Annotated in this window: 51 protein-coding genes and 2 tRNA genes; 18 read left to right on the forward strand and 35 right to left on the reverse strand. The window is 68.5% G+C overall.

Annotated features, from left to right (window positions below; genetic code table 11):
- The first annotated feature begins 210 nt into the window (after positions 1-210).
- Positions 211-1,035: an alpha/beta hydrolase gene (locus VM681_08865; protein ID HVL88095.1), complete on the forward strand. Its 825-nt coding sequence runs from the start codon at positions 211-213 to the stop codon at positions 1,033-1,035.
- Positions 1,036-1,069: 34 nt separating this feature from the next.
- Here the strand turns inward: VM681_08865 and VM681_08870 are convergent, their stop codons facing one another.
- From VM681_08870 to VM681_08925, 12 genes are all read right to left on the reverse strand, one after another.
- Positions 1,070-1,420 carry a hypothetical protein gene (locus VM681_08870; protein HVL88096.1) on the reverse strand — a complete coding sequence of 117 codons (351 nt, stop codon included), beginning with the start codon at positions 1,418-1,420 and terminating at the stop codon, positions 1,070-1,072.
- Between the two features lie 49 nt (positions 1,421-1,469).
- On the reverse strand, positions 1,470-2,579 hold the full coding sequence (locus VM681_08875; GenBank protein ID HVL88097.1) for a [LysW]-lysine hydrolase: 1,110 nt from the start codon (positions 2,577-2,579) through the stop codon (positions 1,470-1,472).
- Positions 2,569-3,741: an aspartate aminotransferase family protein gene (locus tag VM681_08880; GenBank protein HVL88098.1), complete on the reverse strand. Its 1,173-nt coding sequence runs from the start codon at positions 3,739-3,741 to the stop codon at positions 2,569-2,571. The genes VM681_08875 and VM681_08880 overlap by 11 nt, the downstream gene beginning before the upstream one ends.
- A complete protein-coding gene (locus VM681_08885; protein HVL88099.1) occupies positions 3,738-4,532 on the reverse strand; it encodes a [LysW]-aminoadipate kinase in 795 nt (264 codons plus the stop codon). The genes VM681_08880 and VM681_08885 overlap by 4 nt, the downstream gene beginning before the upstream one ends.
- 13 nt (positions 4,533-4,545) lie before the next feature.
- Entirely contained in the window at positions 4,546-5,589 is a 1,044-nt protein-coding gene (gene argC / locus VM681_08890) for an N-acetyl-gamma-glutamyl-phosphate reductase (protein ID HVL88100.1), read from the reverse strand.
- A gap of 4 nt (positions 5,590-5,593) precedes the next feature.
- Complete coding sequence (gene lysX, locus VM681_08895; GenBank protein ID HVL88101.1) at positions 5,594-6,445, reverse strand: lysine biosynthesis protein LysX; 852 nt, start codon at positions 6,443-6,445, stop codon at positions 5,594-5,596.
- Positions 6,446-7,606 (reverse strand): homocitrate synthase, encoded by a 1,161-nt coding sequence (locus VM681_08900; GenBank protein HVL88102.1) that lies wholly within the window; start codon positions 7,604-7,606, stop codon positions 6,446-6,448.
- Positions 7,607-7,626: 20 nt separating this feature from the next.
- Positions 7,627-7,788 carry a lysine biosynthesis protein LysW gene (gene lysW, locus VM681_08905; protein HVL88103.1) on the reverse strand — a complete coding sequence of 54 codons (162 nt, stop codon included), beginning with the start codon at positions 7,786-7,788 and terminating at the stop codon, positions 7,627-7,629.
- 13 nt (positions 7,789-7,801) lie between these two features.
- Complete coding sequence (locus VM681_08910; GenBank protein HVL88104.1) at positions 7,802-8,209, reverse strand: Lrp/AsnC family transcriptional regulator; 408 nt, start codon at positions 8,207-8,209, stop codon at positions 7,802-7,804.
- Between the two features lie 228 nt (positions 8,210-8,437).
- A complete protein-coding gene (locus tag VM681_08915) occupies positions 8,438-8,674 on the reverse strand; it encodes a KEOPS complex subunit Pcc1 (GenBank protein ID HVL88105.1) in 237 nt (78 codons plus the stop codon).
- Positions 8,671-9,864 (reverse strand): hypothetical protein, encoded by a 1,194-nt coding sequence (locus VM681_08920; GenBank protein ID HVL88106.1) that lies wholly within the window; start codon positions 9,862-9,864, stop codon positions 8,671-8,673. Before VM681_08920 ends, VM681_08915 begins: the two co-directional genes overlap by 4 nt.
- A gap of 23 nt (positions 9,865-9,887) precedes the next feature.
- Entirely contained in the window at positions 9,888-10,346 is a 459-nt protein-coding gene (locus tag VM681_08925) for a 30S ribosomal protein S15 (protein HVL88107.1), read from the reverse strand.
- 154 nt (positions 10,347-10,500) lie between these two features.
- Between VM681_08925 and VM681_08930 the strand changes: the two genes are divergently transcribed.
- Genes VM681_08930 through cysS form a run of 3 tightly spaced genes read left to right on the forward strand, consistent with a single transcriptional unit; the run spans position 10,501 to position 12,718 of the window.
- Positions 10,501-10,656 (forward strand): high-potential iron-sulfur protein, encoded by a 156-nt coding sequence (locus tag VM681_08930; GenBank protein ID HVL88108.1) that lies wholly within the window; start codon positions 10,501-10,503, stop codon positions 10,654-10,656.
- Positions 10,653-11,480 (forward strand): GNAT family N-acetyltransferase, encoded by an 828-nt coding sequence (locus VM681_08935; protein HVL88109.1) that lies wholly within the window; start codon positions 10,653-10,655, stop codon positions 11,478-11,480. Before VM681_08930 ends, VM681_08935 begins: the two co-directional genes overlap by 4 nt.
- Complete coding sequence (gene cysS, locus VM681_08940; protein HVL88110.1) at positions 11,477-12,718, forward strand: cysteine--tRNA ligase; 1,242 nt, start codon at positions 11,477-11,479, stop codon at positions 12,716-12,718. The genes VM681_08935 and cysS overlap by 4 nt, the downstream gene beginning before the upstream one ends.
- Here the strand turns inward: cysS and VM681_08945 are convergent.
- The 6 genes from VM681_08945 to VM681_08970 all read right to left on the reverse strand — a co-directional run bounded on the left by VM681_08945 (position 12,699) and on the right by VM681_08970 (position 21,730).
- A complete protein-coding gene (locus VM681_08945; GenBank protein HVL88111.1) occupies positions 12,699-13,157 on the reverse strand; it encodes a hypothetical protein in 459 nt (152 codons plus the stop codon). The genes cysS and VM681_08945 overlap by 20 nt on opposite strands.
- 44 nt (positions 13,158-13,201) lie before the next feature.
- The gene (locus VM681_08950; protein HVL88112.1) at positions 13,202-13,558 is read right to left on the reverse strand and encodes a hypothetical protein; all 357 of its coding nucleotides are present in this window, start codon (positions 13,556-13,558) and stop codon (positions 13,202-13,204) included.
- A gap of 2 nt (positions 13,559-13,560) precedes the next feature.
- Entirely contained in the window at positions 13,561-18,696 is a 5,136-nt protein-coding gene (locus tag VM681_08955; protein ID HVL88113.1) for a hypothetical protein, read from the reverse strand.
- Between the two features lie 247 nt (positions 18,697-18,943).
- Complete coding sequence (locus VM681_08960) at positions 18,944-20,014, reverse strand: hypothetical protein (GenBank protein ID HVL88114.1); 1,071 nt, start codon at positions 20,012-20,014, stop codon at positions 18,944-18,946.
- Positions 20,015-21,017: 1,003 nt separating this feature from the next.
- Positions 21,018-21,452, reverse strand: a complete 435-nt coding sequence (locus VM681_08965) for a PIN domain-containing protein (protein ID HVL88115.1) — start codon at positions 21,450-21,452, stop codon at positions 21,018-21,020.
- On the reverse strand, positions 21,449-21,730 hold the full coding sequence (locus tag VM681_08970) for a hypothetical protein (protein ID HVL88116.1): 282 nt from the start codon (positions 21,728-21,730) through the stop codon (positions 21,449-21,451). Before VM681_08970 ends, VM681_08965 begins: the two co-directional genes overlap by 4 nt.
- Positions 21,731-21,837: 107 nt before the next feature.
- Between VM681_08970 and VM681_08975 the strand changes: the two genes are divergently transcribed.
- Positions 21,838-22,791 carry a transcriptional regulator gene (locus VM681_08975; protein HVL88117.1) on the forward strand — a complete coding sequence of 318 codons (954 nt, stop codon included), beginning with the start codon at positions 21,838-21,840 and terminating at the stop codon, positions 22,789-22,791.
- A gap of 29 nt (positions 22,792-22,820) precedes the next feature.
- Here VM681_08975 and VM681_08980 read toward each other — a convergent pair whose 3' ends face one another.
- The 3 genes from VM681_08980 to VM681_08990 all read right to left on the reverse strand — a co-directional run bounded on the left by VM681_08980 (position 22,821) and on the right by VM681_08990 (position 29,046).
- On the reverse strand, positions 22,821-25,616 hold the full coding sequence (locus VM681_08980; GenBank protein ID HVL88118.1) for an FAD-binding and (Fe-S)-binding domain-containing protein: 2,796 nt from the start codon (positions 25,614-25,616) through the stop codon (positions 22,821-22,823).
- Positions 25,617-25,706: 90 nt separating this feature from the next.
- Positions 25,707-26,981, reverse strand: a complete 1,275-nt coding sequence (gene hisS / locus VM681_08985) for a histidine--tRNA ligase (GenBank protein HVL88119.1) — start codon at positions 26,979-26,981, stop codon at positions 25,707-25,709.
- A gap of 4 nt (positions 26,982-26,985) precedes the next feature.
- Entirely contained in the window at positions 26,986-29,046 is a 2,061-nt protein-coding gene (locus tag VM681_08990) for a CARDB domain-containing protein (GenBank protein ID HVL88120.1), read from the reverse strand.
- A 150-nt stretch (positions 29,047-29,196) separates the two neighbouring features.
- Between VM681_08990 and proS the strand changes: the two genes are divergently transcribed.
- Both proS and VM681_09000 read left to right on the forward strand, forming a co-directional pair.
- The gene (proS, locus tag VM681_08995) at positions 29,197-30,687 is read left to right on the forward strand and encodes a proline--tRNA ligase (GenBank protein HVL88121.1); all 1,491 of its coding nucleotides are present in this window, start codon (positions 29,197-29,199) and stop codon (positions 30,685-30,687) included.
- A gap of 217 nt (positions 30,688-30,904) precedes the next feature.
- Positions 30,905-31,573, forward strand: coding sequence for a hypothetical protein (locus VM681_09000; protein HVL88122.1), 669 nt, complete (start codon positions 30,905-30,907; stop codon positions 31,571-31,573).
- Here the strand turns inward: VM681_09000 and VM681_09005 are convergent.
- Both VM681_09005 and VM681_09010 read right to left on the reverse strand, forming a co-directional pair.
- Positions 31,570-32,295 carry a hypothetical protein gene (locus VM681_09005; GenBank protein HVL88123.1) on the reverse strand — a complete coding sequence of 242 codons (726 nt, stop codon included), beginning with the start codon at positions 32,293-32,295 and terminating at the stop codon, positions 31,570-31,572. The two genes, VM681_09000 and VM681_09005, sit on opposite strands and share 4 nt — an antisense overlap.
- A gap of 279 nt (positions 32,296-32,574) precedes the next feature.
- A tRNA-Leu gene (locus VM681_09010) sits at positions 32,575-32,661 on the reverse strand.
- A gap of 277 nt (positions 32,662-32,938) precedes the next feature.
- Between VM681_09010 and VM681_09015 the strand changes: the two genes are divergently transcribed.
- Positions 32,939-33,325 (forward strand): VOC family protein, encoded by a 387-nt coding sequence (locus VM681_09015; GenBank protein ID HVL88124.1) that lies wholly within the window; start codon positions 32,939-32,941, stop codon positions 33,323-33,325.
- An 81-nt stretch (positions 33,326-33,406) separates the two neighbouring features.
- Here the strand turns inward: VM681_09015 and VM681_09020 are convergent, their stop codons facing one another.
- A complete protein-coding gene (locus VM681_09020) occupies positions 33,407-34,378 on the reverse strand; it encodes an MBL fold metallo-hydrolase (GenBank protein ID HVL88125.1) in 972 nt (323 codons plus the stop codon).
- Between the two features lie 276 nt (positions 34,379-34,654).
- Here VM681_09020 and VM681_09025 point away from each other — a divergent pair, with 276 nt between their 5' ends.
- Positions 34,655-35,536 carry a hypothetical protein gene (locus tag VM681_09025; GenBank protein ID HVL88126.1) on the forward strand — a complete coding sequence of 294 codons (882 nt, stop codon included), beginning with the start codon at positions 34,655-34,657 and terminating at the stop codon, positions 35,534-35,536.
- Between the two features lie 83 nt (positions 35,537-35,619).
- On the opposite strand, the gene VM681_09030 is transcribed toward VM681_09025, so the two are convergent.
- The 6 genes from VM681_09030 to VM681_09055 all read right to left on the reverse strand — a co-directional run bounded on the left by VM681_09030 (position 35,620) and on the right by VM681_09055 (position 40,046).
- Positions 35,620-35,754: a hypothetical protein gene (locus VM681_09030; protein HVL88127.1), complete on the reverse strand. Its 135-nt coding sequence runs from the start codon at positions 35,752-35,754 to the stop codon at positions 35,620-35,622.
- A 177-nt stretch (positions 35,755-35,931) separates the two neighbouring features.
- Positions 35,932-36,066 (reverse strand): hypothetical protein, encoded by a 135-nt coding sequence (locus tag VM681_09035; protein HVL88128.1) that lies wholly within the window; start codon positions 36,064-36,066, stop codon positions 35,932-35,934.
- A gap of 92 nt (positions 36,067-36,158) precedes the next feature.
- Positions 36,159-37,346 carry a PQQ-dependent sugar dehydrogenase gene (locus VM681_09040; GenBank protein ID HVL88129.1) on the reverse strand — a complete coding sequence of 396 codons (1,188 nt, stop codon included), beginning with the start codon at positions 37,344-37,346 and terminating at the stop codon, positions 36,159-36,161.
- Positions 37,343-38,056: an RNA methyltransferase gene (locus tag VM681_09045; protein HVL88130.1), complete on the reverse strand. Its 714-nt coding sequence runs from the start codon at positions 38,054-38,056 to the stop codon at positions 37,343-37,345. Before VM681_09045 ends, VM681_09040 begins: the two co-directional genes overlap by 4 nt.
- Before the next feature lie 42 nt (positions 38,057-38,098).
- Positions 38,099-38,494: a hypothetical protein gene (locus tag VM681_09050; GenBank protein HVL88131.1), complete on the reverse strand. Its 396-nt coding sequence runs from the start codon at positions 38,492-38,494 to the stop codon at positions 38,099-38,101.
- Between the two features lie 52 nt (positions 38,495-38,546).
- Complete coding sequence (locus VM681_09055) at positions 38,547-40,046, reverse strand: site-2 protease family protein (GenBank protein ID HVL88132.1); 1,500 nt, start codon at positions 40,044-40,046, stop codon at positions 38,547-38,549.
- 84 nt (positions 40,047-40,130) lie between these two features.
- Between VM681_09055 and cutA the strand changes: the two genes are divergently transcribed.
- Positions 40,131-40,583 carry a divalent-cation tolerance protein CutA gene (cutA, locus tag VM681_09060; protein ID HVL88133.1) on the forward strand — a complete coding sequence of 151 codons (453 nt, stop codon included), beginning with the start codon at positions 40,131-40,133 and terminating at the stop codon, positions 40,581-40,583.
- Here cutA and VM681_09065 read toward each other — a convergent pair.
- Together VM681_09065 and VM681_09070 are read right to left on the reverse strand one after the other, a co-directional pair.
- Complete coding sequence (locus VM681_09065) at positions 40,501-41,169, reverse strand: 6-hydroxymethylpterin diphosphokinase MptE-like protein (protein HVL88134.1); 669 nt, start codon at positions 41,167-41,169, stop codon at positions 40,501-40,503. The two genes, cutA and VM681_09065, sit on opposite strands and share 83 nt — an antisense overlap.
- Positions 41,170-41,175: 6 nt before the next feature.
- The gene (locus VM681_09070) at positions 41,176-42,252 is read right to left on the reverse strand and encodes a DUF373 family protein (GenBank protein ID HVL88135.1); all 1,077 of its coding nucleotides are present in this window, start codon (positions 42,250-42,252) and stop codon (positions 41,176-41,178) included.
- A 145-nt stretch (positions 42,253-42,397) separates the two neighbouring features.
- On the opposite strand from VM681_09070, the gene VM681_09075 reads away from it, so the two are divergent.
- Positions 42,398-44,224 (forward strand): CocE/NonD family hydrolase, encoded by a 1,827-nt coding sequence (locus tag VM681_09075; GenBank protein HVL88136.1) that lies wholly within the window; start codon positions 42,398-42,400, stop codon positions 44,222-44,224.
- Here the strand turns inward: VM681_09075 and VM681_09080 are convergent.
- On the reverse strand, positions 44,221-44,589 hold the full coding sequence (locus tag VM681_09080; GenBank protein HVL88137.1) for a hypothetical protein: 369 nt from the start codon (positions 44,587-44,589) through the stop codon (positions 44,221-44,223). The two genes, VM681_09075 and VM681_09080, sit on opposite strands and share 4 nt — an antisense overlap.
- Here VM681_09080 and VM681_09085 point away from each other — a divergent pair.
- The 3 genes from VM681_09085 (at position 44,588) to VM681_09095 (ending at position 46,551) form a co-directional block, all read left to right on the forward strand.
- Positions 44,588-45,223 (forward strand): MBL fold metallo-hydrolase, encoded by a 636-nt coding sequence (locus VM681_09085; GenBank protein ID HVL88138.1) that lies wholly within the window; start codon positions 44,588-44,590, stop codon positions 45,221-45,223. The genes VM681_09080 and VM681_09085 overlap by 2 nt on opposite strands.
- A gap of 84 nt (positions 45,224-45,307) precedes the next feature.
- Complete coding sequence (locus tag VM681_09090; protein HVL88139.1) at positions 45,308-46,309, forward strand: glycosyltransferase; 1,002 nt, start codon at positions 45,308-45,310, stop codon at positions 46,307-46,309.
- Positions 46,306-46,551 (forward strand): hypothetical protein, encoded by a 246-nt coding sequence (locus VM681_09095; protein HVL88140.1) that lies wholly within the window; start codon positions 46,306-46,308, stop codon positions 46,549-46,551. Before VM681_09090 ends, VM681_09095 begins: the two co-directional genes overlap by 4 nt.
- Here the strand turns inward: VM681_09095 and VM681_09100 are convergent.
- On the reverse strand, positions 46,548-47,060 hold the full coding sequence (locus tag VM681_09100; protein ID HVL88141.1) for a DUF488 domain-containing protein: 513 nt from the start codon (positions 47,058-47,060) through the stop codon (positions 46,548-46,550). The genes VM681_09095 and VM681_09100 overlap by 4 nt on opposite strands.
- A gap of 21 nt (positions 47,061-47,081) precedes the next feature.
- On the reverse strand, positions 47,082-47,417 hold the full coding sequence (locus VM681_09105; protein ID HVL88142.1) for a DUF5611 family protein: 336 nt from the start codon (positions 47,415-47,417) through the stop codon (positions 47,082-47,084).
- A 55-nt stretch (positions 47,418-47,472) separates the two neighbouring features.
- On the opposite strand from VM681_09105, the gene VM681_09110 reads away from it, so the two are divergent.
- The 4 genes from VM681_09110 to VM681_09125 all read left to right on the forward strand — a co-directional run bounded on the left by VM681_09110 (position 47,473) and on the right by VM681_09125 (position 49,484).
- On the forward strand, positions 47,473-47,610 hold the full coding sequence (locus VM681_09110; GenBank protein HVL88143.1) for a hypothetical protein: 138 nt from the start codon (positions 47,473-47,475) through the stop codon (positions 47,608-47,610).
- Positions 47,611-47,657: 47 nt separating this feature from the next.
- The gene (locus tag VM681_09115; protein ID HVL88144.1) at positions 47,658-48,215 is read left to right on the forward strand and encodes a TlpA disulfide reductase family protein; all 558 of its coding nucleotides are present in this window, start codon (positions 47,658-47,660) and stop codon (positions 48,213-48,215) included.
- 32 nt (positions 48,216-48,247) lie between these two features.
- Positions 48,248-49,096, forward strand: coding sequence for a hypothetical protein (locus tag VM681_09120; protein HVL88145.1), 849 nt, complete (start codon positions 48,248-48,250; stop codon positions 49,094-49,096).
- A 315-nt stretch (positions 49,097-49,411) separates the two neighbouring features.
- A tRNA-Gln gene (locus tag VM681_09125) sits at positions 49,412-49,484 on the forward strand.
- The last annotated feature ends 44 nt before the right edge of the window (positions 49,485-49,528 follow it).

Genomic DNA, 49,528 nt, shown 5'->3' on the forward strand with positions numbered 1-49,528 from the left:
CATGATGCGGCGCCTGGCCGTGGAGCTCAACATCCCCTACCTCACGAACATGGCCGCCGCCACGGCGGCCGTCCACTCGATCCGCGCGTTCAAGGACGGACGGCTGAAGACGATGGCAATCGACGAATACGCGGGAACCGCCACGACGCCTTCGACCTAGCGCCAACCGTCGGGCGGAAGATTGAACGGGGCGTCGGTCGATGCCGCCGCATGCCCCTCGTCGAGGCCAACGGCGTGCGCCTGTTCGTGAAGGACCGCGGAAGCGGCACGCCGATCCTGTTCGTGCACGGCTCCTGGAGCGACCACCACGGATGGGATCTCGTCGTGCCCGGACTCTCGGCGCAATTCCGCACGGTGGCCTACGATCGCCGGGGCCACAGCCAAAGCGAAGGACTGGACACCTCGGGCCCGCGCGTGCGCAACGCGCAGGACCTTCTTGCGCTCGTGGACGCGCTCGACTTCGCGCCGACGTTTGCCGCGGGAAGCTCCTACGGTTCGGTCATCCTGCTCACGGCGGCGGCGCTTCGGCCCGACGCCTTCGCCGGCCTCTTCGTGCACGAGCCTCCGGCCGTGAGCCTGCTTGCCGACGACGCGCAGCTTGCGCCGATGCTCGAGGAGAGCGGTCGACGCATGCAGGCGGTGGAGCAGCTGCTCGACGAGGGAGACGTCGTGGCCGGCGCGCGCCGGTTCGTGGAGACGGTCGCCTTCGGCCCCGGCCAATGGGAGAAGCTCCCGGCGCGGGTCCGCGACACGTTCGTCCGCAACGCGGCGACGTGGCGCAACGAGCGCCGGGATCCCCAAAGCCTGACGATCGACCTTGCCGCGCTGTCGCGCTACCCTGGACCCGTGGTGCTCTCGCAGGGCACGCAGAGCCCACCGTTTTTCGCGGCCGTCCTCGATCGTCTGGCAAAGGCGCTGCCGCAGGCCAAGCGGCACGCCTTCGAGGGCGCCGGCCACGCACCGCAGCTATCGCACCCCGACGCCTACGTCCAGGCGCTCGCGGGCTTCGTCCAAGCCAACGCCGGCGGACGCTAGCGGGTCGCGCGACGGCGGCAGGCACGGGTCCGCTTCAAAGCGTCTTCTCGAGGAGCCGTCCGAGCTCCTTCTCGACGGTCGCCATGACCTCGCGCGAGAGCTCCTTGCGAAGGTCCTCGGGAAGCATCTCGATGCTAAGCTTGGCGCCGGCCTTGGCCAGCTTCAGGCTCGCGTAGGCCTCCTGCACCTTGGCCTCGAAGAACATGCCGATGGCCGCGCGGAACTCGGCGCGAAGCTCCGGGTCGGCGTCGAGCTGCTCGCGGATGCGGCGCTTGATCTCGTCACGCACGAGGTCTTGGAAGGACTCGAGGATGAGGTCCTCGGCGCTCACCATGTCGCGCAGGCCGCCCTTGATGATGCGGGGGATCGAGCCTTCCTCGGCCATCGCGGTCCCCAGCGGGCTGCGGTTATAAAAACCCCCCTGCGATGAATGTTCATCGTAGGGCGCCGGGCCGGTTCCCCTCGCCCGTCGCCGGCTTCGCGAGCCTCCGCAGCACGCCCTCGACCACGCGGATGGACCGCAAGTAGTCCTCCGTCGAGACGGCCTCGCGCGGCGTGTGGTCGAGCCGCGAGTCGCCCGGGCCGTAGGCGAGGATGGGCAAGCCTGGGAAGGCGCGCGCAAGGAGGTTCATGTCGCTTGTGCCGGTCTTCTTGACGAACCGGGGCGCAAGGCCCTCGGCCCGAAGCGCGGCGAGGAACGCACGCACGAGCGCGTTGTTCTTGCCCGCGAGCACGGGCTCTTCGGCGTCCAGCACGACGGCTCGGCCCACGGCGGCGCATTTCTCCGCCGCCTCCCTGACGGCGTCCGGGAGGACGCCTGGCGGCGTCCGGACGTCCACGAGCGCTTCGCACGACGTCGTCAGCCCGTCGGTTCGCGTTTCCAGGCGTTTCACGGTGACGCCGGCGGCGTCGAACCGCGGCGTCGACGAGGCGTCGAGGGCTTGCCGCAGCCGGTTCACGAAGTCGATCGCCGCGTCGGGCGCGCTCGTGTGCGCGGCGCCCGCGTGGGCGACCTCGGTCTCGACCCGGTAGAGGAGCCGCACGGCGCCGCGGTAGCCGATCGTGATCCCGTCGGTTCCCGAAGGCTCGCCCACGACGATGGCCGCGGGATCGTAGGCGCCCGAGTCGACGAGGTGGCGCGCGCCGCGGCTGTCGCCTTCCTCGCCGACGGCGCCCACGACGACGACGCGAAGCTCCGGCGAGTCGACAAAGCGCGAGGCGGCGGCGACGAAAGCCGCAAGAGCGCCCTTGGCGTCGACGGCGCCGCGCCCGTGCAACACGCCCGCTTCGAGCCGGACCGGAATGTCCCCGGGCACGGTGTCCACGTGGCCCACGAGCAGAACCTCGCGGTCGCCGCGCCCCGCGATGCCGACGGGGTTGCCGGCCGCGTCGAGTCCGGCCTTCAAGCCAAGCGCGCGCATGGCTTCGACGAGGTAGGACGCCGCGGCCTCCTCCTGACCGGTTGGGCTTGGGATCGCCACGAGACGGCAGAGCATGTCGACGGGATCGGGTGGCGGAGAGAGCGCGCGAGCGTCAACGGCCATCGGCGAGCACGTCCCGGACGACCGCAACGACGCGATCCATCTCCGATTCGGTGACGACAAGCGGCGGAAGCAGCCGGATGGTCGTGCTGCCGGCGGCAAGCGGGATCACGCCGCGCTCGATCATGGCGCTGAGGAACGGTCCGGCCTTCTCGCGAAGCTCGACGGCGAGCATGAGCCCGACGCCGCGGACCTCGCGGATCTTGCCGGAGTCGATGGAGGAGAGCTGCTTTGTCGCGCGCTCGCCAAGCGTGGCGGCACGTTCCCACAGCCGCTCCCGCAGCAGGTACGCGAACGTTGCGTTGGCGGCCGCGCAGACGAGCGGGGACCCTCCGAAGGTGTTGCCGTGGGCGGCCTTGGGCAGCGTGCAGATCTCGGGCCGCAGGAGGGTCGCTCCGACCGGAAGCCCGCCGGCGAGGCTCTTGCCCAGGCACACGATGTCGGGCTCGACGCCCGAGTGCTCGCGCGCGAGGAGACGCCCCGTCCGTCCAAGCCCCGTCTGGATCTCGTCGAGCACGAGGAGCGCGCCGGCGTCGTGCGCGATCTGCGCGGCCGCGCGAAGGTACGACGGAGGCGGAACGACGACGCCCGCCTCGCCTTGCACGGGCTCGAGGAGGACGGCGGCCGTCTCGCGCGTGACGGCCTGCTTGAGCGCCTCCTCGTCCCCGTACGCGGCAAACGAGAAACCGGGAACCAGCGGCTCGAAGGGCTCGCGGTACTCGGGTTTCCACGTGGCCGAGAGGGCGCCCAAGGTGCGGCCGTGGAAGCCGCGCTTGGCGGCCACGACGCCGGCTCGGCCCGTGTGGGCGCGGGCGAACTTGATGGCGGCCTCCACGGCTTCGGCGCCGCTGTTCGAGAGGAACGAGCGCGTGAGGCCGGGCGAGAGCGTGGAGAGCCGTTCGAGGAGGTTGGCGCGCTGGGGCGTGTAGAGCGTCTGCTGCACGTACACGAGGCGCTCGGACTGTTCGCGCAAGGCCGCAAGCACCTCGGGATTCCCGTGGCCCACGTTCATGCAGCCGTAGCTTGCGCCCGCGTCGATGTATTCCTTGCCGTCAACGTCCCACAGGCGGGCGCCCTGCCCTCGAACGATGGCGACCGGACGCTTGGGAAAGACGCCCGACTCGTGCGCGTCCTCGCGCGAGACGATCTCGCGGAACGACGTCACGGCAGGATCACCGTTCCCTCGCCCGCGAGGGCCTTCTCGACGGGCCGCTCGACGTTGGCGCTTGCCAGCACGACGCGCGGCACGCCGCCCTCGATCGCCTCGCGGGCGCCAAGGAGCTTCTTCTTCATGCGGCCGGCGGCGAAGGCCTCGTACCGGTCGAACTCGGCCCGCGTGAAGCGCGGAACGAGCGACGCCGGGTCGTCGACGCGTTCGAGGAGCCCGGGCACGTTCGTGAGCACGACAAGCGTCTGCGCCTTCATGGCCGAGGCGATGCGGGCCGCGACGCGGTCTCCGTCCGCGTTGACGAGCACGCCCTCGCGCGTGACGGCCGGCAACGTCACGACGGGCGCATAGCCAGCGGAGAGCAAGGTGGAAAGGAGCGCCACGTTGACGTCCTCCACGACGCCCGTGTGGTCGCCGCGCAGGAGGACCGTCTTCCCGTTCTCCACGGCGCGGACGGTTTCCTTGCGGCGGGCGACAAGGAGCCCGCCGTCGGCGCCGGAAAGGCCAATCGCGTTGGCGCCAAGCGCGCGCAGGCTGGCCACGAGCCGCGCGTTGAGGTTCGCCAAGGCCATGGTGAAGATCTCGAGCGTCTGGGCGTCGGTGAAGCGCGACGCGTGCCCGGAGGGGCTCTGGACGAACCGCGGCGGGTGGCCGAGGCGCTCGCCCAGCCGGTTGGCGTCGTCGCTTCCGCCGTGGACGAGGATCCAGTCGCGTCGACGGGCAAGGTCGGCGAGCACCGGCTCGGGATCGGCTCCCGCCGCCCCTCCGAGTTTCACGACAAGCGTCATGGATCGGGGGCTCCTAGCTCGGGTGCAGGCCCGGGAACGTGAGGGCGGTCGTCTCGTCGAGTCCGTGCATGAGGTTCATGCATTGCACGGCCTGTCCGCCGCTTCCCTTGACGAGGTTGTCGAGGGCCGACACGACGACGAGACGCTCGCTGTGCGGGTCGCGGGCAAAGCCGACGTCGACGTAGTTCGTTCCCGCGAGGAGCTTGGGCTCGGGCAGGCGGTAGAGGCCGGAGCGTTCCTTGACGATCCGCACGAACGGCTCCTCGCCGTAGTGGGCACGGTACACCTTCCAGATCTCCTTCTCGTCCAGGCTCTTTGCCAGGAACAGGTGGCTCGTGGTGGAGATGCCGCGGACAAGCTCGATCGCGTGCGCGGTGAAGTGGACCCGAGCGGGCGCGCGCATCGAAAGCTCCTGCTCGATCTCCGCCTGGTGGCGGTGGCCGGCGGGGGCGTACGGGCGCACCACGCCGCTTCGCTCGGGGTGGTGCGAGCCGGGCTCCGAGCTTCGACCCGAGGCGCTCGATCCCACCTTCGAGTCGACGAGGACCTCGTTCCCGCGGGCCAGCCCCTCCTTGAACAGCGGGTACAGCGCGACGATGGCGCTCGTCGCGATGCAGCCGGCGGTGGCGACGAGGCGCGCGCCGCGGATCGCCTCCCGGTGGAGCTCGGGGATGCCGTAGACCGCTTCGGACAGGAGAGGCGCGGCGCGGTGCTTGGACGAGTACCATCGCTCGTAGACGGCGGGGTCGCGCAGCCGGAAGTCGGCCGAGAGGTCGATCACCTTGGCGGCGCGCTTGAGGTACGTTTCCATCTTGTCCATGGCCGCGCCGTGGGGCGAGCAGTTGAACAGCACGTCGGCCGACTCGACGGACTCGTGCTGCGTGAACTTGAGGTCGGTGAGCTTGCGCAGGTTGGGGTGGACCGACGCGACGCGGTCGCCGGCGAACTGGTTCGAGGTGACCTTCGCGACGCGGACGTCGGGATGGCCAAGCAGCAGCCGGAGGAGCTCGCCTCCCGTGTAGCCGGAGGCGCCGACGATGGCGACGTCGAGCGTCATGCGCTCACCGCTTGGCGACGTCGACGAGGTGGTCCACGATCCGGCCCGGGATGTCCACGCCCGTGGGGGCGACGCTGTTCTTGAACTCCATCGTGTAGTTGACCTCGTGGCACAGGAGGCCCCGCTCGCTCTCCATGATGTCAAGCGCAAGCACGCCTCCGCCCACGGCCTTGGCCGCCGCAAGCGCGATCTCGGCGAGCTCGGGCGTCACCGGGCAGTTCGAGGCCGTGCCGCCCTGCGCCGTGTTGGTGATGAAGTGGTGGGGGTTCGTGCGGTAGATCGCGGCGATCGCCTCGTCGCCCACGACAAAGACGCGGATGTCGCGGCCCGGCTTGCGGACGTATTCCTGCACGTAGAAGATGGAATGGAGGTACGACCCGAGCGTGGACTTGTGCTCGAGGATCGCCTGCGCGGCCTCGGGCGTGTCGACCTTGGCGATCAGGCGCCCCCAGCTTCCGACGACGGGCTTGAGCACGGCCGGATATCCGACGCGCTCGATGGCCTTCATCGCGGTCTCCGGGTCGTTGGCGACAAGCGTGCGGGGCGTGGGAACGCCGTGGCGCGCAAGCTCGATCGACGTCTCGGCCTTGTCCCCGCAAATGCGCGCCACCTCGTAGGAGTTGACGCACGGAATGCCGTAGTGCTCGAAGAACCGAAGCGCGTAGATGGCGTGGCTGTGGCTGATGCAGCGCTCGAGCACAGCGTCGTAGGCGTAGGGGACCTTCTTTGCGTCGATGTCGAGGACAAGCTCCCGGTCGTCGATCTTGGCAAGCTCGACGCCTCGCTCTCGCGCCGCTTCGAGGATCATCTTCTCGTCCATGCGGATGCGGCTGTAGAGCATGGCAAGCGAGGGCATCTACGCGCCTCCTGCAAAGGGCGTGTGCGCCTCGCGCGACAGGTGCGCGACGGCGTGGAGGCTCCGAAGCGTCTCGTCGTCCACGTCGGCGAGGTTGCGGCGCTTCACGGCCGCCAGGATGAGCTCGACCTCGCGCTCGGAGACCTCCTCCTTCGCAAGGCCAAGCGCAAGCAGGCGGTAGCGGATCGCGTCGCGGGAGGCGAGCTTGCCCGCGGCGATGCGCCTCGTGCGACCGACGAGCGCGGCCGGGATGGACTCGTAGTGCTCGGGCGAGAGAAGGACGGCCGAGACGTGGAGGCCCGCGTTGTGGGTGAACGCGTTTGCGCCGACGATGGGCGCCTGGGGGCTCACGGGGACGCCGCTGTGCTCCTCGACGAGCCGGGAGACGGCCGGAAGCGCGTCAAGCCTCCAGGGGTTCTGCGCCTCAAGCTTGAGCCGCAGCGCCACGAGCGTGGGCGCAAGCGCGGCGATGCCCGTTCGCTCGCCAAGGCCGTTCACGCACGTGTCCACGACGTCCGCGCCGGCCTCGACGGCCGCGATCGAGTTGGCCACCGCCATGCCGAGATCGTCGTGGCAGTGGATCGACAGCTGCACGCGCGGCGGAAGCTCCGCCCGGAGCCACCGCACGAACGCGGCCGTGCGGGCGGGGATCATGTGGCCGGTCGTGTCCGCGATTCCGATGCGGTCCGCGCCCGATTCGACGGCCGCGCGCGCCACGCGAAGCACCTTCTGCGGGTCGCTGCGAACGGTGTCTTCGGGCGTGTACCGGACGCGCAGGCCGTGACTCTTCGCGTAGGCGACGACGTCGCGGACGAGCGACTCGGCCGCGTCGATGTCCTTGCGGAACTGCGCCTCCAGGCGGGCGTCGGCCACGCTGAAGAAGATGCCGACCCAGTCCGCACCGGTCTCCACGGCGGCGTCCACGTCCCGTCGGAGGGCGCGGCTGTGCGCGAGGATCTCCGCCGGAAGGCCCAACGAGGCGATCTCCCGCACGGATTGGGCGATCTGCGGCGAGGCGGCGGGGTGGCCGGCTTCGATGTAGTCCACGCCCACGTCGGCAAGCGCCCTGGCGATTGCGACCTTCTGCGCGCCCGTGAAGCTCACGCCGGGCGTCTGCTCGCCCTCGCGCAGCGTGGAATCGTTGATCCGGACCTTGACCATCCGTCGTCTCCCTTTGGCGGCTACTCGCCCCAGTCTTCGGCTTCCTGCGGGGCAAGGGCAAAGGCCAGCGGGGCAAGCCCCCGGACCTCAAGCTCGACCCCGCAGTCGGGACAGTCCACGATCTCGCCTTCGGTGGGATTCTCGACCGCCACCGCGGCTCCGCATTCGACGCATTCGCTCATGCTTGTGCCTCCTTCAAAGCTCCTTGAGGATGAGACGGCTTTGGGTTCCCGCCGTCTCGTGAAGGGAACGGATGCGCTCCACCACCTCGTTGAGCCGTCCGGTCGAGGAAGCGTCGACGAGGACGACGATGTCGTTCTCGCCGGCCACCTCCCAGACCTGCTCTACGGAGTCCCAGCCGGCGATCTTCGCCGAGACATCGCCCGTGTTGACGTTCGCGGCGATCTTGACCTCCACGAGCGCCTTCACGCCGCGGCCGGCCGTGCGGACCGTGAACTGCCGGATGACGCCGTCGTCGAGGAGGCGTTTCACGCGCGCGCGGACGGTGCCCTCGCTCGTACCGACCTTCGAAGCGATGTTCACGAAGGGCTCGCGCGCGTTGCGCAAAAGGATGGCAAGGATCTTCGCGTCCAGATCGTCCATGAGCGCACCGCTTCGAATTCCATCGAAGCAGGCGCGAAGAACGCAGATGCTATATAAATAGGTTTTCGTGAAACGACGTCAATCGCGAACTTTCCGTTGGCTCTCGCGGACAAGCCTCTGGATCAGTTCCTGTCGCGCGTAGTGCGCCCGGACGGAAGCAAAGAATCCCAAGCGATCGCTTGTCGTTCTCGGCCGCCTTCCCTATAAGCCATTCGCCAAGGAACAATTTCACGCGTCGCCCGCGGTGCGCTCGTGGACACCAAGGGCGGCCGCCGCGCACACGAGCGCGTCGTCGAGCGTGGAAAGCAGCGTCGCGATGCGGGGCGCGTCGCCCTCCAGATGGACGAGCGTCCCCTCGGCGCGCGCCCGCAAGAACCCTCCGTTGTCCGGACCCAGGGCCGCCACGATCGCCCGTGCGGCGCTCTCGCTTGCCGCCGTCAGCACCACGTGGGCGGACGCCCTCACGGGGGGAACGCCCCCTCGACGGCCTTGACGAAGGCCTCCTCGGCCCCGGGCGGCACGCGCGCGCGGGATTCAAGATCGGTCCCTTCCGCCGCGCCCCCCACCGCCCGTGCCGCCTCCCGCGCCGCCACGACTGCCGAAAGCCCCGGCTTGGCGTGCGAGGCTCGCGCGAAAAGCCACGCGCGCCCTGCCCCCAGAGCGAGCACGGGCGCCGCGCACAGGTAGTCGCTTGCAAGCGCGGCTCGAAGGCGCGCCAGGCGGCCGCCGTCGCGAAGCACGAGGAGGCCCCCGGCGGACCGGGCCTGCGTCTCGACCCGGACGAGGGCGGCGAGCGTCTCGGCCACCGCCGCCTCGCCGGCGGAGACGAACCGCTCGCGCGCGGACGACTCGCCAAGAAGGCCCGCCAGGGCGATCTCGGGTCCCTCGGCGGCCGCGGCGGCCTCGACCTGGAAGGCGAGGGTCCCAAGATCCTGCTCCGCGAACCGAAGGCGCGGTCGGTGGGCGGCGAGGATGGCGCGGGCGGATGCGCCTTGGTCGACGAGCCGAAGCGCAAGCGCGGAGGCAAGCTCGGATCCCGCCTCGTCGAGGAGGGCCCGCGCGGCGCGCGCCTTCCCGCCGATGCCCGCAAGGTACGGGTCGATCGACGACGCTAGCGTTTCGGGCCGCGGCTCGGCAAGGAGCGCGGCGGGCGAGAGAACGAGGGCGGGCGCAAGCTCCTGCGCGAGCGCGGCGTGCAGGCCGGCAAGCTCGGGCAGATGCTGGCGGCAGGCAAACGCCCCCGTGAGCGCCATCGCGCCCTCGATCGGCTCCGTGCGGCCAAGGTAGCGCGCAACAAGCCATGCGAGCGCGGCGACGGAGGCCTCCGTCGAGCCGTCGTACCCTCCCAGGCGTGGGTGCATCTCCGACCCGTCGGCGTCGCCGGCAAGGCCCCGGTGGATCCAGAGCGTCCGGTCGGGCGGGGAGGCCGCGGCCGGCGCGGCGTCGAGCACGAAGCGGAAGCTCTCCGGCTCGACGGCCTGGGCGCCCGGAGCGTCGGAAAAGCGCGCCGCGAAGGGGATTCCCGCGCGATCGAGAGCGTGCGCGAGCACGGCGGCGGCAAGGATCCCGTCGGCGCTTCCCGTCGCTTCGAGGTGGACGAACCCCGTCTCGGCCGCCGCGGCGGCCGCGCGCTTGGCCAGCGGATCGAGGCTCACGGTCCCCCCGGGCGCCGACCGCCTCAGTCGACGACGATTTTGGCCTGGGCGCTGGAGTACTTCCAATCGGCGGGGACGCGTCCCTGTCGCTTGTAGTAGAACGCGAGCTTGCGGATGCGGCTCTCGATGAGCTGGAGGCCGCGCGCGTTGTGGCGGTCCTTGGGGTGCGTGGCAAGGTGCGAGCGCAGGCCCACGGCGCGCTTCATGAGGTTCACCATGTCCTCGGGAAGCTCCGTCGTGAGACCGGCGCCTTGCAAGATCTCGGTCACGGTCTTGCCCGTGGCCGCCTTGACGCTTGGCACGGCGTACTGATCGCGCAGGATCATGCCGACGACGGCCGAGGGCTTGCCCTCGCGCGCGAGCTTCACGACAAGCCCCTCGATCTCGCCCTTCTCGACGCCCGCCCATGCGGGAAGGCCGCTCTTTTGCTTGCCCGCCCGGCTTGCGGGCCGGGGCTCCGTGGACTTTGCCTTTTGGACCATGCGCTCTTCCTCCGCCATGACGGCACGGACCGGTCGAGCCGATCCTCCGACAGACGCGTGGCGCATCGCCACCGCGGCATCCCTATAAAAAGCCGCCGGTGGGGCGGCCCGGCGGAAGGAGAACCTTATGCGGGCGCGGCCGGATGGGCGGTCGATGGACCAAGCGGGCGCGCCGCTGCATTGCCGCGATTGCCGCTTGTGGTACGGCGCGGAGAACGACGAGTACGGCCCATGCCAGATCAAGCAGAGCCGCGGCGACGCCCGGTTCGTCACGTTTGGGAACCACCGGTGCGACGAGGGGATGGGTTGACGGTTCGCATCGAGGCGCTCGGGAAGGCGGACGCTCCGGCGTTCCTCCCGCTCTTGCACGCGGAGGGCTGGCTCTTCGAGCCCCGGGACCTGGAGCGCCTGCTGGAGCTTCCCGGCGGGGGGATCGCAGCGTGGCTCGAGGGGCGGCTCGTGGGCGGTCTCACGGTCCTCCTGCACGACCGGCTGGCTTGGATTGGAAACGTCGTGGTGTCGCCGGCGCAGCGGGGAAAGGGGGTCGCGCAGGCCATGCTGGAGCACGCGCTCTTGCGCTTTGGGCAAGGTCGCAGCGTTCGCCTCTGCAGCGTGCTTCCGGCCCGCTCCTTGTACCTACGATTGGGCTTCCGCGCCGAGGGGCCCTGCGCCACCTTCGCGGGCCCGGCGCAAGCCGCCTCGAAGGCAGAAGGCGTCGAGCGGGGAGCCGCGCACGTGGCCGACGTCGTCGCGTACGACCGGCGCGCCTTTGGCGCGGACCGCTCCGCCCTGCTCTCCCGGCTGGCCAAGGAGTTTCCCGACGGGCTCTTCGTGGCGCGCGACGGCGCGCGCGTTCGGGGGTACGTGCTCCTTCGGGCCGGACCCGCGGGCGGCGAGCTTGGCCCTTGGATCGCCGACGACGACGCCACGGCGGAAGCCTTGCTCGACGCGGCCCTCTCACGGGTCCCGGTGGCAAACCTGGAGGCCACCGTTCCCACGCACCGCGAAGCGTCCCGGCGCATGCTGCTGCGACGGGGCCTCGAGGAGCGGTTCCCGACCGTTCTTATGGTCCGGGGAAACCACCGGATGGACCTCGCGCGAACCTACGGCCTGTGCGCGCTGGAGAAGGGGTGATCGCGACGCTTTCGTTCTACAACACGGCCACGCGCCGGATCGAGCCCTTCGACCCGCCCTCCGATCCGATCCGCATGTACGTCTGCGGGCCGACCGTGTACGACCATGCGCACCTCGGGCACGCGCGCACGTACGTATTCTTCGACGTCGTGCGGCGGGTCCTCGAATTCCGCGGCCGCCAAACGCTGCACATCCAGAACTTCACCGACGCGGCGGAGGAGATCGGAACGCAGGCCCGCGCGCGCGGGCTTCCCCCGGCCGAGGTGGCCGACGGGTGGATCCGCGAGTTCCTCGCCGACATGGACGCGCTCGACGTCCAGCGCGCGCACCACTACCCGCGCGTCACGGAGTCCATCTCCCGCATGGTCGCTCTCCTGGAGGACCTCCGCGACCGCGGCCTTGCCTACACGGTCGGGGGCTCAACGTACCTCGACACCGCCCGGGCCGGCGGCATGGGCCGCGTCTCGGGCTGGAAACTCTCGGAGGTCGTCCAGGACGTGCAGGCGCCGCCGTCGGATCGCCAACGCCCGGAGGACTTCGTCCTCTGGCGGTGCGACGACAGCCGGGGACAGACCTGGGAGAGTCCCTTCGGACGCGGCCGGCCGGGCTGGCACGTCGAGTGCGTGGCCATGGCGATGTCGCACGCGCCCGGGGGATTGGACCTCCACGGCGGCGGAATGGACCTCAAGCTTCCCCACCACGACAGCGAAGCCGCCGTGGGCGAGGCCCTGCTGGGCCGGCCGCTTGCGCGAGCCTGGCTGCACAGCGGATTCGTGACCGTGTGGCAGCAGAAGATGAGCAAGAGCGCCGGCAACTTCGTGCGCGTCCGGGACCTCCTGCCCAGGCACGAGGCCTCCGCGATCCGGCTGTTCCTCCTGAGCGAGCACTATCCGGACAGCCTCGACTACACGCCCGAGCGCCTGTCCGAGGCGGGGGCGCTCCTCGCCGAGATCCGGGCCGCCGTGGACGCCTGCCGCTGCTGCCTTGCCAAGCCGGCCCGGCGGGAGCAGGCGCTCGCGGGCTCACGGCAAGCGTTCTTCGAGGCCGTCGCGGACGACCTGGACACCCGTCACGCGATCGTGCATCTGCGCGACGCCTCGCGCCACGTGAACCGCCTCTGCCGCCACGACCTCTTGGACGGGGCGACGGCCCGCGCGATGCTGGACTTCTACGGATCCGTCGAGCGCGTCCTTGGCCTTCGGCTGGGCGCGTCCGGACCTATCGCTCCTGCGCGATGATCTCCTCGACGCGCAAGACGTACTCCCGCGTCACCGGCACGAGCGCCTTCGCGTAGATGGCGCCCTGGTTCTTGCTCTTGGGCGGGTGGCTGTACTCGAGCACGCGCATGCCCTGGAACTCGTCGTTCGTCACGACGTACTCGTCGTCTCCGCGCCGCCGCACGACGGTCGGGACCGCCGTGGGCGCGCCGGAGATCGCCGCCTGCGCGGCCGACGCCCCGCGCCCGCGGACGAGGAGGACGAGGAAGGCGACGATGATGAGCATGAACAGGACGCTTCCCGCCAGGACGAAGTCGGCAAGCGACACGGTTCGCTGCAGCGCGGGGACGGCCAGGAGGTTGATCCCCAGGGCAAGGACGAAGAGGAAGTACACCGTGGCGACGACGAGCATCGCGACGACGGCGCGACCGGGCCCCTGCGCGTTTCGTTGAGCGACCATGGCAGCGTGGGCATTTGGCGCGGGCCGGATGAGCGTTTCGGTCCTCATGCCGGCCCTGCCCTCCGCACGGTGCCGATCGCGCCGCAGTGCGGGCACGACCCGGTGAGGGGTCTTGAGCCCGTGTCCGCGATGGCGAACACCTCCTGGCAGGAGCGGCAACGGATGACGATCTCGGGCACGGCCGCCCGCCGCGCGGCGCCGGCGTGCCGGGCCATGGGACCGGAAGCCCACCGCAGCGCGATCGCCGCCGCGAGGAGCGCCGCGAGCACGAGGATCGCAAGGCCGGCCAACGCCGCCCCGTCGCGCGGGCTTGCAAACGCGCCCACGAGCGTTCCGACCATGACGGCAATCGCCGCGGCCGCCACGCCCTGCGCGGCCCGCCTTCGCGTCGCGAGGTCCATCGTCACCGCCTCCGCCACACGGTCGCCGAGACGCCCACGACGGCCGCAGCCAGGAGCGCCGCGAGGGCCCACAGAGCGAGGTTGCCCGAGATGGGATCGCCAAACCGCGTCACTTCGAACGTCCAGGCGCCCGGCACCTGCTGCTGGGTGCCGTCGTCGTAGAGGACGAGGAGGTCGGCGCGGTAGCGTCCTTCCTGCTCGACCCGCACGGAGCCCGTGTACAGGAGGTCGCCCGCGTGCTCGTCGGGCGGGACGCCGTCGTCCGTCAGGTTCAGCACGAGGGGGCGTTCCGCGGCCCCGGCGCCCTCGCGGTAGACCTTGGCCTCCACGAGCGTGACGAGGCGGTTTACGCGCGCCGAAAGCACCGTTTCGCCGCCGGGCGCGGACCGTCCGAGGTCCCGCAACGAGAGCGTCACGTTCTCGACGGGATTCTCGACGCGAACGTGGACGAGGACGGACGTGCGGTTGTTCTCGACGTCACCGTCCTCGGCCGTGAGGTTGATCGCCCAGACGCCGTTTGCCAGCCCCGACACGTCGTAGTCGAGCTCGCGCTGCGCCTGAGCAAGTGACGGGATGCGCCGCATCGAAAACGGCACGCCGGTTCCCACCTCGCTTGCCGGAAGCGCGCCGATCGAGAGCTGGACCGGGTCGTTGTCCAGATCGCGGACCGACCAGGTCAACGTGACGGTGCCCGAGACCACGTCGCCGTTTCGCGGCGAGAGGATGGCGACGTCCGGACGGTGATTCTCGGAGGAGAAGGTCTCCGGCTGCGTGGACGTCCGGAAGGTTCCCGCGTTGCCGAGGTTGTCGAACGCCTCGATCCAGTACTGGACGACCGTGCCCTTGGGCGCCCCCGGGAGCTCGCCCGTCCAAATGCCCGATCCGTCGGCGCGGGCAGGCGGCGCAAGGTGGAGCGTCTGGAAGTTGCCAAAGAGCCCGTGTCGCCAGTGCACGCGCACCTCGCGAACGCCCCCTTGCGGATCCTCGACGTGCACGGACACGTTCCATCCGGCCGCCGTCGACGTCCGCACCGGCTGGCGAACCGTGGGGCCTCGCTCGTCGAGGAAGAACTCCAGGACCTTTGCGGGCGACTCGCGGTTGGTCGCGTTGTCGGTCGCGAAGAACTCGAGCGTGTAGTTGCCCTGGCGCTCGGACGGCAACGGATCACGGATCGCAGGAATGTCGCGAAGTCCGATGACGGTCGTGGATCGTGCGTCCTGCGAGGTGGCAAGGACCGTGGCCGCGCGCATGAGCGACCAGCGCAGCGAGGCAACGCCGGAGGCCGGCGCGGCCCCGTCGGTGGCCTCCAGCGTGATCGTCGAGTCCGGACGCAAGAGGTTCGAGCGCCCGGCGCCGGCGAGGCAAGTCGTCGGGAAGGACGCGGTGCAGCGCACGGCCGTCTCGGGGGGCCGGTCGTCCACGACAAAGCTCCATTCGAGGAAACCCGCGAGCGTCTGCGGGCTCTTGTCGGTAGCCGTCACGTTCACGGTCACGGTCTGCCCGTGGGCAAGCCCCGGGACCGTGAAGCGTGCGAGGTAGCAGTCGCGCGCCAACGAGCCGACGTTGCAATCCGCGATGCCCGTCGTGGCGACCGTCGCCGGCGTCATCGCCCCGCTTCCCACGCGGTAGCTTGCGGCCACCGACGTGCGCTCGACGCCGCCGCCCTCGCCAAAGTCGAGCACCTTGAAGGAGACCTCAAGCTGGGCCGCCACGTTGCAGCCAAGGTCGGGCGCGCACCCGACGCGCGGGCCAAAGCCCGATTGGGCTGGGAACAGCTCGACGAACTCGGGCGGCAGGTTGGGGTCCACGCGGAACGTGATCGGGTTGGCCGTCCCCGCGCCTGCGCTTCCGACGCGGCCCTGCGCGTCGCGCAGCGTGAACGACACCGTGTAGGTGCCCGCCGGCAAGCTGGAAAGCGTGTGGTTCCACGTGCCCGAACACGGCCCGAAGTTGGGGGGCGCGGGGCAGGAAACGAGCTGGCTTGCCTTGAGGTCGTACGTCTGGGCGTGCACGACCGTGCCGCCGGCGTCCCGGCCTTCGACGGTCGCCGTGACCGCGACGATGTCGAGGCCGGCCGTGCCGCGAGCCACGAGCCGGATGGGCGCTCCGACCTCGTACCGTCCGGCCTGCGACGGCCGGGTGCAGCCCCCCGGAAGGGTCGCAAGGCACGTGCCGCTGCCGCTTGCGTCGACGGCGGGCGCCGCGCCCGTGACGTCGATGCGCGCCGGATCGGTCGAGAGCGTCTCGCTCCGGTTGGCGTCCACGACACGGACAACGTAGGTGTAGCGGCCCGTCTGGTTGAAGTAGGGGTGGCCAAAGCCGCTTCCAAAGACGCGCTGCCACGTGCCGTCCGCGCAGCCGTAGCGCGGAAGCGTGCCGCGGCAGGAATCGTGGCGCACGATGCCAAAGGCCACCTCCTCGCCCACCGGCAGCACGACAACGGACCCGTTTGGCTGCGTGAGCACGATCTCGACACGCTCCACGCTCACGTTGTCGCGGGCGGAGACGTTGAACGTGATGGGATCCCCGCCGACGAGGCTTCCGTTCACGTTGCCCGACGACAAGTGCGTGGCGGAGCGCAGGAGGGCTCGCTGCGTGTCGTACAGCGTGATGTTGAGCTCGGCAAATTCGGGATTCGCCGAGCCGGGGGCGGGAAGGTCCGAACGGTTGAACACGCCGACCACGTCCCGGACGACGATCGAGAGGTTGTACCGACCCGGGTAGTCGAAGCGCGGTCGCAGCTGCTCGGTGTTGTTCTGGGTGAGCTCGCGCGCGTTCCCCGCGACCTGGAACTGCCGCCACCGGCATTCCGGCGCAAGCGGGCACCCGACGCTTCCGCCAACGAGCACCGTGTAGTTGCCCGTGCTGAGAACCGCGTCGCTGCCCGTGATGGGCCCAAGCGGATTGCCCTTGGGATCGCGGATCTCGATCCATCGGTTGGGCCAGGCGGCCGGATCGACGACGTTCCCGACGAAACCGAGCGAGGCGTTCGTGCTCTCGAACGTGATGTTGAAGCTCATGCCCAAGCCCGTGTAGTTCGTGGGCGCAAGGTACGGCATGTGCCGCGAGCACAACGGATCCTGCGGGTCGACCGTGGTCGAGATCTCGCAGTTGTCGATCGTGATGTTGAGGATGTCCTTCGGGTAGGGAACGATCGTCACGTTGAGGTTCGTTCCGTTGGCGTTGCCGCCCGGATCGGCAAACGTGACCTCCACGCGGTACCGCTGCACGCTTGCGTTGCTGAAGTTCGTGAAGTTCGCCGAGAGGTTCGTGATGTTCCAGGCGAGATTGTACACCGTGCCGACCGGAGCGTCGGGCGTGACGAGCGCGCGATGGTACACGGCGACGTTCGACGTGCCCCGGAACACCGTGAGGTTCACCCGCGCGATGCCGGAGAGGTCCGTGAGGTTGCCCGTGATGTTGATCCAATCGTTGGGCCGCACGTCCAGAAGATCGACCGATCCGTCGGGATCGCGCTCGCTCTTGATCTTGAAGTCGTCAGGCGCGGGAGCGCGGATGTCGTGGACGACAAGCTCGAAGGGGAAAACCTCCAGGTCCGTGGAGGGATCGGCCTCGAGCCCAGCCAGGCGCGTTTCGTTCTGCGTGACGATGGTCTCGTTGGCGTCGATGCGCACGAGGATCCGCTGGGTCCCGTCCCGCGCGCTCCAGAGCAGTTGCGTCGGACTTGCCCCGGGGAACACGCAGGGGACGGTCGCGCTCGCGTTCACGCGATCGAGATAACAGGACTGGATGTAGTTCTCGGTCGCCACTTCATTCATGTAGAGGCTCACGTTCAAACGCGTTTGCCGCGACGTGTCGTTCGAGCACCTGTGGTTGGTGACGCTTTCAGCGGCGGCGGTTTCCAAGCCCGGACCGGCGCAAAAGTGGCCGACGTTCGTAACGCTCACGAGCAGTGCGATGACCTCGTCCCGAACGGCCTCCGTGACGTTCTGGCCGACTGGAGTCACGCGTGAGCCTGTCCCCCGGCGATCCAAATGCGGGATGAGCCGCGGCGCCTTCACGTTGAAGTGAGGGTACGCATTCTCGTCCACTGGGGGCGTATTTCCGTCCTCGTCCTCGTCTTGAAAACGTTCGAGCTGCGGCACGACCTCATTATGCACCTGGAGCGCGTCGAACGTCACGGTAAAGCTGTGGAGACCGCCCTTGTTCGTGAGGTTCCAGGGGCCGGAAAAGATGGAAACGGCCGTGTTGTTGTTCGTCCAGTTGCGCAATCCGAGGGATGCTTTCACGGACTCGCCGGTGCGGTTGTCAGTGAGCGTGAGGTTCACGTACACGACCCGGGAAACCTCGCCGCTGTCGGGGCGGAAGATTCCCGCCAGGCTCGAATCCCATTGCAGACCAGCGGGGTGCAGGAACGGCGCGGTGCCGACGTTGCGGACACTCACATTGAAATGCGTGACGCAGGTGTTGAGCGGCGCCTGCCCTTGCTGGGTGGCTTGGCAGGGGTTCGGGTTCTGGTTCGCGGGGTCCACAGGGGGCTGCGCTTGCGTCGGATACCAGACGTGAACGTGAGCGCAATTCGAGATACAATACCCATTGACGTCTCGCCCAATCAACTTCGAGGGCGCGTGCTCCGACGCGGGGCCCAGGTACCATTCAACGTCAACGATTTCGAAGCGAGGGCGCCCCCCGATGAAGAACGTGCGCTTGACGCTGTGGCGAGCTTCGCAGGGAACCGACGCGTCCTTCGCCTCAGGGCTCAGGTATTGCGTGCAACTGACGATCTCGAACGTGACGTTCACGTAGCCTGTGTAGAAGACCTCCCGGTCCAGTCCATCGCCGTCTGTCTCGATCTTCTTGAGATCCAGGGTAAAGCCCGTGCCCGGGAGTCGGCCTCGCGGGGGAATGTGGGTAAGCACCTGCGACGTGCGGTTCGAAGGGGCGGTAAAGCCGCTGTCGGGATCCAACTGGAACGAGACGTTTACGACGGCCTCCGAGAACAGGGCCTGGTGCTCGTTGGCCACCCAGAAGGTCGTGGAGACCGTTTCCCCCGCCTGCGGAAGGAACGGGTTGAATCGGACGTCGCGGATGGCGGCAAGGGGCGTTTCCGTGGCAGCGTGGCCCGCCTCGACCTTCTGCTCACCGCCCAAACCGGCAAGGTTTGCGCCGAGCAACACGAGAACAAGCAGGAAGGACCTTCGCCTTGCGTCCAAGACCATTCAAGACACCCCGAGTGATGCGGCGCGGTCGTCCGACGGGTCGGCCAAGGATACCCTTTCTCGTAGGAGCGGCAAAGGTTCCCGCACGGCGCCCGTCGTCAAGACGCGCGAGCAAGCGTGGGCTATTTAAATAACCGTTTCGGAACGGCGCGGGGCGTGCTCCTTTGCAGACGGGGCGCAGGCGGCCAGGGGCAAGGCCTGCGCCCTAGACCGCTTCGTCCACCCCAACCGTCACCGATTTTTCCTCGTCGCCGACAGCGACCAGGACCGTTACGCTTCCTTGCGCGGACGCGCTAGGCGGAACTGGAGCCGGGCACGTGCTCGCGCAAACGGTAACGGGGAACGGCCCAAACGGCGTCGGAATCTCCACCGTGACGGGACCAACAGCGCTCGTCTCGCCAAGGTGCGGATCAACCTCGAGAACGAAGTCATCCGTTGCGACGCCCACCCGAACCGCCGGCGTCAAGGGCATCGGATCATTGCCGGGGACGTCGATCGTCTGAGGCGGCAACACCTCGGTCGCGGGCAAGCACGCATTCGGCGCCATACTGCAAACGGCCGGAAGGACAATCGCCGGCACCGTCGCATTCTGCGAGGGCAAGCCAGGCGTCGGGCCGACGGTCTGCTCGGGAATGGTGAAAGGGCCCACGCACACCAATCCGAGCGGCGTGCACACCTGCGGGATGAGGACGGACGGCGTCGTGATGGTTTGCGGCGGCACCTCCGGACTCGTAATCGTCTGTTCGTCCGACACGGTCGTTGGCTCGTCGCACGCTTGCACCGAGCACGTGGGCGGCGCCGTGACGCCTGGCGTCGTCACGCTCTGCGGCGGCACCGCAGGCGTGGACTGCTCAGGGATCGACTCGTCGGCTTGCTGACCGGGAATTGTAACGTTCGCGGGACCCGGTCTTTCGACGTGCGCGATTTCCTCGCCCTCGTCAGCTTGCCCGTTGCCGTTGCGGTCGTCGTAGACGGTGAGACTGCCGTCGGGGTTGGACTGGGTCTTGACGCGGGGGCCGAATGCGAACGCAGTCGCTTCGTTGGATATAGGACCTTCGCCGCGGAGGTTGACCGCGCTGACGACATAATGATAGACGCCGAGGGATCGCTTGGTGTCCGTGTACGTGAGGTTGCCGGCGGGAACGTCGGCGACGAGGTCGTATGGGCCATCACTTTCGTCGCCCCGATAGACACGGAATGACGAAACCGCAAATCCGCCATCGCTCGCAGGCAATTGCCACTTGAGCGTGATTTCGTCAACGCCCGGGCCGGGCAAGGCTTCAAGGTTTCGTGGCGCGCTCGGCGGGGAGTAACCCGTGGACTGGCCCCGACTGTTGGAACCCCAGCAGTGCACGTTTCCACTCGAAAGGAGTGCACACGAATGATCATTACCGGCGGCGACGCCAACTGCATTCCCCCCCGAGTAGCCTGCGGACTGGCCGGCAACGTTGGAGCCCCAGCAGTGCACATTACCACTCGAAAGGAGCGAACACGAATGGAAGCCGCCGGCGGCGACGCCAACTGCATTCCCACCCGGATACCCCGCGGACTGGCCGGTATCGTTGGAGCCCCAGCATTGCACATTTCCATTCGAAAGAACCGCACACGAATGCCAAGTGCCGGCCGCGACGCCCACCGCAATCCCACCCGAATACCCGGCGGACTGGCCATCACTGTTGAGCCCCCAGCAGTGCACGTTTCCATTCGAAAGAAGAGCACACGAATGCAGGTGACCGGCGGCGACGCCAACTGCATTCCCACCCGAATACCCTGCGGACTGCCCGCCAGTGTTGGAGCCCCAGCAAATCACATTTCCGTTCGAAAGAGCCGCACACGAATGAGCCCCACCCGCGGCGACGCCAATTGCAAGCCCACCTGAATACCCCACGGACTGCCACTGACCGTTGTAGCCCCAGCAGCTCACATTTCCATTCGAAAGAAGCGCGCACGAATGGTAGCGACCGGCGGCGACGCCAACTGCATTCCCACCCGAATATCCTGCTGACTGGCCCTTGTCGTTCAGGCCCCAGCAATGCACGTTTCCATTCGAAATGAGCGCACACGAGTAGAATTCGCCAACCGCAACACCAACTGCCGGCTCCGCGGCCGCCCCCGCCTCCGGCAATCCGAGCACAACGACTGCCGCAAACATCGCAAGCAGAAGCATTATTGCGCGCACGCCAACCGACGCCATCCCGAACACCGCCGCCCCATGCCGGTCGCGGCTATTTGAGGTTTATCTGGAAATCGCAGCAATTTGGTCTCATGCTTGCCTGTTTCTACGCCTGCCCCTTCTTCGCCGGCACCCGTGGAACGATCCCGTCGAACCCTTCGTCGAAGCTTGCGACGGTGGCTCCGAGATCCTGCGCGAGGACGACGAGGATGCAGTCGGTGAAGGAGAGGCCTCGTTCGTAATGCTGGAAGTGGAGCCGCGCGGCCTTCTCGATCTCCTGCCGCGTGGCCGTGCGCAGCGAGATCGGAGGCGGAGAGTCTGCCTCGCCGAGGAAGAAGGACGCGTAGTCCTGCGAAACCTCCTTCCGGCCGGGGCGCCTGCGCAGGAGCGTGAGGCCCTCGTCGAGGACGTAGTCGCTTGTGACGGGAACGCCAAGTTCGCCGGCGAGGATGCGGCGCAAGAGCAGTTGTGCTTCCGGGTGCCGGGGCTCGTCGACGTTGATGGAGGCGATGAGGAGCGAGGTGTCGAGGACGACGGTCAAGGCGCCTCGTTTCCGTAGACGATGTCGTCGATTTCGTCGATTGACCAGGCGCCAAGCGCGTGCGTCTTTGCCGACCACCGGCGGATCTCCGCGGCCGTCAGGGGCTTCCACGCGGCTTCGACCAGGAAGCGCTCGCGGTGGCGCAGCGCAAATTCGAGCGCCTTGCCCACCACGTCCTGCTGCGGCAGGCGCGTTCCGGTTGCGGCCGTGATCTCGCGGCGAAGCCGCTCAAGCTGCCCCTTGTCTTCGTCACGAATGCGGATCGGACTCGTTGCCACAAAGGATTGTAGTATTTTCTACAAACATATATTTTTCTACATGATCGTGCGCCAGCGGGCGACTCGAAAGCTTGAAGCCTCCCACGGGGTCCTAGGGTCCTTGCCCCATGCGCAAAGACCTCATCCGCGACGTCCGCGCCGTCCTCGCCCAGGCCGGCTACTGCCTTTCGGAGGAGACGCCCGTCCGGCCCGTGAGCTTCGACCTCGTCGCGCGGCGCGATTCCGAGCTTCTCATCGTCAAGGTCTTGGCGAACATCGACGCCTTCACGGAGAGCCTTGGCCAGGAGATGCGCACGCTTGCGAAGTTCCTCGAAGCGCGCGCGCTTCTGGTGGGCGAGCGCTCCAGCGGCGGGCCGCTGGAGGGAGGCGTGGCCTACGTTCGTCACGGCATCCCGCTTGTCTCGGTGGAGACCCTGCAGGAGCACCTTCTGGAGGGCGTCCCCCCGCTCGTGTACGCGGCGCCCGGCGGCTTCTACGTGAACGTGGACGGCGCGCGTCTTCGGGCCCTCCGCGAGCAGCGCAGCCTCTCGCTGGGCCAGGTCGCGGAGGCGGCAGGCGTGTCGCGTCGGGCCGTCCGCATGTACGAGGACGGCATGGGGGTGCTCGTCGACGTCGCTTCGCGTCTCGAGGAGTTCCTGCAGGAGCCCCTCGTCGAGCCCGTCGACCTCTTCTCGAAGGCGCGCTGGAAGGACGAGCCGGCGCGCGAGCTTGCAAGCGTCCGCGAAGCGATGACGCGGGAAGTGCTCGCGACGCTCGATCGGCTCGGGTACATGGTCGCGCCCACCGAGCGAAGCTCCTTCGAGGCGCTCTCGCGCGATGCGGACGTTCTCATCCTCACGGGCGTGGGCAAGCCCGAGCAGGACGTGCGCGGGAAGGCGCAGACGGTGGCCTCGCTTGCCCGCGTGATGGAGCGCCCGGGCGTGCTCGTGCTGCGCGCGCGAAAAACCCGCCTTTCGATCGAAGGCGTGGCGGTGATCGAGCAATCCGAGCTCGAGGGAATGGCCGATCGCGCGAAGGTCGTCGAGACGATCAAGGACCGCACGAAGACGCGCGTCGACTGAATCGGCGCACTTTTAGGACCCTAAAAATTTCAGGCGGTCTCGACGCCCTTGGTCTGTGGCACGGCGGCGGGCTTTTCCGCTGCCGGTTTTGCGCCGGGCTTTGCCGCCGGCGCGGCGGGCTTGGGCAGGAGGCCCGCGGCTTGGGCCAGGAGCTCTTGGGCGTCGAGCACGGCAAGGCCGGTCTTGAGCTTGCGGTTGACCTCGCCCAGGTGCTGCGAGCAGATGGGCGCGCAGCCGACGACAGTCGAGGCGCCCTGCGCCTTGGCGGCGGTGAGGATGCGCGCGGCGATGCGCTCGGCCGTCTGCGGGTACTGCTCGCGGACGCCGCCTCCGGCCCCGCAGCAGTTCCCGCGGACGATCTCAAGCTCCATGCCCTTCACCGCCGACAGCGCGGCGACGGTGGCGCCCTCGTCGCTTCGCATGCAGGCGGGAAGCGCGAGCACCTTGCCCCAAGGGGGCGAGGTGGCGGCGACGCGGCCGCTTTTGACCTGGGGCGCGAGCACCTCGGAGACGTGCTGGACCTGCACGTTCCAGTCGTAGCCCATCTCGTTGGCGACGGCGGCGTAGTGGGTCTTCATGGCGCGCGCGCACTCGGCGTCGGGCGTGACGACAAGCGACGCGCCGGATTGCAGGATCGCCTTCACGTTGGCTTCCATGTGCGGCCGCGCGGCGTCGTACTGGCCCGTCCACAGGAGCGTGTGGCCGCAGCAGGACTCGGCGGCGCCAAGGTGCGTCCACGCGACGCCCGCGGCTTCGAGGAGCTTGGCCGCCGCTTGCGCGGAGGCGGGGTGGCCGTAGGCGGCGCGGCAGCCGGCGAACAGAAGCGTGCCGGCGCCGGGCGTGGGCGAGAGCGCCGCGACGCCCTCGGGCAGGCTGGTCCAATTGGCGCGGTCGGCGCGCGGCTTGCCGACGATATTTCCGTTGGCCGCGGCCGAGAGCGCAAGCTTGCCGTGCGCGGGAAGCGCGCCGAGGGTCTCCACGAGGTCCTGCCGGAACTGCACGAAGCCCGCGACGAGCGGGATCTTGCTCGAGCAGGCGTCCTCGCAGAGGCCGCAGAGCGTGCACTCGAAGTGCTCGAGCTGGAGTCGCTCGCTGGCGGAGGCCTCGTTCTCGAGGACGGCCTTTGCGCCCCAGACGTGCCCCCGCGGGAGCTGCCCCTCCATCTGCTCGCCGGACCACACGGGGCACACGGCGTTGCAGATGCCGCAGGAGCTGCAGCTTGTCATCTCGTGGTGGAAGCCCACGACGCCGCCGGCCGTGACGCGCCCGATGGCCGCATGCACGCCAAGCTGCGTCGTGTCCTCGCGCTCGGGGCCGCGGTACGTGAGAAGGCCGCGCAGCTGCGCCATGAGAGGCGCGTTGAGCGCAAGGAACGTGCTCACGCGCGCAAACGGAAGGCCCTTCATGCGCGCGGGCACCATCTTGCCCGGGTTGAAGATCTCGTTCGGGTCGGTCTTCGCCTTGAAGTCGACGATGAGCTCGTGCTGGCCGCGGAGGCTCTCGCGCGCCTCGTGGGCGAGCAGGTAGCCGTGGACGTACGGGCGGCCGCCGTGCTTGCGCGCGATGCGGTGGAGCGCGAACATCTCTCCGAGGCTCGTTGCGTGCTCGGGCCGCCGCTCGTCCTCGGGGATCGCCACGGTGACGAGCATCTCCCCGGATCCGACGACCTGGCCGAAGGCGCCACGCGTTTCCGTCGAGACGTTTGCCAGCATGGCCGGCACGGCGCGCGCGACCTCGGACAACGGCAGGATCGTCTCGACGAGCACGAGGCTCGGTCCCGCGCGCTTGACGACCCACAGGTGGAAGCGGGCGTCCCACTCCGCGCGCGCGATCTTGTCGTCGAGGAGCTGCCCGCCGAAACGCTCGGCGTCGGCCTTGAGCGCGTCCTTGTGGAGCGCATGGTCGTCCTTGGAGAGGCCAAGGAGGAGGCCCGTCTTCGTGGGCGCGATCGTCTTCTTCTCGCCTGCCTCCTGGCGCATCTCGAGGTACGAGGAGGTGTACAGGTTTGCGCTGTGGACGGGGTAGCGGCCGGCGAAGACCGAGGCGGCCTTCGCCGCGCCTTCGAGATCGTCGAAGGCAAGCGCCAGGGGAACGATCTCCTGCTTGGCAACGACCGAGAGGCGCGCGCGCAGGAGAAAGCCCGTCGAGCCTTCGGCGCCGACGGCAAGGTCGAGCTCGCCGCCGCGAAGCGTGCGGAGCTTCTGGTCGGCGCTTAGCATCTCCACCTCGAGCACGGCGTCGCCGAAGCGGCCGTACTTCGCGCTGCCGTAGCCGGCCACGTTGGCACCGATGGCCCCTCCGACCGTGGCGCCAAGCGCCGTCTGGGGAACGACGCGCAGCGAGAGGCCCTCGGCCTCGAGGATGCGCTGGAGCTCCCACAGCTTCATCCCGCACTCGACGTCCACCTCGCGCTTCTCCTTGTCGATCGAGAGGACGGAGCGCAGGCCCGTGAGGTCCACGGAGATGCCGCCCTCGGCGGGCGTGGAGGCGCCGTAGGTGCTCGTGCCGCCGCCGCGCGGGACGAGCGGGAGGTTGAACCGGTTGCCAAGCTTCACGAGCTCGAGGAGGTCGCCGTGGTTGCGCGCGCGCACGACCGCGTGGGGCTTCGTGCGGAGGACCTTCTCGAGGTCGGGCAGGGGACCGCTTGTGCGCGGAAGGTCCGACGGGTCCTTCGCGTACATGTAGCGGTCGGCCTCGTCGAAGGAGACGGCGTCGCCGAAGATGAACCGGATCGCGCGCTTGAGCCCCTCGGGAAGCTCCGAAACCATGGGCGAGTACCGGTTCATGGTCCGGTCCGGGCTCGTGAGCGCTTCGAGGGGGTCCATCGGGGGCCGACCGAGTCGGGAAAAAGGAGGACCGTATTTAAAGATATAGAGGCGCGCGCGGGCGCCGTTCCTGCGCACGTGCGCAGGAATTCAGAGCGCGCCTGCGATCGCGTCGAGCGGCACCTCGCGCTGCTCGCCGCTTTGCATGTCCTTCACCGTCGCCACGCCCCGCGACAGCTCCTTCTCGCCAAGGAGCACGACGCTCTTTGCGCCCACCGCGTTTGCGTAGTCGAGCGACTTCGACGGCCCGCGGCGCATGAGATCCACGTCCACGGCAAGCCCCGCGGCGCGAAGCCGCGAGGCGAGGCGGAAGCCCTCCGCGCGGGCCTTCTCGCCGATGGGGACGACAAAGGCCGAAAGCTTGGGTGCCGGCGCGGCCGCGCGTCCGGCGCGTTCGAGGGCCACGAGCGAGCGGTCGAAGCCGAGCCCAAAGCCGATGCTGCCGACGGGCTGGCCGCCGAAGAGCTCGGCAAGCGCGTAGGCGCCGCCACCGCACACCTGGCTCTCGGCGCCAAGGTCCGGGCTGTGGAACTCGAAGACGACGCCCGTGTAGTAGTCGAGCCCGCGGACGACGCCAAGGTCGACGAGGAACGTGGGGACGCCAAAAGCCGGAAGGAGGCTCGCCACGTCGGCGAGCTCGGAGAGGGCGGTCATGGCGGCCGGGAAGCCGGCGAGGACGCCGCGGGCCCGTTCGATCGTGGCAGCCTCGCCCACGGTCGTGGCCACGGTCACGATCGCCTCGCGCTCCTTCTTGCCCACGCCCTTTGCTTCGAGGAAGGAATCCAGCGCGGCGTCCTTCTTGTCGATGCGGCGGTGCGCCTCGCCGCGGTCGGCGTCGTTGAGCGGAAGGCCCGCAAGGAGCGACTTGACGAGACCGACGTGGCCCACGCGAAGCTCGACGTTCTCGAGGCCCAGCGACGCAAAGCACGCGGACGCGAGCGCGACGACCTCCGCGACGGCCTCCGGTGTCTGCGGACCGATGAGCTCGCAGCCCATCTGCCAGAACTCGCGGTAGCGCCCGCTCTGGGGCTCCTCGTAGCGGAAGCAGTTTCCAAAGTAGAACCACTTCACGGGCTTGGGCGCGTTCTGGTGCTCGGCCACGTAGTAACGCAGCGCGGGCGCCGTGAGCTCCGGCCGAAGCGTGAGATCGCGTCCACCCTTGTCCTGGAAGTGGTAGAGCTGGCGCAGGACGCCCTCGCCGGACTTTGCCGTGAAGAGCTCGAGGTTCTCGAAGGCGGGCGTCGCGACCTCGCGATAGCCGAAGCGGCGCATGATCTCCCGAAGCTGGACTTCGGCGGCGCGTCGGCGCTCCATCTCCGCAGGCCCGAAGTCGCGCGTGCCGCGCGGCCGGGAGAACTCGGGCATGGACTCACGGTGCCGCGAGCACGACGCGCACGGCGTTGCGCGCGTCGACGGGCGTCCACTGGAACTGCGCGGTGGCGACCTCGCCGGGCGCGCAGGAGACGCGCTTCTCGTCGAGGAGGCTGTCGTTGAGGAACAAACGCACGAGCGTGGCGCCCTCGTTCCCGCCTTGGTTGCGGACGGTCACGGTCGTCGTGACGGGCGAGCCGACGACGGGACGCGAGGGTTCGTGGACGACGCTTGCCACGACGTACTTGGCCGGAGGCCCGGGCGCGGCGGCTTCGGGCGCCTCGGCAAGCCCCAGCGGCGACTCCGCGTCCTCGACCTCAGGCAGCGACGGGCGCGCGGCGGGAGCCGCGCCGGCCGCGACGACCTCGACGGACGCCTCCACGTTTGCGACCTTCGCCGGGCGCGAGCGGGCGGCGATCGCAAGCCCAACGAACTGCTGCGAGGGCGCGCTCCAGTCGGCCGGAGGCTGCACGAGGAGGCCCACCTCGCGCGTCTGGCGCGGCTCGAGCGCCACCTCGCGGGCCGCCAGCACCGCTCGCCAGGTGGGCGGAAGCGGCGCGAGCGTGAGGTCGAGCACGTCGGAGTGGTTGTGGCGGTTGGTGAGCTGGATCGTGATCGAAGCGGCGCGGCCGGGGCTCGTCCGCGGGCGCGCGGGGAACAGCCGCACGCGGAACGGCTGGCGGCGCGAGGCGAGGAACGCGAGCAGAACGACGATCGCAAGGATGCCGCCGATCAGCAGAAGGCCAAGGAGGTCGGCGCTTGCGCGAAGGCTCGGGGGAAGGTACGGCGAGAGCGCGCGGCCCAGGGGGCCAAGGGAAGAGCCCGTGCCGCGGTTGCCGCCGCCGTTTCCGCCGTCGCCGTCCTCCTCGCCGGGCACGTCGGGCGTCCCGATGGGGCGGCTTGCCGCGCTCAGCGGGTTCGTCCCCTCGCGGCATTCGAGCGCGTTCGAGTAGCGGTCGCCGTCGTCGTCCGTGTTGGGCGTGCTGTCGGCCCGGAAGGGATCCGAGCAGTTGGCCTCCTCCACGTCGTCGGCAAACCCGTCGCCGTCGGTGTCCACCGGGTTGGCGATGGGGCTTTGCACGGTCGTCACGAGCGACAGCTGCGCCGTGCCGCCGTTGATCGTCTGCACCAAGACGGTCGTGGTCGAGGACGTTCCCGCCTGCGCGCCCCTTGGCGGCGTGACGCGGATCGTGGCCGTGCCGGCCCCCACGGAGGCAAGCTCGATCGCCGGCGGGTCGGCCGCGGCCGTCCAGCCCGAGCCCGTCGTGGCAAGCGCGAGGTTTGCCCGGTCCGGCTCGACCTGGAGGTTCACGACGCGCACGGTGAAGGAGGCCGCCTCGCCCGCGCGCGTAGTCCGCGAGGATCCGCCCACGGCTTCGATCTGCACGCGGCCGGGCGGGATGAGGTCGAGCGTGACGTTGAGGACCGAGGGGAAGTTCGTGCCGCCCACGAGAACCGAGGGCGGGGGAACCTGGTTCTCGACGCCCGGCTGGAGCTCGACGCCCGTGTCCCGCAGCGCGAGCACGATCGTGTCGCCGCGTTCCATGCGCAGGCCCGTGAACTCGCCAAAGTCGAAGCGGCCGCGCGTGGGCAGCGAGACGCACGAGCCTCCCACCGGCACGCAGATGGCGTGGAACGCAAACGACACGAGCGAGCGGTTCGTGCCGAGGTCCGTCACGACGCCGTCGGCCGTGACGTGCTGCAGCATCGCCTCGATCTCCCGCTGCGCCGTCGCGGGAAAGGGTTGCTGGGCTTGCGCCTGGAACCACACGGAAGCGTTGGCGCCCCCGCGCAGGCGCTGGATGTCCTCGAACGGAGGCGCGACCCAGAGCGTCCGGTTCTCCACGGACAGGGGAACGCGCGTGGAATCGGCCGTCGTGGGCACCTGGGCCGACATGTTGCGGCCGGAGATCCCGGCGAACTGGGTCTCGCCGGACAGAAGATAGAAGGTCGTGGGCCCGTCGTAGGCCGACGCCGACGGCGCGAGGGCGACGAAGAGGAGCGCCGGAACGAGCAGCGACGCGACAAACGATCCGGTCTTGCGCGACACCGGTTCCACCAACGGGCGGTCAAGACAAGGGAAGCGGTAATAGTTTTTGTGGTCTGGAACGCCGATCGCCACCGCGCGCCCGGCGGCGCCCGAGCGCCTCGCGCTTGGCATGTCCCCAAGCTTTTTCCCTATGCACGAACTCCGGAGGCCCGAAATCCCATGCCCGAGGCGCAAAAGGCCAAGGACGCGCCCGTGTCCAAGGCGGAGAACTTCTCCGAATGGTACAACGACCTCGTCGAGCGCGCCGAGCTCATCGACAAGCGCTACCCCGTGAAGGGCATGGACGTGTGGCGGCCCTACGGCCTTGCGCTCATGAACGCGGTGGACCGCGAGATCCACGCCCAGATGACCGCCACCGGCCACCAGGAGGTCCGCTTCCCCGCGCTCGTTCCCGAGACGGAGTTCCAGAAGGAGGCCGACCAGATCAAGGGCTTCGGCTCCAACGTGTACTGGGTCACGCGCGGCGGCAACAACGACCTCGACGTGAAGCTCCTCCTGCGCCCCACGAGCGAGACGGCCATGTACCCCATCTTCTCGCTGTGGGTCCGCTCGCACGCCGACCTTCCCCTCAAGACGTACCAGATCGTCAACACGTGGCGCTACGAGACGAAGCAGACGCGCTCGTTCATCCGCGTCCGCGAGATCCACTTCTTCGAGGCCCACACCGTCCACGCGACCTACGAGGACGCCGAGGCGCAGATCGCAGAGGACCTCGCGATCTGGTCACGACTCGCCGAGAAGCTGTGCCTGCCCTACGCGCTCAACCGCCGCCCCGACTGGGACAAGTTCCCCGGCGCGCGCTACTCGATCGGAGCCGACGTCCTCATGCCCCGCGACGCGCAGATCGGCGCCTACCGGACCTTGCAGGTCGCCACGATCCACCAGTACGGCGACAACTTCGCCAAACCCTACGACATCCGCTACGAGACGCCCGGCGGCGAGCGCCTCCACGCGCACCAGACGACCTACGGCATGAGCGAGCGCCTCCTTGGCGCCATCGTCGGCGTGCACGGCGACGACCTCGGCCTCCTCCTCCCGCCGCAGCTCGCCCCCGTCCAGGCCGTGATCGTGCCCATCCTGTTCAAGGGCAAGGAAGGCCCCGTGCTCGAGAGCTGCCACACGGCCGCGCGCGAGCTTGCCGCCGCCGGCATCCGCGCGCACGTGGACGAGCGCGACCTCACGGCCGGCAACAAGTACTACCACTGGGAGCTCCGCGGCGTGCCGCTACGCGTCGAGATCGGACCCCGCGACGTCGAGAAGGGCGAAGCCGTCCTCGTCCGGCGCGACACGAAGGAGAAGACCACGGCCAAGCGCCCGCAGCTTTCCGCCGCCGTAGGCGACGTGCTCGCCAAGGTCCAAACGGAACTCTACGCCCGCGCGCAAGGCATCGCCAAGGGACACGAGACGTGGGCCAAGGACGCGGCCGACGCCAAGCGCGCCGAAGGCGTCGCGCTCGTCAACTGGTGCGGAAAGGAATCGTGCGGGCTCGACCTCGAAACGAAGACCGAGAAAGCCATCCTCGGCGTTCCCGTCCGGCCCGAGTTTACGCAAGGCAAGCTCACGTTCGTCGAGGAGATGCCCCCACGCGGCGCGTGCGTGACGTGCGGCACGGCGGGGAAGCACGTGCTAAGGGTGGCGAGGACGTACTAGGATCCTTGAAGGGCCGCACCAGATCACGCGGTGATAGTTCGGGACAATGGACACATTCCCCTATCAGGACTCAAGAGATCCAGAGCGAACGACGCGTCCAGGTGATGCACCGGAAGCGCCCCTGCAAGAAAAATATTGCTGCACCGCATTCCCGTAGTTTGCACTTAACAGCATGGGGTTCGCCCAGAACCCTTCTGTTTTGTAGGAGAGGAATAGCATGGAAAAGTATGACAGCCTAAAGGCTGAGTTGCCGAGCATCGCGAACGCCGTAAGTCTGTTTCCTGCGCCGCTCCAGTTGCGCGTAATGGAGCTGATGTTTGCGGAATTTTTGGCCGACCGCTTTGGAGCCAAACCGGCCGTGGCGATTTCCGGCCAAGAGTCTCGGCCGAAAGTTACGAGCAACGGTGGCGGCCCTCTGGTTCTGGAGGCCGACGGTCGAAAGGAGATCCCCGGCATCGCTGTTGTCGACGGCGAGGGGAAACTTGCCCTGACGATCCGAGACCCAAAGGCGTCGAGCGCCTCGGAGGCGGCGAAGCGCATTGCGTACGTCACCATTCGTGCCAGCCAGCTTCTCACCGGTTCTGAGACGGTCTCGTCAAAAGAGACTGTGGTCCCAGCCCTGAGGGAGTGGCGCCTGCTGAGCGGCGGCATCCGCCAGTCGCTGGCCAGCGACCGTGGTCTGCACCGTGAGGGTCGCGATCTTCTTTGGCTTGACAAACCCGCCCAGAGCGAGGCGGACGAGTTTATCAAACAGATTCTCGACCCGAACGTAAGTGGCTCGTGGAAACCGGGGCGTGGCCGAAGCTCTCCGCGAAAGAACGGCGAATCCACCTCTGATTCCTCCGACGAGAGTGGCGACGATGACACCGGTGAAGAAAGTCTCTAGGATCGAGACCGCTCTTCGATAAACTGAATCAGTTCATGGACCAGCGGCCGAAGGTCGGCCGCGGTCCTCTCAATGTCAACCGCCATCGTTTGATATGAAATATGATGGGCCGCTAGATCCCCCGTCTTTTTTACGGCGTCCATAGTGCGCCGGGCATTTCGATTATGCACGATAGATGCGGCCAAAACAATCAGGTCTTCCAATGGCAAGAAAACTTTTCCACGCTTGACCTCGACTTCCCTATTTGCCACGAGGAACGCCTTGATAATGAGCGACTCCAAGAGTCGACGCATCAGGACCGCCGCGGCATCATAATACCCCAGTTCATAACAACCATTGATTTGGGCGAATAGGAACCGTAACGCGCCGGTTTGTCCGTCGGCCCACTCGATGGGAAGGATTCCCGGGCCGATCGGTTTCGGTTTCTTTGCGAGCAGCGGCGCCAATCGTTCATCAAGTTCACTTCGGCGACGTAGGTCGAGTTTGATCCCGCGTGGGGTAGATCCCCTAACAGCCCATCCTTGAGCAAATAATTGGTCAAAGAGTCGCGTAGGATTCGGTCGGGAAAGCCCAAGGTCCGAAAGTTCTCTGCACAAGTCCGCAATTCGATGCTCGGACTTGCCATGGACCGTGAGATCATACCACAACAGCGCCGCAGCAAGTTGCGGCTGCGTGTACCGTTCGTCAACGAGTTTGCGCATCAAACGATCTTTTTCGATCAATTCTTCTTCTAATTGCAGACCTCACATTTGGCTGTTCCCGTCGCCTACTGGGATTCCCGATGACCGCGATGGTCCCGGAATTCGAACGGGACCAATCCTTCCGCCGGCCCCGTATCTTTCTTATTCTCTTCGGACGTCGCATCTATGCGCCGTAGGCCCCAAACTGTCTCCGCCTGATCTCTTCCATCTGCAAGAGGCTGTAGACATCCCCCGCGCGGCGCGTGCGTCACGTGCGGCGCGGCGGGGAAACACGTGCTAAGGGTGGCGAGGACGCATTAGCGCCGCCGGCCGGATTTGAACCGGCGAAGCCACGAATGGCAACTCGCTTCTCGAACGAGCGCTATTTCCGATCTAAGCGACGGCGGCAGCGGGCGCGCTCTGCCCGCAGGTTTCGAGAGCCAGTCACAAGTCTTAAGATTCCGGACGAGCCATCCGAAACTGTCGGACGAGTGCTAGCCTCCGGATCTCCGGAGGTCCCGACCAAGCGACGGGGACCCGCCGGTTTTTCGGCGGGTCCGCTCTTTGATCTGGGCGCGAGCCCGCCGTGATTCCTGCGCATATGCGCAGTAAGGCTTCTTTCGCCCATCCCCCGGCGCGGGTTCATGCCCAACAAGCGCCATGCCGCCGCCGGAGGCTTCTCCGCATGGACCCCGTCGTGCACTTCGAGATCCCAGCCGACAACGTCGAACGCGCCAAGAAGTTCTACGCCAGCCTGTTCGGGTGGCAGCTAAACGACGTTCCCGGCATGGATTACACGCTTGCGAACACGACGCCCGTCGGGGCCGACCAGCGGCCCACGACGCCGGGCGCGATCAACGGGGGCATGATGAAGCGCCAGAGCGCGCAGCAGCGCACGAACGTCGTGATCAAGGTGAAAAGCATCGACGCGACGCTGCCGCGCATCGTGCAGGAAGGCGGAAAGATCGCGATGGAGAAGACGCCCGTGGCGGACATGGGCTTCACAGCGTACTTTCAGGACCCCGAGGGGAACGTCTTGGGGCTCTGGCAGGACGCGACGGCGCGGCAGTAGGAAGGCGCGCCGAACCGGAGGGCGCCTAGGCGTCGGAGTCGAGCACCCAAGCTCCGCCGCTCATACGTTGGTGCCCACGCTTCAAAAGATGTAGCGCTTACCCACCGCGATCGGGTCGACGGCCGGGCCGAGCGCCTGCGCGAGCGCGCCCATCGCCCTCCATCCGGTGCAGTGGCCCGGGGCGACCACGCGCAGGTCGAGCTGCCGCATCGCGTTGACGGTCGGCTCGATGATCGATTCGGTGCCCCCCGCGAGGTGGAAGCCCCCGATGACGGCGTGGATCGGGACATCCGGATGCAGGGCGCGCGCGTGCTGCAGGACGTTCACGACGCCCGCGTGTGAGCAGGCGGTGAAGACGACAAGCCCCTTGCCCGCGACGCGCAGCCAGAGGGCTCGCTCGTCCAGGAGCAGCGGGTCGGGCTCCCAGCTTCCGTCGGCCGCCTGGCGCTGATGGCCCGGGAACCCACGTTCGAACGGCGTGTTGCGGGGAATTTCGCCGCTGAGTTCGAACGTGCCGTCAAGGAGCGTGTGCCGCGTCTCCGTCGCGTCCCGCCGCGCGCCGTGGCGCTCCAACGAGTCGGGGCTTGGGACCTCGCCGAAGCGGAGGAACACGCGCGGGGTTTCCAGGCCGCGCGCGACGAACATCCCGTCGTGCGCGTGGAGGGGGACGTCGGCTCCGCCGTTGCGCTTGCGGATGAGTTCAAGCGCGGCAAGCAGTCCTCCCGCGTGATCCCAATGCCCATGGGAGAGCACGACCGCGTCGACGGCGCCCATGTCGGCATCCAAGCGCGCGACGTTGCGGCGGAAGCTCTCCTCGTCCGGTCCGGCGTCGAAGAGCACCGTCCGCTTGGCGGTGCCGCGCGTGGCCGTTACAAGACAGGAGAAGCCGTGCGAGGCGTGGCAGAGGTTCTCGCCCGCAAGCGCAAGCCCGCCGCGGCGCGCCAGTCCGGCAAATTCCGTCTGCGCGTGTGGCGGGACCGTCGAGAGACCGTCGGTCGCGTTGTCCACGAGGATCCGTATCTCGACGCTGTCAACGGCATGGAGTTCGGTCATGCGGATCGGCGGTCAACGGTCCGCGGCCGGATAAACCGTCCGGGGCTTCCCGGCCAACAAGGTCGTGCCCCTCTCCGCGATCCTCGACCCCACCTCCCCGGTGGCTCCCGCCATTCTGCGGTAAGGCACCCTCGCGCGGAACCCCCGCGGGGCCGGTTCCTCTACGATCTCGCGACAAGGTTCTTGTCCCCCGACGCCCACTGGGGCGCCGGGAGTGGCATGCGAGCGATGGCTGGGTTCCGTCCGTTGGTCTTGTGCGCGGTGTTTTCGTTGCTCTTGGCGCCCGCGGCGTCCGGGTTCTTCAACGACGACGACTACCACGAGGTGGTCCTTTTCACGTGGGACGAGTCGACGCTCGACGTCGTCATCGTTCCGCCGATTCACCCGTTGGTTACGTACCGCGTCGAGGCCGTGAAGCAGAGCGTGCAGGCGTGGCAGGACGGCATCGACGAGATCGGCGGCTGGCTGTCGGGCCGCGTGGTCCTCAACACGTTCACGATCGGCGACGTGGCCACGCCCACGATCGACCACGTGGCCGATCCCGAGGTGATCGTGCTTCTGTCCACGGAGCCGGGCGTGCTTGGCATCGGCATCCCGTGGGACTTCTTCGTCTGCGAGTTTGCGTTTGGCGAGTCCCCGTATTCCCTCCCGGCGGCCTTCGAGCGGGCGCTTGCAGGCGCCCACCAGCACGAGGGCTCGCCGTGGGCCGTGTTCCGGGCGTCCTCGTGCCGCGACTCGACGGAGAACGTCTGCTTTGTCGTCAACACGAACTGGATGATGTACCAGAACGGGATGTACGATCTCAACGCGCACGAGTTCGGGCACTGCCTTGGCATCGGGCACGTCGGCGACGCCGGCGACTTCAAAGCGAAGAAGTTTCCCGCCACGGACATCATGAGCTACCAGCACGACCCCAATCGCGTGCACTGCGTAAGCACGCTCAACATCCTGGCGATCCAAGTGGCCTTCGCCGGCGTGCTCGGCGAGACGCCGCCGCCCACGGAAAGTCCCTCCTGGCGCTCGTGGCGCGTGTTCGTGCGGCAGGCGCCGGCGGACTACGGGCAGGTGTCGTGCCTGAATCCGCCTTACGCGCCGCTCGACGAGTGCCAGTGGGATTTGATTCCACGGCTCAATTGCCAGTTCGTAGCTCCGAACTAGGCCATCCAAGGGCTGTCGAAAAGGGCGGGGAGAGGGAGGCAGCCGCCGGTCCTCGAAGGCAGGACGACCGGCGGCCGTTGGCGTCAGGCGGGAAGCGGCGCCGGGCCGCCGACGAGGCCCGCGAACCGGCAGGTCCAGCAGGCCACGACCACCGTGGCCACGGGGGCGGTCGCGAGGATCCGCCCGCAGTGCAGGCATTGCACGTTCGCAGCTTCCATGGTAATCCCATGGCATGCGCGAGGATATGAAACGCCATCGTCGTCCTTGGTCCGCGCGGCAACCGGATGGTTGTACGGGGCAAGGAGGGGAGGTTCGAACGGGGAGGGAAGAAGGAGTCCCGCCGGCTCACGGGAGGGAAAGCCGGCGGGGAGGCTTCGGGGGTTTGTCGTCGCGCCCTACAGGTGGGTCTGCGTGGCGCGTACCAGTCCTGCGAACCGGCAAGACCAGCATTGGAGGATCGGAGCCGCCGAGCCCACGTTGCGCGCCACGAGGACGCCGCATTGCGTGCAGCAGAGGTCCGCTCCTTCCATGGATGCCCGTTGGCCTTCGTGCGAGATAAGCAGAGTGGTCGGACTCTTTGAGGGGGGCAACCGAAAGGTTGCGCGGCGACGACAACGGGTTGCTACCGGAGGAGCGCCGAGGGAAGCTTCGTGGAGCCGGCCTCGAAGCGGTGGAGGGAGCCGCCGTGGTCGACCACGTAGAGCTCGCCGGCCTCGTCCTCGCCAAAGGACGTGATGCGAAGCTGCGTGCGGAGGATGGGCTCGCCGCGCCATTCTCCGCCCACGCCGCGAAGGCCCCACACGGTGCCGGTGCAATAGTCGGCGAAGAGGTACACGCCGCGCAGCGCGGGAACCTGCGCGCCCCGGTAGACGTACCCTCCCGTGACGGCGCACGTGCCGGCCTGGCGCAGCGGGTAGGTGAACACGGGGAAGGTCGCCTCCGTGGCGGTCTCGCCGGAGCGGTGGCGCGTGGTTCCCTCCCAGACGTTCCAGCCGTAGTTTCGCCCGGCGGCCGAGGCGGCGGGGACGTGGTTCACCTCCTCCGTCCGGTCCTGGCCGACGTCGGCGATCCAGGCGTCGCCGGTTTGCCGGTCGAACGAGAAGCGCCACGGGTTGCGAAGCCCCAAGGCCCAGACCTCGCCCGCGAATCCCGAGCGGCCCACGAAGGGGTTGTCGCGGGGAACCTCGTACGAAGCGCCCGAGACGTCAAGCCGCAGGATCGAGCCAAGGAGCGTGGCGGGATTCTGTCCATGCCCTTGCGGGTCGCCGCCGCTTCCGCCGTCGCCCAGGCCCGCGTACAGCATGCCGTCGGGGCCAAAGAGGACAAGCCCGCCGTTGTGGTTGGCAAAGGGCTGATCGACCGAGAGGATCACGCGGCCGCTTGCGGCGTCGGCGCGGTCCGGATCGTCCGCGCGGACGAGGAAACGCTCGATCGCCGTGTCGCCGCGCGCGTCCGTGTAGCTTGCAAAGAAGCGGCGGTTGCGCGCAAAGTCCGGATCGAACGCGATCGAAAGAAGCCCCTGTTCGCCGCCGCTTCGGACCTTGTCGCGAAGGTCGAGGAACGGCCGCGCCCCCACGCGCCCTTCGGCGAGGATCTTGACGAGGCCGCCCTGCTCCACGACGAAGAGGCGGCCGGTGCCGTCGTGGGGCGAGACGATCTGGATGGGTGACGAGAGGCCCGTGGCGACGCGGACGAGCTCGAAGCCCGCCTCCGGGTCCGGCCCGGGACCGCCCGGCGGCGGAGAGCCGGGGGGCGGGCCCAGGCAGCCGGAAAGCGCAAGGACGACGGCAAGCGCCGTCGCTCGCGTCACCTTCGCGCCTCCTGCGATTCGATCTTCTTGGCCGCGCCCTTCACGACGCCCATGAGGCGATGGAACTCCCACTTGCCGAGCATGGCGCGGCCCAGCAGCCGGCGGAAGGTGACGTTGGCGATCTTGACGCGGTGCTCGGGAAGCGCAAGCGCCCGCACGAGGCGGTCCCACTGCGCAAGCAGGACGTCCGTTTCCTGGCGGCTTGCGAGGCGGTATCCCCGCGGCTCGTACCGCTGCGAGAAGAGCTCGTAGAAGACGATCGCGGCCGCGTGGCTCAGGTTCATGCTGGGATAGTCGGGGCTCGTCGGGATCTTCACGACGACGTCGCAACGCTCGATCTCGGCGTTCACGAGGCCAAAGTCCTCCCGGCCGAACAGGAGCCCGACGGTGCCCTTCACGTTCCAGACGGGCGCGGCGAAGTCGCGAAGCGGCGTGGGAGCGCGAAGCTGGCGCTTCTCGTTGCGCGCGACATCGCTTGCCGTTCCCACGGCGTAGTCGATCTCGTCGAGCGCCTCGTCGAGCGAGCGCGCGACGCGCGCCTTCTCGATCAGGGGCCAGGCGTGGAGCGCGCGCTCGCGGGCCTTGTCGCCAAGCGGAGGCGGGTTCACGAGCGTGAGCCGCGAGAGCCCGAAGTTGGCCATGGCGCGGGCGACCGCCCCCACGTTGCCCTCGACCTTGGGATCGACGAGGACGACGACGAACTCGGGCACGGCGGCAAAGAAGGTCGGCGACGAATTAAGGCTGCCGTCGGGTCAGAGTCCGCGCTTGCTCCGCGAGGACGTGGCGACGCCTTCGAGCGCGGGATCGATGCGCTTCTTGTAGGAATCGGGAAGGCGGCGCGCGATCTCCTCGGCCTCCTTGCGGATGGCGAGCACATCGCTCTTCTTCTCGACGCGCAGCGTCTTTGCGAACTTGCGCCGAAGGTACACCTGCTCGACGAAGTAGTAGCAGGCGACGAGCGCGACGAAGCCCGACACGGGCATGAGCAGGAGGTTCCACTCGCGCACGGCGGCGATGTACGACGCGAAGGCCTCCGGCGCAAGCCCCGCGCCAAACAGCGAGAAGAGCAGCAAGCCCAGGAAGACGAAGAAGAAGCTCCCGCTGAAGGGGAGCATGTAGTTCTTGAAGAACTTGTAGCCGAAGGACATCGAAGGCCGGGAGAAAGGAAGGCGAGTTTAAACCTTTCTGAACGCCCGGCGCCTAGCGGGCGAGGTGGGGCAGCAGCAGCGGGACGAGGATGAGGCCCAGGATGAGAAGCCCCGTCGTCCACGTGATGCGGCGCGCCGTCCGCTCGACGCGATCGAGCTTCTCCTGCGTCTGCGCGTCGAGTCCCCGCACGCGCAGGCTGCGGTCGTCGAGGCGCTCGACCACGATCCGGTCGCCCGGCACGCCGAGGATCCGGCGCAGGATGCCTCGAACGCTCGTCCGGTACATCTGGCCGCCGTCGAGCGGCCCGGCTGGAAGCGCGTTGAAGGTGCCCACCATGAGGTTGAGCCAGAAGATCCAGTACATGGCGTTGGCGAGCACGAGGGTTCCTCCGACGCCAAGCGCCGAGAAGGGCCCGTCCTTCACGGCGTAGAACGTTGCGAGGTCGTCGGGGAATGGGGACAGGCCGGCGAAGGGAAGGCCGATGAAGAAGCCAAAGCTGTTCCATCCGCCGGCAAGCGGCTGCGTCTGGAGCTGGATCAGGTCCTGCATCGAGGGCGGCGGGCACCGGTCGCACACGACGGGGTAGCCGCCCTGCGAGGTGAGGTTGAGCGTGCCCACGCCAAGCCACGGGCGGCCAAAGTAGCTCTGGTTGTTGGCTTGCGGGAAGTGCGCGGCGAAGTAGCCGTAGCGGTCGACGAGGTGGACCTCGCGCTCGACGACGCGCCCGTCGGGCTGGAGGATGCGAAGGCCGATCGTGTCGTACACGTTCTTTCCCTCGAGCCGCCGGCTGAACTCGATCGTGTTCGCGACGGGCCGCGCGTCGACGTGCGTGAGCACGCTGCCGCTCCGGAGGCCCGCCTCCTCCGCGGGCGAGCCCGGGTACACGACGGAGACGCCCACACCTTCGCTCTTGACCGCAAGCGCCCCCCACGCGGAGGTGAACACGAGCGCGCACAGGAGGGCGACCACGAGGTTCGAGGTGACGCCCGCGGCAAAGACGCGGTTCTTGACGCGCGTAGGGGCCCGCTCCATCTCCTCGTCGTCGGGCTCCACGAAGGCGCCGATGGGCACGATGAAGAAGATGAGGCCCATCGACTTCACCTTGAGGTCGTGGGCGCGAGCGAGGATGCCGTGGCTGTATTCGTGCACGATGAGGGCGACGGCAAGCGCGAGGATGCCGTACCACAGCGGGATGAGCGGGTTCAACCCGGGAAGCACGAGGAGCTGCTCGGGCGGCACGGCCGCGCGCGAGGCCACCACGGGGTTCGTGGCGAAGATCCAAAGCTGGAAGAGGAGAAGCGCGAAGATGCCCGCGCCGGCCACGATCGTCGCCACGACGCCCACGTCGCCGGCCACGCGCCAGAACGATTTGGCGCGCGCGAGGCGGTCCATGAGGCGAAGGCCCTTCTCGGTGCGCCAGAGGATGCACGCTCCAAGCGCAAGCTCGAAGTTGGGCCCCGAGAGCTTGCCGCGGAAGCGCAGGACGAGAAGGACGACGAGGTAGAGGTTCAGGGCCGCCAGGAACAGCAGCAGCCCGTCGAACGATGCCATCTCGCGAGCGCATACTCGCCCGCATCGTTTAAAGGTTCGCGTGCGCCCGAAGTCTTGATAGGACCTTCCTTCCTACGCAGCCGCATGCCCGCTCCCGGTCCACGCGACGACCTCTCGGAAGTGCTGTTTCTGTACACGGTCGCCGCCAGCGAAGCGGAGGCGCGGCGCGTCGCCTCGCACCTTCTCAAGCGGCGCCTGGTCGCCTGCGTGAACGCCTTCCCCGTCTCGTCCCGCTACTGGTGGAAGGGCAAGATCGAGTCCGCGTCCGAGGTCGCGATGGTGATGAAGAGCACGCAGGGCCTCGTGCGCGAGGTCGCCAAGGAGCTTCGCCGCGTGCACTCGTACGACGTTCCCGCGCTCGTGGCGCTTCCCGTGGCCGAGGGGCTTGGCGCCTACCTCGACTGGGTGCGCGGCGAGACGCGCGGCCCCCCGCTCTCGAAGGCGGTGAAGCCCATCAAGGCTCGAAACGGACGGGCACGCGCGGGGCGACGAACTCGTCGATCAGGCGCTTGGCCCAGGCGAGCTTCCTCCGCTTGACCTCGGCGTCCTTGCCCTCCTTGGGCGCGGGACGCGAAAAGTCGAACCCCGTGAGAACGAGCTCGCGCGCGCCGGCTGCGGCGGCCAGGAAGCAGGCGCGGTCCCCGTCGGTGAATCCGCCGGCGTTGACGAGCTTTCCTTGCGGACGCGCTTGCGTGGTGCCAAGCACGGGACCGGCAAACTCGGGCACCCAGCGCTCCAAGGCGTCGCGGTTGTCCCCGTGCGCGGCCACGCACGCGATGGCGCCGCGGTCGTTGGCCCAGAGTTGGTCGCGCACGTCCCCGTCGAGGTCGGTCACGACGACGGCCGGGAAGACGGCCTGCGCGACGCATGCGGTGGTGGCGGCGTCGCAGGCGACGACGACGTGGTCCTCGGCGAGCGAAGCGAGGCTTTCGGACGGGGCCGGACCGGCCACGACGACCGTCTTTTGGCCAAGCCTACGGGCAAGCGCGCCAACGTCGACGCGCTGCCGGCACCCATCGAGCAGGCGGTCCAGACGCGCCGCGGCGGCCTCGTCCTCGGGAATCGAGTACCCGAAGTCGCGCGCGATCTGGCGGTAGAGCGGCTCCCACGCGGGCCATTCCATGGCCCATCACCGGGCGGGCACGCCCGCGCGCGCGTTCCACGACTTGAGGTACGCGTTGCTCGCCGCGCCGGCAAGCGCAAGGAGCAGGCCCGCGACAAGCTGCAGGAACTCGATCGTGGCCAAGCCCAGCGACTCGCCTTGGAGCGCCCGCGCCATCGAGGCGAGGATCGCCGAGCCGATGAGGCCCGTGGCGATGGCCGAGAAGGGAAGCGGCCAGTAGGGCGAGACGTCCTCGTCCTTCAGCATGGCATCGATGATGCGGCCCGAGAGGTGGATGATGAACGCGAGCACGAACCACCAGATGAGCTGCGCTGCGACCGTGACGACGTACGCCGGCAGGTTGCCGCGGTAGTCCGTCCCGGCAAACGTGCTGAGAAGCCCGTTCACGACGACAAGGAGCGCCACGACGCCCGTGTACACGACAAGCTCGCCCGAAAGGAGGCCCGAGGCGACGCGCGAGGCGAAACCGCGCGCGGTGGCGAAGAGGTGCAGCGCTTTGAGGATGAAGTACGTGCCGATCGTGAAGGTGATGGCGCCGATTCCCTTGTCGGCCTGGCCGGCAAGCGCGAAGGCGCCGTACACGACAAGGCCAAGCGCAAACGGGATGACAAACGTGCGGCGGACCTTGTCGTCCTCGAGGGCCTTCTTGACGACGTAGAACGTGCCCTCGATGTCCGCGTTCTGCTTCACGATGATGCGCCGCACGGCCTCGACGCGCACGCGGCTTGTGACAAGCGGCAGGATGAACTCGTCCTCGGCGCCGTCGGTGACAAAGACGCACCGGTCCGCCTGGATGCGGGAGAGGACCTCGTCGAGCTGGCGGGTGATGCCCGTGTCGCTCGTGAGCCCCACGCGCTTGTCGCCGCAGATCGTCACGATCTCGGCGTCCACGCCCTCGCGGCGGAGCTGGTCGTAGATGTTGATGGCCCCAAAGAGGGCGTTCGTGTCGCTCTCCTCGGGGTCGGCGATGCCCATGAGTGTGGCCACGCGAAGGTTGTTCTCCCGACCGATGATGGGCGAGCCGGCTCCCACCTTCTCGCCAAAGTCGTTGTCGCGGTCGATGCACAGAACAAGCGTCTTCATGGGAGGGCAGGCGCCCGATTTCCCCTGCACCGTATAAATAAGCTCTGAGACAGGACACGAAGCAAGCAAGGGGCAAGCGCGCGCTTTCGGGTTGACGAGAGCGTCGCGGGAACGTATTTAATCCCGCAGAACGCCTGGCGCTCGGGTGCCGCCCGTGCGCCTCGCGCTTGCCTTGTTCGTCGTCGTGCCCGCCGCCTCGCTTTCCGGCTGCCTTGGCCCGTCCGCCGAAAACGGGACGCTTGCGCCTGCCGACCTGCCGCTCGTCGATCGCCTGGCGCCCGTGCTCTTTGGCGGCTACCTGCACGAGTACTTCGACATTCCCGTCGACGGCCCGCAAGGACGCATCTCGATCCACCTCGACCTGTGGCGCCCCGACCCGGCCACGTTTGTCGGCGACGACGCGTCGCTTGCGGAGGCGCCCGCGCCCGTCGTGGTCGACATGGGCCCGTACTTCGGGTCGATCAAGCGCGGCGAAGACCGCCGCACGTCCCACTACGTGCACAAGTGGATGTTCGAGCACATGATCCCGCGCGGCTACGCGTTTGCCGCCGTCGAGAACGCGGGAAGCGCGGGCTCGACGGGCTGCTGGGACTTCATGGGGCCCAACGAGGTGGCCGGCGCGGCCGCCGCCGTCGATTGGCTGGGATCGCAGCCCTGGAGCAACGGCAAGGTGGGCATGATCGGCAAGAGCTACGACGGCATGACGCAGATCATGGCGGCAAGCCGCAATCCGCAGCACTTGGCGACGATCGTTCCGGTGGCGCCGCTCACGCACGCCTACGCCGGCGTCTACATGAACGGCGTGCCCTACCTCGGATTCTGGGGCGGCGCGCTTGCCGCCTACACGGTCCTGACGGGCATCGCAGACATTCCCACGCACACGCCCGAGCGCGTCCCGAACGCCGTCGCGCGGGCGCCGCACATGGCCCAATGCACGCCCGAGAACGTCGTGGGCGGCCTTGGGAACCTCGGCGACTACAACGAGTACTACCAGAAGCGCGACTTCCGCGAAAGCGCAAAGACGCTCTCCATCCCCGTCTTCTTCATGCAGGGGTTCCTCGACGCAAACGTGCGCCCGGACAACGCCTTCCCGTACGTGAACGACCTCCCCGGCCCGAAGATGGTGTGGCTTGGGCAGTGGCGCCACGACTACGCGAACGCCACGTGGGCCGGCCGCGAGGACATGTACCTTGCGCTCCACCGCTGGTTCGACCGGTGGCTCCTTGGCATCGACAACGGAATCGAGAACGAGCTTGGCATCGTAGTCCAAGACTCGCAAGGCAACTGGCGCCGCGAGGAAACGTGGCCCCCCGCCGACGCGCAGCCGCTCCTGTTCCGCTTGGCCGAGGGCCGGCTCGTCGCCGACCCCGCCGCGCAGGGAACCTTCTCGCGCTTCGTCGACGACGGCAACCCCGAATGGCACCTTGGCCGCGCCCGGCCCGTGCAAGCGCCCCTGCCAAACTACGTCGTCTACTACGGCGAGCCCCTGACGCACGCCGCGCACGTCGCCGGACCGGCCGTGCTCGAGATCCACGTCAAGTCCAACGGTCCCCGCGGCCAGATCGTCGCCTTGCTCCTCGACTGCCCCGCGACCGGAAGCCACGAGTGCGACCTCGTCGCGTACGGCGCCATGAACCTCCTCCACCGCAACGGGCTTGCCCGCGGCGAGCCCCTCACGCCGGGGGAAGCCGTGCGCGCGGTCTTCGAGCTGCAGCCGCGCGACTACGTCTTTGCCGCCGGGCGCGTGCCCGCGCTCGTGCTCGCCGGCACGGACGGGCGGTTCTTCATGCCCGAGCCCACGCGCAACGTCCTCACGATCTTCGAGGACGACGAGCGCCCCTCGAGCCTCCAGCTTCCGCTTGTCGCGCGCGGACCCGAGACGGTGCTGTTCACCGCCTGCGGCGTCTACCAGAAGAGCTTGCCTTGCTACGATCCCGAGCGCAAGGACGCCTACCACGCGACGAAGGCCTAGGGTCCCGACACGGGCGGGACCTTCGACAGCTCGCCGGGCGAGAGCGCGACCGCCTTCTTCCACACCCACGCGCCGTGCTCCTTCGCAACCTCCTCCACGCGGGGCGCAAGGTCGGCCGGAAGCAAGAGCACGTTGCGGCGCAGGAGAAGGTGGGGCTTGCCCGCAAGAAGGCCCGGGCGCTCGCGGCCGCGGTCCGTCCAGCCAAAGAGCGCGCGCTGGAGGCGGTTCATGGAGGTGCGCGAGGCGGCGGGCGGGTGCCCGTAGACGAGGACGAAGCCGGCGGCCATCGTGCGATGAATGTTCATCGCAGGCTTGAAGGCTTCGCCGGCAAGCTTCAAGCGCGCCGCGCGGCCTCCCTCGCGCATGCTCCTTGAGCGCCGCATCGTGGGCCGCATGCAGAACTTCACCTACCTCGTGGGCGACCCGCAGACGAAGGAGGCGGCCATCGTCGACCCGAGCTTCGACGCAAGCGTGCCGGTGAGCCTCGCGCGCACGCTTGGCTACGAGGTGACGCACGTCTTCAACACGCACGAGCACTTCGACCACGTGCAGGACGACGCCGTCGCGCGCAAGCTCACGGGGGCAAAGGTCGTGGCCCACGAGGCGGCCGACATCGACGAGAAGGACGTTTCCGTGCGCGACGGCGAGATCGTGCGCGTGGGCAGCCTCGACGTGAAGGCGCTCCACTGCCCCGGCCACACGCCAGGCAGCACGAGTTGGCTCGTCCACGACCCGGCGGGCGTGGGCCACGTGTTCACGGGCGACGTGCTCTTCGTGGGCAACTGCGGCCGGTGCGACCTTCCCGGAAGCGACCCCGCGGCCATGTGGAACACGCTCCACAACGTGCTCGGCAAGCTTCCGGACGAGACGGTCGTGCTGCCCGGGCACGACTACGGCCCCACGCCGCAGAGCACGATCGGCCACGAAAAACGAACCAACTACACGATGGCGCGCATGACGCAATCCGAGTTCGTCCGCTTCGTGCTGTCGCCCGGCTGAGCGCCGGGACGGACCTTGGAATCGTCCGCGCGCGCTACGGGGCGTCCCTCATCCTATTTTCGCGCCCGCGTCGCAGTGCGGCTGATGGAAGCCACGGTCATCATCCCCGTACTGAACGAGGGACCGCGGCTTGCCCGCTGCGTGGAGGCGGTCGCCCGCCAGGAGGGCGCGAAGTTCGAAATCCTCGTCGTGGACGGCGGCAGCACGGACGGCTGCCTGGCCGCCTTGCGGTGCAGCGAAGCGACGGTCGTCCACGCGCCCGGCCTTGGCGTCTCGGCCTCGCGCAACCTGGGCGCCCGTCGGGCGCGCGGGCACGTGTTGGCGTTCACGGACGGCGACTGCGTGCCGCGGCCGGGGTGGCTTCGGACCTTGCTCGACCGCGCCTCGGAGCCGGGCGTGGGCGGCGTGGGCGGGGCGTTGCGTCACTCGGCTCGCGGCTTTGCCGGGCGCGCCGAGGACCTCGAGACGACGGCGTTCTACCGGGGGTACATCACGAGCAACGTCGCCTACCACGCGGACGTCTTCCGCGAGGTCGGAGGGTTCGATCCCTCGCTGCGCTGCGCGGAGGACTGGGACCTCGCCTGGCGCGTCATGGCCATGGGCCACGACCTCGTCTATTGTCCGGAGGCCGTGGTGGAGCACGACCCGCCGGAGAACGAGGGGTACTCCTCCTTCCTTCGGAAGCAGTTCTGGTACGCGCGCAACGACGTCCCCGTCCTGCTTCGCCGGGCGCGCGGCGCCAACGGCCCGGGCCGCCGGAGCGCGCGGGAGTTCCTGGGCGGCGCCCTGTACCACGCCGCAAGCCTCGCCCTTCTGGGCTCGGTCGTGGGCGCGCCCGCCGGCGCCGTCCTGTGGGGCGGCTGGGCCCTCCGGCGCGCGCTCATGGTCCGTCGCCGCAACGCGTACGCGAGAGGGCGCGTCGCGCACCTGGCCGCCCACTTCGCCCTGAAGAGCCTCGCGCGCGGGGCCGGCACGTGGGTGGGCCTCGCCGACGTGGCCCGAACGGGTCTGGCCGCGCGGCGGCAGGTCCCGGAGGGACCTGCGCGACCCCTCAAATCCGAGAAGCGCACGAACGTGCGCGCATGAAGGCGCCCGATCCTCTCCTGTCCGCCATCGACCGCTTCCCCGACCTCGACGCGCGCCTTGCGCGCACCGTGACCCGCCTCTCCGAGCGCATGCCCCAGGCGGCCGAGCGCGTCGGCGCGCCGCGCGACGGTTGGGACGCCGCGCTTGCGTCCTGGGCGCGCGACTGCCGGCGGATCGAGCGCGCCATCGTGGAGGTCACGAAGGTGCGGTGCAGGATCCCCGACGGGGCGCCCACGCGCTAGAAGAGGGGCTCCTCGCCAGGATACGTAGGCACGCCAGCCACCACGCGGGCGAGCTTCGAAAGCTCGTGCGGCTTGATCGAATCGGGTCCAAGCAGATGGACGACGTCTGCCCCGCGCGCCACGGCGGCGTCGGCCAGGAGATTGCGGTGGCAGCGCCACGGGACGGCCTCGGCGCACATGACCACGGTGGGCGACTGCGCGGCTTTGGAAAGAAGATGGGAAAGCGCGGCTTGGAACTCCGGTGTTGCCATGTGGTCCGCGTAGGCGCGGAACATGCCGCTTCGAAGCGCCGTGTTGCGCGAGCCGGGCTTGGGCTTCCGTAGGCCGCCCAAGGCGGGCGCGTGCTCGTACGCGATGCCGTGCTCGGCCAAGGTCACCGACAGGGCGTCGCCGCTTGCCCACGGGACCCGGCGTGAGGCGGGAACCGTGCGGACGTCCACGAGGAGGCGGACCCCGTGCGCCCCGAGGGTTTCGAGGAAACGGGCGAGATCCTGGTTCGAGTGACCGATCGTGAAAAGCCGCGTTCGGCCTCACGCCTCGGGAACTTCGGCCGCCTTCGCGGCCTTCTGCAAGCGCTGGCTTCTCTGCTTGGCATTGAAGCCCGTCACGCGCTCGAGGAACTGGTTCCACACGGTCATCGTCTGACGCGCCACGTCGGTGCTCGCCTCGCGGTCCGTCTCGGAATCGATGGCGATCTTGTCCTTCGCGAGGACCTTCACGCGAATCCGCTTGATGGCGCCGAAGGTTGCCGTGAGGTACCCATCGCCGTCCTGCGTCACGGTGCCGAAGGCCTCCTCCATGACCTTGCGCAGTTCGTCGCCCTCGATCGTCTTGTAGTGGCCGCGCTTGATCTCGTATTCACGCATGGGGACCGCAGGGTTCAAATCCCCGCGGGACTAAAAAGGATGACGGAGCCGTCCCATGGTCGTTCCCGGCCTTTGCGTCGTCTGCAGCCGGCCCGCCACCACGAGCTGCCGCCTTTGCGGCTCGATCGTGTGCCAGGCGCACGCCGTCGGACCCGCCGGCGGCTGCGCCCGCTGCCTGGGATCGAGGATCTGACGCGATCCGCGCAAGCGCGATATAGCACAAGCGCGTAGGCCAAAGGCGTGATCCGGTTCCTGGCGACGCTCGCCTTGCTCCTTGCGGCCCTTGCCGTCTCGGGCTGCACGAGCCCGCCGAATCCTTCCTCGCCCTTCGTCGGCAAGACGGCGCCCGAGGTCTCCGTCGTGGACGTGCAGGGAAACGCGCTGAGGCTCTCGGAGCTTCGCGGCCGCGTCGTCGTCCTCGACCTCATGGGCGTGAACTGCCCGCCGTGCCGCGAGCAGATGCCCTACTTCGTCCGCTTCGCCGACCGCCACGGCGGCGGCAACGCCCAATCCGGAGAGGGCGTCGTGATGATGAGCGTCGACCTCGCCGCAACTTTCCCGGGCCTTGGCGCGAGAAACGACGACGAGGTCCGCGCGTTCGCGCAGGAATACCGCGCGGGCTGGCATTTCGCACAGGACCTCGACTCGGCTGTCGGGACCGCGTACCGGCCCGTGGGCCTGCCCACGGTCGTGATCGTCGACGCAAACGGAGTCATCCAGTTCCGCAAGGACGGCGGCGTCGTGTCCGACGAGACGCTCGAACGCGAGCTCCAACGCATCGGGGGGCAGACGGCCTGACCGACCCCGTCTTCCTCCTGCAAGCCTTCGCCGTGGGCCTCCTCGCCTTCTTCGCGCCGTGCACCGTGGCCATGCTGCCCGCGTACCTCGGATTCTTCCTCGGCCGCGACCTTCCGGCGCCCGCTGCTCCCCTCGCCGCCGCGCGGGCGCAGATTCCCATGCTTCGCGCCTACGCCGCGCTTGCCGCGCTCGCAGGCGCCGCGCTTCTTGTCGTCGGCGCCCTTGCGATCGTCGACCGCGCCACGGGCGTTCGCGAGCTGTCGCCCGTCGACGCGGCAGCCGTGCTCGCCGGCGTCGCCCTCCTCGTGCTTTCCGGCTACGCGCTCGTCGGCGCCGAGGCGCGCCGGGGCCTCCGGATCGGGCTTGTCACGACCGCCGGCCTCCTCTCCGTCTTCCTCCTCATCGGCCTTCCCGCCTCCGCCGTGCCCGGCCTCCTCAACGCCGCCACGCTTGGCGTGCTCGTGGCCGTCGTCGCGATCGCGCTCGTCGCCCTTGGAATCCTCTCGCTCGCCGGCAAGGACTTCTCGCTTGCGATCCCCTTCCGCGCTCCCGCGACGCGCACCGACGCGAGCTTCTTTGCCTTTGGCGCAGGCTACGGCCTCGTCAGCTTCGGCTGCAACTTCCCCCTCTTCGCCTTCGTCCTCCTCTCGCCCCTTGTCGTCGGCGACTTCCTCGGAAGCCTCGCCGGCTTTGCCGCCTACGCGCTTGGCAAGGGAAGCCTCCTTGTCGTGGCAAGCGTCTCCGTCGCCACCTCGCGCGGACTCACGCGCGAGCGCATGCTCCTAGTCCTGCCCCACGTCAAGCGAGCGACGGGCGCCATCCTGATCGCCGCGGGAGCCTACATTCTGTGGTACTGGTGGACGGTCCTCCGGCCGCCGTAGGCCTCGTCGGCGACCGCCACCGAGAAATGTCCCTGAACCACGTTGACACGAGGGACGTGACCTTGCCCTATGCCCCGCTGCACCGCCTGCGGCATCGAATTCACGACCGCCCGCGAATACGAGGACCACGACCGGTACGCCCACCCGCACGAGCCGTCGAAGGTCGTTTGAGGCCCAGAGGACGCCGCCCGCGCATGGTCAAAAGGCTGAAAAAGGGACGAACGGGTGCGGGGCTAGTCGCGAGTCGCCAGCCCCGTGGCGCTCGTGGAATCCGCCCTGCGGTCGGATTCCCCGGCGCCCGTGGCTAGCTTCGCTAGCCCCGTGGTGTAGCGGCCAATCATGCGGGACTTTGGATCCCGCGACTCAGGTTCGAATCCTGACGGGGCTATAGAACCGGGGTCTTGAACCCCGGATCGTACACTTGCAGAATAC

The sequence above is a fragment of the Candidatus Thermoplasmatota archaeon genome (assembly GCA_035541015.1).
Taxonomy (GTDB): domain Archaea; phylum Thermoplasmatota; class SW-10-69-26; order JACQPN01; family JAIVGT01; genus DATLFM01.

Coding starts and splice junctions, on each gene's coding strand:
- VM681_08865 (HVL88095.1), top strand. CDS start 211: ATGCCCCTCGTCGAGGCCAACGGCGTGCGCCTGTTCGTGAAGGACCGC.
- VM681_08870 (HVL88096.1), bottom strand. CDS start 1,420: ATGGCCGAGGAAGGCTCGATCCCCCGCATCATCAAGGGCGGCCTGCGC.
- VM681_08875 (HVL88097.1), bottom strand. CDS start 2,579: ATGGCCGTTGACGCTCGCGCGCTCTCTCCGCCACCCGATCCCGTCGAC.
- VM681_08885 (HVL88099.1), bottom strand. CDS start 4,532: ATGACGCTTGTCGTGAAACTCGGAGGGGCGGCGGGAGCCGATCCCGAG.
- argC (HVL88100.1), bottom strand. CDS start 5,589: ATGACGCTCGACGTCGCCATCGTCGGCGCCTCCGGCTACACGGGAGGC.
- lysX (HVL88101.1), bottom strand. CDS start 6,445: ATGCCCTCGCTTGCCATGCTCTACAGCCGCATCCGCATGGACGAGAAG.
- VM681_08900 (HVL88102.1), bottom strand. CDS start 7,606: ATGGTCAAGGTCCGGATCAACGATTCCACGCTGCGCGAGGGCGAGCAG.
- lysW (HVL88103.1), bottom strand. CDS start 7,788: ATGAGCGAATGCGTCGAATGCGGAGCCGCGGTGGCGGTCGAGAATCCC.
- VM681_08910 (HVL88104.1), bottom strand. CDS start 8,209: ATGGACGATCTGGACGCGAAGATCCTTGCCATCCTTTTGCGCAACGCG.
- VM681_08925 (HVL88107.1), bottom strand. CDS start 10,346: ATGGTCCAAAAGGCAAAGTCCACGGAGCCCCGGCCCGCAAGCCGGGCG.
- VM681_08930 (HVL88108.1), top strand. CDS start 10,501: ATGGACCAAGCGGGCGCGCCGCTGCATTGCCGCGATTGCCGCTTGTGG.
- VM681_08945 (HVL88111.1), bottom strand. CDS start 13,157: ATGGTCGCTCAACGAAACGCGCAGGGGCCCGGTCGCGCCGTCGTCGCG.
- VM681_08950 (HVL88112.1), bottom strand. CDS start 13,558: ATGGACCTCGCGACGCGAAGGCGGGCCGCGCAGGGCGTGGCGGCCGCG.
- VM681_08975 (HVL88117.1), top strand. CDS start 21,838: ATGCGCAAAGACCTCATCCGCGACGTCCGCGCCGTCCTCGCCCAGGCC.
- VM681_08980 (HVL88118.1), bottom strand. CDS start 25,616: ATGGACCCCCTCGAAGCGCTCACGAGCCCGGACCGGACCATGAACCGG.
- hisS (HVL88119.1), bottom strand. CDS start 26,981: ATGCCCGAGTTCTCCCGGCCGCGCGGCACGCGCGACTTCGGGCCTGCG.
- proS (HVL88121.1), top strand. CDS start 29,197: ATGCCCGAGGCGCAAAAGGCCAAGGACGCGCCCGTGTCCAAGGCGGAG.
- VM681_09000 (HVL88122.1), top strand. CDS start 30,905: ATGGAAAAGTATGACAGCCTAAAGGCTGAGTTGCCGAGCATCGCGAAC.
- VM681_09015 (HVL88124.1), top strand. CDS start 32,939: ATGGACCCCGTCGTGCACTTCGAGATCCCAGCCGACAACGTCGAACGC.
- VM681_09020 (HVL88125.1), bottom strand. CDS start 34,378: ATGACCGAACTCCATGCCGTTGACAGCGTCGAGATACGGATCCTCGTG.
- VM681_09030 (HVL88127.1), bottom strand. CDS start 35,754: ATGGAAGCTGCGAACGTGCAATGCCTGCACTGCGGGCGGATCCTCGCG.
- VM681_09035 (HVL88128.1), bottom strand. CDS start 36,066: ATGGAAGGAGCGGACCTCTGCTGCACGCAATGCGGCGTCCTCGTGGCG.
- VM681_09050 (HVL88131.1), bottom strand. CDS start 38,494: ATGTCCTTCGGCTACAAGTTCTTCAAGAACTACATGCTCCCCTTCAGC.
- VM681_09055 (HVL88132.1), bottom strand. CDS start 40,046: ATGGCATCGTTCGACGGGCTGCTGCTGTTCCTGGCGGCCCTGAACCTC.
- cutA (HVL88133.1), top strand. CDS start 40,131: ATGCCCGCTCCCGGTCCACGCGACGACCTCTCGGAAGTGCTGTTTCTG.
- VM681_09065 (HVL88134.1), bottom strand. CDS start 41,169: ATGGAATGGCCCGCGTGGGAGCCGCTCTACCGCCAGATCGCGCGCGAC.
- VM681_09070 (HVL88135.1), bottom strand. CDS start 42,252: ATGAAGACGCTTGTTCTGTGCATCGACCGCGACAACGACTTTGGCGAG.
- VM681_09085 (HVL88138.1), top strand. CDS start 44,588: ATGCTCCTTGAGCGCCGCATCGTGGGCCGCATGCAGAACTTCACCTAC.
- VM681_09080 (HVL88137.1), bottom strand. CDS start 44,589: ATGCGCGAGGGAGGCCGCGCGGCGCGCTTGAAGCTTGCCGGCGAAGCC.
- VM681_09090 (HVL88139.1), top strand. CDS start 45,308: ATGGAAGCCACGGTCATCATCCCCGTACTGAACGAGGGACCGCGGCTT.
- VM681_09095 (HVL88140.1), top strand. CDS start 46,306: ATGAAGGCGCCCGATCCTCTCCTGTCCGCCATCGACCGCTTCCCCGAC.
- VM681_09105 (HVL88142.1), bottom strand. CDS start 47,417: ATGCGTGAATACGAGATCAAGCGCGGCCACTACAAGACGATCGAGGGC.
- VM681_09110 (HVL88143.1), top strand. CDS start 47,473: ATGGTCGTTCCCGGCCTTTGCGTCGTCTGCAGCCGGCCCGCCACCACG.